At 52.9% G+C, this 57671-nt stretch carries 42 protein-coding genes and 1 tRNA gene (2 of these 43 only partly in view); 35 read left to right on the forward strand and 8 right to left on the reverse strand.

From position 1 onward, the window contains the following. From MKX63_RS20730 to MKX63_RS20750, 5 genes are all read left to right on the forward strand, one after another. On the forward strand, positions 1–1072 hold the 3' portion of the coding sequence (locus MKX63_RS20730) for a M56 family metallopeptidase (RefSeq protein WP_341019720.1). The gene continues 293 nt to the left of window position 1, outside the view; only the last 1072 of its 1365 coding nucleotides appear in the window; the start codon falls outside the window, past its left edge; its stop codon occupies positions 1070–1072. A gap of 262 nt (positions 1073–1334) precedes the next feature. Continuing rightward, on the forward strand, positions 1335–5321 hold the full coding sequence (locus MKX63_RS20735) for an endo-1,4-beta-xylanase (protein ID WP_341019721.1): 3987 nt from the start codon (positions 1335–1337) through the stop codon (positions 5319–5321). 217 nt (positions 5322–5538) lie between these two features. Beyond that, positions 5539–6456: a response regulator gene (locus tag MKX63_RS20740; RefSeq protein ID WP_341019723.1), complete on the forward strand. Its 918-nt coding sequence runs from the start codon at positions 5539–5541 to the stop codon at positions 6454–6456. 161 nt (positions 6457–6617) lie between these two features. Beyond that, positions 6618–12284, forward strand: a complete 5667-nt coding sequence (locus MKX63_RS20745; RefSeq protein WP_341019724.1) for an S-layer homology domain-containing protein — start codon at positions 6618–6620, stop codon at positions 12282–12284. 397 nt (positions 12285–12681) lie between these two features. Continuing rightward, positions 12682–13239 carry an STM3941 family protein gene (locus MKX63_RS20750; RefSeq protein WP_341019726.1) on the forward strand — a complete coding sequence of 186 codons (558 nt, stop codon included), beginning with the start codon at positions 12682–12684 and terminating at the stop codon, positions 13237–13239. Between the two features lie 142 nt (positions 13240–13381). On the opposite strand, the gene MKX63_RS20755 is transcribed toward MKX63_RS20750, so the two are convergent. Continuing rightward, positions 13382–13975, reverse strand: coding sequence for a TetR/AcrR family transcriptional regulator (locus tag MKX63_RS20755; protein WP_341019727.1), 594 nt, complete (start codon positions 13973–13975; stop codon positions 13382–13384). A gap of 113 nt (positions 13976–14088) precedes the next feature. Between MKX63_RS20755 and MKX63_RS20760 the strand changes: the two genes are divergently transcribed. The 4 genes from MKX63_RS20760 (at position 14089) to MKX63_RS20775 (ending at position 17143) form a co-directional block, all read left to right on the forward strand. Further along, entirely contained in the window at positions 14089–15504 is a 1416-nt protein-coding gene (locus tag MKX63_RS20760) for an MDR family MFS transporter (protein WP_341019729.1), read from the forward strand. A gap of 207 nt (positions 15505–15711) precedes the next feature. Beyond that, positions 15712–15990, forward strand: a complete 279-nt coding sequence (locus tag MKX63_RS20765; protein WP_341019731.1) for a hypothetical protein — start codon at positions 15712–15714, stop codon at positions 15988–15990. Continuing rightward, positions 15990–16256 (forward strand): type II toxin-antitoxin system RelE/ParE family toxin, encoded by a 267-nt coding sequence (locus tag MKX63_RS20770; protein ID WP_341019732.1) that lies wholly within the window; start codon positions 15990–15992, stop codon positions 16254–16256. The genes MKX63_RS20765 and MKX63_RS20770 overlap by 1 nt, the downstream gene beginning before the upstream one ends. Positions 16257–16267: 11 nt before the next feature. Beyond that, positions 16268–17143 carry a hypothetical protein gene (locus tag MKX63_RS20775; RefSeq protein ID WP_341019733.1) on the forward strand — a complete coding sequence of 292 codons (876 nt, stop codon included), beginning with the start codon at positions 16268–16270 and terminating at the stop codon, positions 17141–17143. Positions 17144–17234: 91 nt separating this feature from the next. Here MKX63_RS20775 and MKX63_RS20780 read toward each other — a convergent pair. Continuing rightward, a tRNA-Pro gene (locus MKX63_RS20780) sits at positions 17235–17311 on the reverse strand. A 163-nt stretch (positions 17312–17474) separates the two neighbouring features. Between MKX63_RS20780 and MKX63_RS20785 the strand changes: the two genes are divergently transcribed. From MKX63_RS20785 to MKX63_RS20830, 10 genes are all read left to right on the forward strand, one after another. Next, on the forward strand, positions 17475–17675 hold the full coding sequence (locus tag MKX63_RS20785; protein WP_341019734.1) for a hypothetical protein: 201 nt from the start codon (positions 17475–17477) through the stop codon (positions 17673–17675). 92 nt (positions 17676–17767) lie between these two features. After that, the gene (gene alaS, locus MKX63_RS20790) at positions 17768–20401 is read left to right on the forward strand and encodes an alanine--tRNA ligase (RefSeq protein ID WP_341019735.1); all 2634 of its coding nucleotides are present in this window, start codon (positions 17768–17770) and stop codon (positions 20399–20401) included. Positions 20402–20738: 337 nt separating this feature from the next. Next, a complete protein-coding gene (locus MKX63_RS20795; protein WP_036696603.1) occupies positions 20739–21014 on the forward strand; it encodes an IreB family regulatory phosphoprotein in 276 nt (91 codons plus the stop codon). Continuing rightward, a complete protein-coding gene (gene ruvX, locus MKX63_RS20800; protein WP_340757813.1) occupies positions 21014–21430 on the forward strand; it encodes a Holliday junction resolvase RuvX in 417 nt (138 codons plus the stop codon). The genes MKX63_RS20795 and ruvX overlap by 1 nt, the downstream gene beginning before the upstream one ends. Before the next feature lie 13 nt (positions 21431–21443). Next, a complete protein-coding gene (locus tag MKX63_RS20805; RefSeq protein ID WP_036696606.1) occupies positions 21444–21752 on the forward strand; it encodes a DUF1292 domain-containing protein in 309 nt (102 codons plus the stop codon). Further along, on the forward strand, positions 21745–22050 hold the full coding sequence (locus MKX63_RS20810; protein ID WP_341019736.1) for a DUF1292 domain-containing protein: 306 nt from the start codon (positions 21745–21747) through the stop codon (positions 22048–22050). The genes MKX63_RS20805 and MKX63_RS20810 overlap by 8 nt, the downstream gene beginning before the upstream one ends. A 182-nt stretch (positions 22051–22232) precedes the next feature. Further along, positions 22233–23279 carry an endolytic transglycosylase MltG gene (mltG, locus tag MKX63_RS20815; protein ID WP_341019738.1) on the forward strand — a complete coding sequence of 349 codons (1047 nt, stop codon included), beginning with the start codon at positions 22233–22235 and terminating at the stop codon, positions 23277–23279. Positions 23280–23326: 47 nt separating this feature from the next. Further along, positions 23327–24259, forward strand: coding sequence for a peptidase U32 family protein (locus MKX63_RS20820; RefSeq protein ID WP_341019739.1), 933 nt, complete (start codon positions 23327–23329; stop codon positions 24257–24259). Positions 24260–24507: 248 nt separating this feature from the next. Beyond that, a complete protein-coding gene (locus MKX63_RS20825) occupies positions 24508–25830 on the forward strand; it encodes a peptidase U32 family protein (protein ID WP_341019740.1) in 1323 nt (440 codons plus the stop codon). A gap of 457 nt (positions 25831–26287) precedes the next feature. Further along, entirely contained in the window at positions 26288–28375 is a 2088-nt protein-coding gene (locus MKX63_RS20830) for a methyl-accepting chemotaxis protein (RefSeq protein ID WP_341019741.1), read from the forward strand. A 320-nt stretch (positions 28376–28695) separates the two neighbouring features. Here MKX63_RS20830 and MKX63_RS20835 read toward each other — a convergent pair whose 3' ends face one another. Next, entirely contained in the window at positions 28696–28938 is a 243-nt protein-coding gene (locus tag MKX63_RS20835; RefSeq protein WP_341019742.1) for a hypothetical protein, read from the reverse strand. A gap of 194 nt (positions 28939–29132) precedes the next feature. Between MKX63_RS20835 and MKX63_RS20840 the strand changes: the two genes are divergently transcribed. The 3 genes from MKX63_RS20840 to MKX63_RS20850 are packed head-to-tail and all read left to right on the forward strand — an operon-like array spanning position 29133 to position 33449. Next, positions 29133–31019, forward strand: coding sequence for a cache domain-containing sensor histidine kinase (locus MKX63_RS20840; RefSeq protein WP_341019743.1), 1887 nt, complete (start codon positions 29133–29135; stop codon positions 31017–31019). A gap of 21 nt (positions 31020–31040) precedes the next feature. After that, positions 31041–32339, forward strand: a complete 1299-nt coding sequence (locus MKX63_RS20845) for an ABC transporter substrate-binding protein (protein WP_341023166.1) — start codon at positions 31041–31043, stop codon at positions 32337–32339. Positions 32340–32387: 48 nt separating this feature from the next. Then, positions 32388–33449: a LacI family DNA-binding transcriptional regulator gene (locus tag MKX63_RS20850; RefSeq protein ID WP_341019745.1), complete on the forward strand. Its 1062-nt coding sequence runs from the start codon at positions 32388–32390 to the stop codon at positions 33447–33449. A gap of 118 nt (positions 33450–33567) precedes the next feature. Here MKX63_RS20850 and MKX63_RS20855 read toward each other — a convergent pair whose 3' ends face one another. Both MKX63_RS20855 and MKX63_RS20860 read right to left on the reverse strand, forming a co-directional pair. Continuing rightward, on the reverse strand, positions 33568–34743 hold the full coding sequence (locus tag MKX63_RS20855; RefSeq protein ID WP_341019747.1) for a glycoside hydrolase family 130 protein: 1176 nt from the start codon (positions 34741–34743) through the stop codon (positions 33568–33570). Next, on the reverse strand, positions 34740–35972 hold the full coding sequence (locus MKX63_RS20860; RefSeq protein ID WP_341019748.1) for an AGE family epimerase/isomerase: 1233 nt from the start codon (positions 35970–35972) through the stop codon (positions 34740–34742). The genes MKX63_RS20855 and MKX63_RS20860 overlap by 4 nt, the downstream gene beginning before the upstream one ends. Positions 35973–36228: 256 nt before the next feature. Between MKX63_RS20860 and MKX63_RS20865 the strand changes: the two genes are divergently transcribed. The 10 genes from MKX63_RS20865 (at position 36229) to MKX63_RS20910 (ending at position 50526) form a co-directional block, all read left to right on the forward strand. After that, positions 36229–36993 carry a helix-turn-helix domain-containing protein gene (locus MKX63_RS20865; protein WP_341019750.1) on the forward strand — a complete coding sequence of 255 codons (765 nt, stop codon included), beginning with the start codon at positions 36229–36231 and terminating at the stop codon, positions 36991–36993. Between the two features lie 475 nt (positions 36994–37468). Continuing rightward, entirely contained in the window at positions 37469–38845 is a 1377-nt protein-coding gene (locus tag MKX63_RS20870; protein WP_341023167.1) for an ABC transporter substrate-binding protein, read from the forward strand. Positions 38846–38952: 107 nt separating this feature from the next. Next, positions 38953–39834, forward strand: coding sequence for a carbohydrate ABC transporter permease (locus tag MKX63_RS20875; RefSeq protein ID WP_341019752.1), 882 nt, complete (start codon positions 38953–38955; stop codon positions 39832–39834). A 4-nt stretch (positions 39835–39838) separates the two neighbouring features. Then, positions 39839–40672, forward strand: coding sequence for a carbohydrate ABC transporter permease (locus MKX63_RS20880; RefSeq protein WP_341019755.1), 834 nt, complete (start codon positions 39839–39841; stop codon positions 40670–40672). Between the two features lie 68 nt (positions 40673–40740). Then, positions 40741–41766, forward strand: coding sequence for a glycoside hydrolase family 130 protein (locus MKX63_RS20885; RefSeq protein ID WP_341019757.1), 1026 nt, complete (start codon positions 40741–40743; stop codon positions 41764–41766). Positions 41767–41793: 27 nt separating this feature from the next. Further along, a complete protein-coding gene (locus MKX63_RS20890; protein ID WP_341019759.1) occupies positions 41794–42753 on the forward strand; it encodes an acetylxylan esterase in 960 nt (319 codons plus the stop codon). Positions 42754–42798: 45 nt separating this feature from the next. Continuing rightward, positions 42799–44868: a methyl-accepting chemotaxis protein gene (locus MKX63_RS20895; protein WP_341019761.1), complete on the forward strand. Its 2070-nt coding sequence runs from the start codon at positions 42799–42801 to the stop codon at positions 44866–44868. A 340-nt stretch (positions 44869–45208) separates the two neighbouring features. After that, complete coding sequence (locus MKX63_RS20900) at positions 45209–46426, forward strand: IS110 family transposase (RefSeq protein ID WP_341018523.1); 1218 nt, start codon at positions 45209–45211, stop codon at positions 46424–46426. Positions 46427–46966: 540 nt separating this feature from the next. After that, complete coding sequence (locus MKX63_RS20905) at positions 46967–48184, forward strand: IS110 family transposase (RefSeq protein ID WP_341018523.1); 1218 nt, start codon at positions 46967–46969, stop codon at positions 48182–48184. 524 nt (positions 48185–48708) lie between these two features. Continuing rightward, positions 48709–50526, forward strand: a complete 1818-nt coding sequence (locus MKX63_RS20910; RefSeq protein WP_341019763.1) for a peptidoglycan D,D-transpeptidase FtsI family protein — start codon at positions 48709–48711, stop codon at positions 50524–50526. Here MKX63_RS20910 and MKX63_RS20915 read toward each other — a convergent pair. Further along, on the reverse strand, positions 50475–51722 hold the full coding sequence (locus MKX63_RS20915; RefSeq protein ID WP_341019765.1) for an AI-2E family transporter: 1248 nt from the start codon (positions 51720–51722) through the stop codon (positions 50475–50477). The two genes, MKX63_RS20910 and MKX63_RS20915, sit on opposite strands and share 52 nt — an antisense overlap. A gap of 224 nt (positions 51723–51946) precedes the next feature. On the opposite strand from MKX63_RS20915, the gene MKX63_RS20920 reads away from it, so the two are divergent. Next, a complete protein-coding gene (locus MKX63_RS20920) occupies positions 51947–53317 on the forward strand; it encodes a polysaccharide deacetylase family protein (protein WP_341019767.1) in 1371 nt (456 codons plus the stop codon). Positions 53318–53490: 173 nt separating this feature from the next. Here the strand turns inward: MKX63_RS20920 and ilvD are convergent, their stop codons facing one another. Next, positions 53491–55176 (reverse strand): dihydroxy-acid dehydratase, encoded by a 1686-nt coding sequence (gene ilvD, locus MKX63_RS20925; RefSeq protein ID WP_036722581.1) that lies wholly within the window; start codon positions 55174–55176, stop codon positions 53491–53493. A gap of 260 nt (positions 55177–55436) precedes the next feature. Beyond that, entirely contained in the window at positions 55437–56477 is a 1041-nt protein-coding gene (locus MKX63_RS20930; protein ID WP_341019769.1) for an acyltransferase family protein, read from the reverse strand. A gap of 213 nt (positions 56478–56690) precedes the next feature. Between MKX63_RS20930 and MKX63_RS20935 the strand changes: the two genes are divergently transcribed. Next, positions 56691–57440, forward strand: a complete 750-nt coding sequence (locus tag MKX63_RS20935) for an alpha/beta hydrolase (RefSeq protein WP_341019770.1) — start codon at positions 56691–56693, stop codon at positions 57438–57440. A gap of 46 nt (positions 57441–57486) precedes the next feature. Further along, positions 57487–57671, forward strand: partial view of an HAD family hydrolase gene (locus tag MKX63_RS20940; protein WP_341019772.1) — the 5' portion only. It continues 586 nt past the right edge of the window; 185 of the gene's 771 nt are visible here — the first part of the coding sequence; it begins with the start codon at positions 57487–57489; its stop codon lies off the right edge, out of view.

The raw sequence follows: 57671 nt of genomic DNA on the forward strand, positions 1-57671 counted from the left end.
ACCGCTTGCTTCTATTTCGCTGTATATGATTCTATGGCTGGCAGGAATGTTTGTCTTTGCAGCGTATTTCTTTAGGATTTACCTGAAATGCCGCAGAGAATTTGCAATGTCCCTACCCGTGCCCAAGGAATGTTCTGCGCATTGGCTGAATCTATACCGTACCCGGCGGACAGTTGAAATCAGGCAAAGCGACAGAATCCGCTCTCCGCTGACCTATGGAGTATTGCGCCCTGTTATTCTGCTGCCGAAGGCAATGGACTGGACCGATGAAGCCCAAATGAGGTACATCCTTGCACATGAATTCGTGCATATCCGGCGTTTCGACGCAGTGAGCAAGCTTGTACTGGTCCTCACCCTATCGGTTCACTGGTTCAACCCTCTGGTCTGGGTAATGGTTGTGCTGGCCAATCGTGATATAGAGCTGTCTTGTGACGAAGCGGTTATCAAGGACTTAGGTGAACATAACAGATCCGCCTACGCGATGACGCTTATAGGGATGGAAGAGAACAGAGGCAGACTGACCTTTTTGTTCAACCACTTCAGTAAAAATGTGATGGAAGAAAGGATTGAATCAATCATGAGAATTAAAAAGACTACGGTAGCCGGGATCGGTTTGGCGCTGGCATTCATTATTGGTGTACCTGCTGTATTTGCCGCAGATGCTGCCGCAATTCCGAACCATGAAGCTGCAGGTGTAACGAATGAGAGTGCCATTACGTTATCTGCAACGGACGAGGATACGGGACTCACAGGCATCAGCGAGGATGGCGGTGTGACCTGGGTTCAGGAAAGTGAATATCAGAAGAATAATCCGGTGATCGTCTGGTGGACCGCTGAAGAGTATTCGAAATGGCTGGATCAGGAGAAAATAAATTTGCAGTCCATAGTTGACGCCCCAGGCTGGTCTCAGGAGAGAGTCGACAGTGCGATCCTTAGGTATGAGCAGGAGCTGGAGCAGATCAAGGCGGGGGTGAAATATTCCCGAACGGTCGACGGAGATGATAACACCTCCTTTGTCTATACAGAAGGTCCAGTCGGGATAAGCAGTATAAATGATAGCAGTGAGAACTAAACGTATCTTAATATAATCAATACGTTTGAATAACAGTGAAGGGCAGTGATTCTCCGCAACCGGAGAGTAGCTGCTCTTTTTTGATTCCAGTTGGTGGCTTATTAATGAAATAATCTATAAAAAGCACGGTACAACCTTTAATTTCAGGTAAGACGCACATGGGTCCGTATGCTACGATTTGGGTGGTGAAGGGGGAGGCTTCCATATTAGCTGTAAGCGCTTAACTCATTGAAACCCAAATTCATACAGAGGAGTGCAATGCATGAAGAGAATAATCAAGCAAGTCTCTCTGGTGCTGCTGGCAGCCCTTCTGCTTCTTCCGGCAGGCGGGTATCTTCCGGCGGCGGAGGCAGCTGAGGCGAAGACCACGGTATATCATGAGACGTTCGCGAACGGGCCAGGTAAGACGAGCCAATCGGGGGGAGCCAGCCTGAGTGCGGTGAAGGAGGTTCCTTTTGCAGGGAATGCCGATGGTGCAGCGTTATACGTAAACAACCGGAAGGATAACTGGGATGGAGTTGATTTCAAATTCACCGATCTCGGTCTCCAGCATGGAAAAACGTACACCGTAACGGCTGTTGTCTACGTTGACGCAAAGGTGACGCTCCCGGAGGGAGCAGAGGCAGCGCTGCAGACAGTGAACAGCTACGGGAATTATGCAGCAACACCCTATGTGGCAGGGCAATCGGTCACACTGACGAAGACATTTACAGTGGACACGAGTGCCACGGACTCTACTAAGAGAGACCATTCCTTGCGCATCAACTCCAACGACAAGGGAGCCACAGTACCTTTCTACCTTGGCGATCTTCTGATCACGACAGATTCCGCTCCGGGCGGCGGGGAAGAGCCCGTGCGTGAACCGGCTTTGCCGTTCAGCAAGATTACTTTTGAAGATCAGGCATTGGGCGGGTTCACCGGCAGAGCCGGAACCGAGACGCTTACCGTAACGAATGAAGCGAATCATACCGAGGGCGGTTCATATTCCCTGAAGGTTGAGGGCAGAAGCAATACCTGGCACGGGCCTTCCCTGCGTGTGGAGAAGTACGTGGACAAGGGCAGCGAATATACCCTGTCTGCCTGGGTGAAGCTGATCGAACCGGCGAGCGCGCAGCTCCAGCTGTCCACGCAGGTGGGTAACGATACAGGAGCGAGCTATGTGGCGCTGTCTCCCAAGACGATTAGTACGGCTGACGGCTGGGTGAAATATGAGGGCAGCTACCGCTATAACAGCGTGGGCGGCGAACATCTGACCCTGTACATTGAGAGTTCCAATAATGCAACCGCTTCCTTTTATATCGATGATATTACTTTCGAGCATACCGGTACCGCTCCGGTGGATATTCAGAGAGATCTGACTCCGCTAAAAACAGCCTATCAAAATGACTTCCTGATCGGCAACGCGTTATCCGCCGAGGATCTGGAGGGTGTGCGGCTGGACCTGCTGAAAATGCATCACAATGCCGCTACCGCAGGCAATGCCATGAAGCCGGATGCGCTGCAGCCGACCAAGGGCAATTTCACTTTTACAGCGGCGGATGCGATGGTGAACAAGGTGCTTGCCGAAGGCATGAAGATGCACGGGCATGTCCTGGTCTGGCATCAGCAGTCTCCTGCATGGATGAATACGTCAACGGATGGAGCAGGCAAAAGCGTTCCGCTGGGACGTGACGAAGCACTCGCTAACCTGAGAGCGCACATCAAGGGAGTTATGGAGCATTTCGGGGGCCGGGTCATCTCCTGGGATGTAGTCAACGAGGCAATGAATGATAACCCGTCCAATCCGAATAACTGGCAAGCGGCGCTGCGTAAGGCTCCGTGGTATGATGCCATCGGCCCGGACTATCTGGAGCAGGCGTTCCTGGCGGCCAGAGAAGTGCTGGACCAGCATCCGGAATGGGATATCAAGCTGTATTATAACGATTACAATGACGATAACCAGAACAAGGCCCAGGCCATCTACAGTATGGTCAAGGAATTGAATGAGAAATACGCGCTGACCCATCCAGGCAAGCTGCTGATTGATGGTGTAGGAATGCAGGCGCACTACAATATCAATACCAATCCAGATAACGTCAAGCTGTCGCTGGAGAAGTTCATCTCCCTTGGCGTAGAGGTCAGCATTACCGAGCTGGATATTCAGGCCGGCAGCGGGAACAAGCAGACGGAGAAGGAACAGATTGCCCAAGGCTATCTGTATGCCAAATTAATGGATATTTACAAGGCCCATGCTGAACATATCGCGCGGGTAACCTTCTGGGGCATGGATGACCGCACAAGCTGGAGAGCGGAGTCAAGCCCGCTGCTGTTCGACAGGGACCTGCAGGCGAAGCCAGCCTACTACGCGGTCATTGATCCGGCCAAATTCATGGCTGAGCATGAGCCGGATACAGCGGAAGCCAACGTGTCAGAGGCAGTCTACGGCACGCCGGTTATCGACGGAACGGTGGATGGAATCTGGGCCTCTGCGCCCGAGATGGCTGTGAACCGCTATCAGATGGCCTGGCAGGGCGCAAGCGGAACCACGCGTACCCTGTGGGATGACCAGAATCTGTATGTGCTGGTCCAAGTCAATGACGCTCAATTGGACAAGAGCAATGTGAATCCTTGGGAGCAGGACTCTGTCGAAATTTTCCTGGACGAGAATTTTGGCCGCACGACCTTCTATGAGAGCGATGACGGACAATACCGGGTCAATTACGACAATGAAACCTCCTTCAGTCCGGCCGCCATGGGTGCAGGCTTCGAGTCGGCAACGAAGGTAACCGGAACTAACTATACGCTTGAAATGAAGATTCCGTTTAAAAAAATCACGCCAGCCGGCGGCACCAAGGTCGGCTTCGACACCCAGATCAACGATGCCAAGAGCGGCGTCCGGCAAAGTGTGGCCGCCTGGAATGACACCACCGGCAACGGCTATCAGGACACCTCCGTCTTCGGCGTGCTGAAGCTTAAGGCCAAAGACGGCGCTGAACCGCCGACGAAGCCGACGCCAACGCCGGAACCGGCACCAACAGCCACACCTGCACCAGTCTCAGGCGGAACCAGCTATAGCACCAGCACGCCTGCACCTAAGCCTGCACAGTTTGACAGCAAGGAGGGTGTGGTGACGCTCAGACCTGAGGTGAAGGCGGAAGGCACCGCTGCAAAAGCCACGATTACGGGCGAACTGTGGCAGCAAGCCCTGAAGCAGGCGGCCCCGGCTGCAGACGGGCGCAAGCAGATCATCATCGATCTGGCGAACCTGGCCGGCGTGGCCTCCTATGAAGCACAGTTGCCGCTTCAAGGCCTGAAGACGCAGGAGAAGTACCTGCTTGTTCTCCAGAACGGCCTTGCTACGCTGTCTATTCCAAGCGAGCAGCTCGCAGGGATTACAGCAACCACGGAATATGTTAGCCTCCGGGTCAAGCAATCCACAGCCGAAGGCCTGAGCGCCGCTGCTCTCCAGCAGACCGGCAGCCGTCCGGTGGTGGAGCTGAGCCTGCTCGCAGGCGGGCAGAAGGTAGCTTTGCCTGGCAGCAGCGAGATGACGGTCTCTATTCCTTACAAAGCGTCAGCGGAAGAGCAGAGTGAACCTGATTCCCTGCTGGTCCGTTCGCTCACCGGTAACGGTGCGCCCTCTGCGGTGGTGAACAGCCGTTACGATGCAGCGAAGGAAGCGCTGGTGTTCCGTACTGCGGAGTTCGGCACCTTTGCCTCAGCATACGCTCCGGTGGCGTTCGCAGATCTCGGCAGCCTGTCATGGGCGAAGCAGGCAGCTGCTGCCATGACTGCGCGCGATATCCTTCCCGGCGGCAACAGCTTCATGCCTGCGGCTCCCATGAACAGAGCAGACTTCACAGCCTCGCTGGTGAAGGTGCTGGAGCTTAAGGCTGCTGCTGAAGCAGTTGCAGGCTTCAGCGATGTACAGAATAACGCGGCATACAGCAAGGAGCTTGCGGCCGCGAAGCAGCTTGGTATCGTCACAGGCTATGCAGGCAATACCTTCAAGCCAGCGGGTGCAATCACCCGTCAGGAGATGATGGTGATTGCAGCGCGTGCCCTGAAGGCGGCCGGAATCACGGCTGAAGGCAGCGGATCAATGGCTTCTTACACCGATGCCGGTCAAATCTCCGCCTATGCCAAGGACAGCGTGTCCGCCCTGCTGAAATACGGTGTAGTGAACGGTAAGAACAATAAGCTTGCTCCGGCAGACACCCTCTCCCGTGAGGAAGCAGCGGTGATTCTGTACCGGATCTGGAAGCTGTAGACCGAGTGAAACGCTGAAGCTATGGAAGAAAGTAACCGGACAGCGGTGCCCCCATTACGGGTGCACCGCTGTTTGCATTTTTGTTTCACAGAATAACTTAATCCTTCTATTTCCGGCTGAAACAGTGCTGTCCACTAGAAGGACGGCAATGCCATTTAGCCCTTTTGGTTGATTGACGGATAAGGCTCGGATATGATAATTTGTGGATGAATTGTGAATGAACCGTGAAGGATTGGAAGCCGGGGGGAGCAAAGAGATGCTGCGGGTGATACTGGTTGATGACGAGCCGTCCATTCTGGAGGATCTCGAAATCATGCTTAGGAATTGCAATGAAGTTGAAGTCGTCGCCACTTACACAGATCCCGTCAAGGCGCTTGAGGGGATGGAGCTGCACAGGGCAGGCGGTGCGTTTCTGGATATTGATCTGCCGGGAATGAACGGGATTGAGCTGGCCGAGCAATTGACCGCACGGAATCCGGAGCTGCAGGTGGTTTTTGTAACTGCCTATAATCATTATGCTGCCCAGGCGTTCGAGGTGAATGCCATTGATTATCTCTTGAAGCCAATCCGTCCCGAGCGGCTGGAGCAGACGGTGAACAAGGTGCTGAAGCGGCTTGCGGCGAATCCTGCACCCGCCCCTTCAACCTGCCGGATCCGCTGCTTGGGGTCATTCGAGATCGCTGTCGATAACCAGGTGCTGAAATGGAACCGCAACCGGGCGAGAGAGCTGTTTGCTTATTTTTTGCAGCATGAGGGTAAGTGGATCTCCAAATATAAGCTGTGCGATGATCTGTGGCCGGATTCTTCGCCCGAGCGGGCTCAGACGTATCTCCAGGTGTGTCTGCATGCGCTCCGCAAAAATCTGAAGGATGCCGGAAAATCACGGATTCTGCTCGCTTACAGCAACGGCAAATACGCCCTGACCGTCAATGATGTCGATTGGGATGTCAGAGCGTTTGATGAGGCATACCAGCGGTTCAGGGTGTCGAATTCCCTCGATGCGGCGAAGCAGGCCTTGAACTGCTACAGCGGTGAATATCTGGAGAGCGAGGATTGGCTCTGGTCTGCTCTGCGGCGGGAGGCTTACATCTGCCGGTATGATGAGTTAATGCTGGCTGTAGAGGATATTTCGTAATTATACCATTTTCACATGATCTGTCTGCCAATAGGCAGGCTTTTTTTGTTTTCAGGCACGAATGGTGTCGGAATTTGTAATTGGTTTGTAATTGGACCTGAATATAATGAACGCGGATATAGGCACGTCTAGAATACTTAAGATGAGGGGATGGATTTGGGATGAAAAGGAGAAGGTTCAACCGTTCTCTTGCGTTGCTGCTGTCCGTTGTGATGGCCTTCAGTCTGCAGATGGGAGGAGGCGGCACAGTATTTGCAGGCGAAGCGAGCAATGTCATTGAGAACACAACCACCGGTGTCCGGTACGCCGATGTGGGTACAGCGCTGAGTAATGCGGCAGACGGCCAGACCGTGGCTCTGATCTCAGATGTAACCCTTGGAGACGCAATCTCCTACAGCCGCTCAGGTGTTGGAGTAACACTGGACTTGAACGGTTACCGGATCGTCCGCGAGGTGTATGGCGGCGGAGAGACAGGCACAGACGGAGCGGTCTACGTCTCGGCCGGGGTATTGACAATCTGTGATACCTCAGCGGCTGCGGATGGATATATTGATTATATAAATAATGGAGGCTACAGCGGAAGCGGGCTTAACCTGGGAGCAGGCGGTACTGTAAAGCTGCTGTCCGGCGGCATTCTCGGGACCGGCCAGAGCGTATTTGCACATGACGCGGGCAGCCGCTTCGAGATGAGCGGCGGCGTGGTGTACGGCAGCGGAGACCATGTGGGCTCAGAAGCGATTGCAGCCGTATCCGGCGCTTATGTGACGATTTCAGGCGGTTTTGTCGGAACCAAAAATCCCTGTGCGGCGATGATTTGGAGCGGAGCAGCCCTTGACCCGGCGTACTGGAGCATCACTGGAGGGTATTTCACTTCGCAATACTACAGCGATGGCGGCCAGAAGGAGATTGCCAACTTCGTAACACAGGGTAAAGTGACCGAATTGGATGTAGCCCGGACCTATGCTGCTATCTCGGGAACTACGGAGTACAAGTATCACCTGACGATGCCGCGCACGGTTGTCTTTGACGGCAATGGCGGCGATAGCCCGGTGCCCACGCTGGTAACCGATTTGTCCGGCAAGCTGGAAGTATTGCCTGGAGATGCCGTCAAGAGCGGAGCTGAGTTCATCGGCTGGTTCACTATGGCATCCGGGGGAGAGCAAGTTACAGCGGACTATATTTTTAACCGGGATATGACCGTGTACGCGCAGTACCGGGGACCCGGCATTGATTACAAGACAGAGCAATTTAGCGGCCTGACACCAGGCGCAAGCTATAAGCTCACTGACACAACAAGTGTAACCGGGGCCACTTATGTAACGGCAGATGCATCCGGTAAGATTGCAATTGACGAAGCCTGGCTTAGCGGCACATGGTCACTGGAAGAGGACACCGAAGGCGGAACGCCAGCCTGGTCGATCAGTCTTCCGTCCCGTCCCGCTGCGCCAACTGGCGTTAACGCCGGTAGTGTATCGCAAGCAGGTGCAGCCGACGGCAAGCTCACGGGCTTGAACACGAATATGCAATACCGGATCAAGGGGACAGGCCCGTGGATCACAGCCACCGGACCTGCAGCCACCGGGCTTGAGGCCGGCACCTATGAGGTGCGGACGGCCGCTGCCTCCTCCTCCTTTGCTTCAGCGGCAACCGAGGTTACTGTAGGCGTTACAGTTCCCCCCGCACTGACAGCGGCGGGCGATAACGAGAACAATCTGGTGAAGCTGAACTGGACCTCCTCTCTGGCAGGCCAGGAATACTATATGGTATATCAGAGAGATACCGGCGGGGACGGGCTGGATGAATTCCAATCGATTCCGCTGAAGAATGATATCAAGGTGCTGAATGTGTACCCGGATATGCCCGGCTCTGACGGCTTACAGAACTGGATGAGTACTTGGGGCAATCCAAGCGGTTATACGATGCAGGTGGACAAGGTGTCCATGAGCGAATTCAACGGCAGTGATCCCGGGGCCAACTACGCCCACTATCTGGCGAAGGATGCCAACGGGGCATATGCCTATGATGTGCTGTATTTCGGCGCATGGGATGCCAATAACCGGCGCGACCTGTCGGGAGAATCGCATGAGGCGGTAGAGGCCTTCATCCGCTACGGCGGCGGTGTGCTGATGGGGCATGACACGGCCAGCTTCTACCATACGCATCTGATTGATCTGGCGGCCAAATATCTCAATTTGGATGTCAACTTCCAGGAGGGGTACTATAATCCCGACATTCCGACAACCGGAGGTACCCGGGTGGGTGTTGAGCGCCGCGGCTTCCCGATGAACTATCCTTATGCGCTCGGCGATGTCGGGACGGTTCTGACTGTTCCGCAATCCCATAGTTATTTCCAGTTTGCCAAAGGCGATGTATGGTTCAAGTACGTCTCCCCTGATTGGGGGAGTACCCGGGAGATCAATACCTATAACGGCAAGCCCGGCACGAACAACTTCTACCTGACCACCTGGAATAATGCGGCCCTGATTCAGACCGGGCACAGCAATGGCAGCGCGACAGAAGATGAGCAGAAAATTCTGGCCAACACGCTGTTCTACCTGGCGCAGACCTCGACCTCGAACAGCTTCGATGACCGGATGTCGCAGGATGTGGCAGCTCCCGATCCGGTTAGCGGCCAGGCCATCCTCACTTATGACAGTGACTCCGGCCAACCTGTGCTGACATGGAATGAACCTAAGGATAACGGCAGCAGCTATGCCTACTATTTGAAGGCAACCTCCTATGTGGACGGCACCAGCCGCCAGTCTTCAGAGACCACAGCCACTGTAACGACAGGTGTGCAAGGGTACGCTGTTACGGTTGACACTGACCCGGAGGGGAACGTTCCCGGGAATACGGTGACTACTGCAACATACAGCTACGCGATCCCGGGTGCTCTTGAACGGGGAGTGACCTATTACGCGCACATCAAAACGATTGACCGTGCCGGCAATGTCTCGGGCGTCTATACCGTTCCATTCAATAACGATGCTTCAGGCTTGACGGCGGTATCCACCGATCCTTCCGGCAGGGCGAATGACGGGAAGACAAGATTGTCCGTCCAAGAGACGGTGCTGCCGGGCAACCGGCTGGTGTACCTGAATGTGCAGGAGGGCATCTTGCAGGTGCCTGGTCTCGGAGAAGAATTGAGCGGCTATACTGTTCTTCCGGACAACGGCCTGATTGAAGCCGTGAATGGAGACAAGCTCGCGGTTGCGGAAGTGGATGCCAGCGGCAAGGTTGTGCGGTTCGGCTTGGCGGTAGCCAAGGTATTGCCTTCGCCTGCTGTGCTTCCGGTGGTCTCCGTTGATCCGGCCGGAACCGAGAACAACGGTAAGACCCGGATGATTGCCGGAGCACGCAGCGGCAACAAGCTGGTGTATGTGAACTTCGCGAGAGGTGAGGTTACAGAGCCAAGCCAGGGTCAGGAACTGACGGGCTATACCGAGCTGCCGGCGGATGGAGTGATTCCGGCGGAGCGGGGCGATAGAATTGGAATTGCCGAGGTGGATGCAGACGGCAAGGTGATCCGCTACGGTGTTGCCGAAGCGGAGGTATCCTCCGAGACGGAAGCGAAGGGCCTGAGCGCTGCGGCCAGTGATCCGGCTGGCAGCGGAACTGACGGCAAGACCCGGGTAAGCGCCAGTGCAGCCAGCGGTAACAAGCTGGTGTATGTGAACTTCAAGCGGGAGCCGGTACGTGTCCCGGATACCGGAAGCAGCCTGGAGGGTCTGGGATACGCGGAGCTTGCGGCAGACGGTCTGGTAGATGCGCAGAACGGGGACAGCCTGGGGATCGCCGAGGTGGATGCGAGCGGCAAGGTTGTGCGGTTCGCAGCGTTGCAGGCGGTTGTGGAAGCGGAAGATGCAGCTAAGGGCCTGACTGCTGCGGCAACCGACCCGGCTGGAGCAGGAACCGACGGCAAGACGAAGCTCAGTGTCCAGACCCCGGCAGGGGCCGGCAATAAGCTGGTCTACCTGAATTTCGGCAGACATGCTGTGCAGAAGCCAGGCACAGGGGATATCCTGGAGGGTTATCTTGCCATCCCAGAAGACGGCCTTATTCCTGCCGTTGACGGGGATCATATCGGGGTTGCCGAAATCGATGCCAGCGGCAAGGTTGTCAAATATGGCACAGCCACCGCGCAAGTTGTTTCCGATTCGGCCGCCGGAGGGTTAAGCGTAGCCTCTTCAGATCCGGCTGGCGCAAGCAATGACGGCTTAACGCTCATCAGTGCGCAAGCCAAGGCAGGCAATGCTCTGCTGTATGTCAATTTCGGACAAGGCCTGCTGCTTACCCCTGAGACGGGCGAGCTGCTGTCCGGTTATTCCAAGTTGCCTGAGAATGGTCTGATTGCGGCCAGAGAAGGGGACCGGATTGCTGTCGCTGAGGTGGATGCCTCAGGACGCGTGGTACGCTTCGGCTGGGTGAAAGCCATCGTGGCAGATGAACCTGTTGTTGTACCGCCTGTGGAGACTACACCATCCCCAACCCCTGAACCGGCAGCAACACCAGCATCAGGCGGGGGGACAGGACCGGCTGCAACGCCAACCCCGGCTGCTCCTGCTAAGCCTAGCACCCAAAGCGTGGAAGTGCTGGTTAACGGCAATGTGGAGTACGCTGGCATTGCGACCATTACAAGAGTAAATCAGCAGGTGGTAACCACCATTGATGTAGATCCGGCCAAATTGCAGGCCAAGCTGGATGCAGCAGGCCGGGGAGCGGTAGTGACGATCCCCTGGACCGCCGCTTCGGACATTGTAGTTGGGCAATTAACAGGCCAAATGGTCCAGAACATGGAGGATCAGGAAGCGACTCTCATTCTGGATACTCCTGCCGGAGCCTACAAGATTCCGGCCAGCCAGATCCGCATGGCCCGGCTGGCGGGCCAACTGGGCAGCGATGTGAAGCTGGAGGATATTACGCTCCAGGTGCATATCGAGCTGTTCAGCGCCGAGGCTGCCAAGGCCGCAGAAGCCAAGGCTGCCAAGCAGGGCGCGACCCTGATTGCTGCGCCGGTTACTTTTACCGTCAATGCGTTATATGCAGGCAAGAGTATCGAGATTAAGGATTACAGTATCTACGTGGAACGAACAGTTGCACTGCCTCAGGGAGTGGACCCGAACAGGATCACTACCGGAGTGGTGCTTGAGCCCGATGGCACACTGCGTCACGTACCTACCAAGGTGACCAAAGTAAATGATATGTATTACGCGCAGATTAACAGTGTGACGAACAGCGATTATGGTGTGCTCTGGCATCCGCTTGAATTCGCGGACGTTGCCTCCCATTGGTCCAAGGATGCCGTTAACGATATGGGCTCGCGCCTAGTCATTAACGGTGTGGGCGAAGGCGCATTCCATCCGAATGCGGACATTACCCGTGCAGAGTTCGCGGCCATTCTGGTCCGCGGGCTGGGACTGCGTCTTGAACAAGGAACGTCAGCATTCCGCGATGTAGACAGTTCCGCGTGGTACGCTTCTGCAGTGAACACGGCGTACCGGATGGGGCTGATCTCCGGGTATGAGGACAACACCTTCCGGCCCCAGGGCAAGATTACCCGGCAGGAAGCCATGACCATGACTGCACGGGCAATGAGCATCACTGGCCTTAAGATCAAGGTAGACGGCGCAGATGCTGCGAAGGTACTCCAGCCTTACAAGGATGCCTCAGCAGTTGCCGGGTGGGCCAAGGAAGCTGCGGCTTACTCGGTTGCCTCCCAGGTGATGAAGGGAAGAACCGCCTCATCGCTGAACCCGCAAGCGTTCATTACCAGAGCAGAGGTTGCGGCGGTTATCCAGCGACTGCTGCAGCAGTCCGGTCTGATTTAGAGCAAGACAAGCTTATAGAGGGGGCCTTTCCGGTGAATTGCCGGAGGGCCCTCTTGTTCTTGATCAGGAAACTATGATTTTCGTCCGGTGTGGATAAGTTGCAGGGATGACTTCGCTGATTTCACCGACCACATTTGGTGCGGCGGAGGTGCGAGGTCCGGATAAGGTCGAAAAACCGACCATACTTGGTGCGGCGGAGTTGCGAAAGCGCAAGCATCTTTTCCTGCCAGGAATAACAAAATACCGGAGCTTGGCGCGGCGTACCCTTTGTTTCAGATGCACACGGGCGAGGTAAGCGATAGGTAGAGTTTCGTATAATATTACCGACACTATGTACATATACAGAGGGAGCGGCCCGTGCCCGCTGATCGCGGAAGGGACCTGAAGGAGGAAGGATATGATGGATAACCGGCGGTATAACGATGGAGGCTATCAGCCGTTTGTGGTGGCAGCTTCACGGGTGAAAATCTTGTTGATGCTTGCGGGAGCGCTGCTTTTTGTGATAGTGGGGATTCAATTTCTGGTATGGTCCCAAGGGGTGACGCCGGATCTCGCCATCCTTCTGCTCACGCTGGGAATCGTCTGCACAGTGCTGTTTGGCCTGTCGGCACTGGTTCTGCTTATCATGCTGCTGCGCCGCACACCGCTGATTGTGGTGGATGCCCAGGGAATTGATGACCAGTCTTCCGCTATTCCCGCAGGCCGGCTGATGTGGGAGGAGATTTCCGATATCCGCCTGATCCGCTACTCCGGGCAAAAAAACATCTGTATCTACCTTACTGATCCCAAGGCCTATCTGGCCCGGCAACGCGGGTGGAAACGCTGGCTGATGGCCATCAACCAGCGTCTCGTCGGCACTCCCGTAAATATTGCGGGCCAGTCCATGGGGATGTCACTGGAGCGGGTGTATGAAGAGATGGAGCTTCGAAGACGGCTATGGGCCGGGCAATGGTAAACGTCCGGCCGGAGCGGCTAGGATGATAGCAGTAACCTGATCAAGCCCAGAGTCTCAAGGTGGAATTTCCTTGAAGACTCTGGGCTTTCTATTCATTCTATGTCGTAGACGGCTTGTCCAACTGAGCGCCGTGAACGAAAAATTACCGCTTTAACACCAGCGGAAGGTACACCTCGTCCACAATGCTCGCGATCATCTCCTCCGTCATGGGGGTGTTGTACAGCATCAGCTCATGGCGGGCCAGATCCGAGGGCAAAGTGAGCATCCGCGGCGTAATGGCCTCGGGAGCCACCTCGCCCCGGTCCGCGGCCCGCTGAAGCACAATGGTCATCGTCCGGTTCTGACGACCGTCGGGGAAGATCAGGGAGGCCAGCGGCACAGCGCCTAATTCAGTCACCAGCCCGTACAAGGCCTTCATCATGGCTTGTGTATTATTATGGTTCATTGCCCGCAGCACCCCGATTACATCATCCCGCAGGTTGCCGGTATCGGGCACCTCCTCCAGCGGGAGGGGGACGCGTTCCCGGAGCGCCGCAAGCACAAGCTCTGCGCGGTTAGCCCAGCGGCGGTACAGCACTGCCTTGCTCGTTCCCGACCGTTCTGCGACTCCATCCATTGTAAGGTTAGCATATCCCTGCTCCTGCAGTTCTTCACGGACGGCCTGCAGAATCGCCGTCTCCAGCTCCTTCCCTCTGCGTCTGCTTTTCAATTTATCCTGCTGCCCAGAAGTAGACATTCTGTCTCAGACTCCTTTGAATGATAATCATTGCGCTTTGTATGAGGATAGTATATCATAACGAAATAAGATACTTTCTGTTTCTTATTTATGGTCTTAGGGAGGGAATTGACTTGAACAAACAAACGGCTGAGGTGCATGAAATGGTAGAGCAGGCGGGCTCAACCAAATTACTGTGGATTCTGATGCTTGGCATTATGGCCCCGCTGTTCGACACGACCATAACCAATGTGGCGATTGACACACTTGTCAAGGAATTTAAGGCGCCGGTATCAACCATCCAGTGGGTCATGACCGGTTATCTGCTGGCGCTTGCTATGGTGATTCCGTTGACCGGTTGGGCAGTGGAGCGGTTCGGAGGCCGGAGAACGTGGCTGTTCTCACTGGGAATGTTCTTCCTCGGCTCAGTGCTGTGCAGTATGGCCTGGAGCGTGGAGAGCCTGCTTTTTTTCCGGGTCATCCAGGGGATCGGCGGGGGCTTGCTGATGCCTGTTATGCAGACGCTGGCCGTACGGGCCTCAGGGGCGCAGAATATGGGGAAAAGGATGGCTACCGTAGCGCTTCCGGCGTTGCTTGGGCCGATTCTGGGGCCGGTGCTGGGGGGATTGATTATCAATCATCTGAGCTGGCGGTGGATTTTCTTCGTCAATATCCCGCTCTGTATCGCGGCCATTATTATGGCCTGGACGGGACTGCCCAAGGAAGAACGCAGCGCCCGGACGCTGCGGCTGGATCTGACGGGACTGGTGCTCTTATCTCCAGCCATTGTACTTATTATTTATGGCCTCGGTGAAGTCAGTACCCTCCACGGGTTCGCTCATGCTGCGGTTCTCATTCCGGTGCTGTCCGGGGGCCTGCTTCTGGCTCTATTTGTCACTCATGCCCTGCGAAAAGGAAATAAAGCCTTGGTGGATGTCAGGCTGTTCCGGGTGCGTTCCGTAACCGTATCCTCGGTGCTGCTGTTCCTGTCGGGTCTGACCAGTTACTCGGCGATGCTGCTCCTGCCGCTATATTTCCAGCAAGTCCGTGGTGAATCTGTGCTGATCTCCGGCTTGCTGCTGGTTCCGCAGGGAATCGGAATGCTGCTGACGAGACAACTGGCCGGCAAGCTGACGGATCAGATCGGTTCCCGGCCGGTCGTGCTGGCCGGAACACTTCTGACCTTACTTGGTACATGGCCGCTTACGCAGCTTGGTGCAGATACCAGCTATTATTTTTTGAGTGCGGTATTGGTGGTGCGGGGGGCCGGCCTGGGCGCTGTGTTCCTGCCGGTTATGGCTTCAGCCTATGTGGGACTGACCTCGGGGCAGATTCCCCACGCCAGCAGCACCACCCGTATTATGCAGCAGATCGGCGGTGCTTTTGGCGTGTCGGTGATCGCAGTCATTCTGCAGAATCAGCTTCATTCTGTGCTGTCTCATGACCCGGCTGCTATGGTTATAGCCTTCGATCATACGTTCATGTGGACGATCGCTTTCTCTGCGGTAGCATTGATCCCGGCGGCGTTCCTGCCCGGAAGAAGATCATAGACAAATTGCACACTGGCAGGTTTTGTGTCAGTCCCAAGAGCGGTGATGGTCAAATACAAAAAGCAGCAACCTCTAGTATGAGACGACAGGATTTGAATCTACAGCCTCTTGCTCCTGAAGTATGGGCGGGGGGCTTTTGGCTATATCATGAGGTTGTATCCGTTTATCTGAATTCAGGATATAATATTGAACAAAGGGGTGGTGAGTATGTATCTGGAATTAAAGGATAAGAGCGGCAAAGTGTATCGTTCCTTTATCAATGACAGCCAGAAATCTGTGATTGTAATTAATGACATGGAGTATGAAGTATCCGAAATAATCCAGTATCAGGACAACTCAGATGCTCTTTCAGCTGCGCAAATTGCTGAGCTTGATGCTGATCCCGAAATCGCACAAATGATCCAAGAGTCCAAACAGGATATTATTCATGGTTCAATTATCTCTTCAAAGCAAATGATCGAGATGATAAGAAATGGAGAACTTTGATGCAGGTAGTCTGGACTAAGAGTGCGGCGCAGAGCTTTTCCAAGATCGAGAGCACCCACTTCTCACCACAGGAAACAGCAGAATATAAATTAAAACTTTTCATGCGTATTGAGGAAAAGGTGACTCGGTCAGGAAAGCTGTTTCCATCAAGAACTTATAAAGATACTTACTATATTCGTATTGATCGTTATATTGTTTCCTACCAGCCATCTAAGGATGGCTCTACATATATAATTACTGCTTTTAAACATGGAAGGCAGAATTAGGCATCTTCAAATTGAGCAAGGTAGATTCTGTTAAAACTGAGATTTCAGGGATGAGAGGGAATGATATTTTGAAAATAAGGAGTATTTTAGAGGGAACTGGTGCGAAGTTGGGTGGAGCTATTATTAAAGATGCTTTAAAACTACTACCAGGTGGTCATTTTGTCGTATTTGGTGCTGAAATTATTGGAACTGCTATTGAAACTACACTCGAAGAAATGGCTAACAGAGAGTTATCTTTTAGAGAAGAGTTTCGTGTTGCGTTATCTGCTTCTACAGTAATCACAAAAATAGCACAAAGAATAGATAATGGTGAAACATTAAGGACAGATGAATATTTCTTTAAGAATCAGGGACTTTACAATTCAAGTGCTGAGGAAATTTTTGAGGGGATACTTCTGCAATGTAAGCGAGAACATGAAGAAAAGAAAATACCTTATGTTTCAAATGTTATGGTGAGTATTGCTTTTAGTAATGAAATAGGTGTTGCTGAGGCAAATCAATTACTTAATATTATTGAAAGGTTTACTTATAGGCAACTGGCCCTAATTGCTGTAATTAAAGATAATCAGTATTGTAAATTGAATTTGCGTAGCGAAGTTTTGAACTCTCCCGAATATAGGGAAATTGCATTATTGCAAGAATTAGTTGATCTTTCCAAACTAGGTGTTGTACAACAAATTTCCACTAATGTATTTCCGATTGAGTTCACTAAAGAATATATTATGGAGAGGTTGATATCAAGGGAGTTTGATTCTATATCTTCTTGGGAAGATATTTTACCACAAATACTTGTTTTGACATCATTAGGGGAAGTCATATACGATTTTATGGAATTAAGTGAATTGCCTGATGAGGATGTTGAAAATTCACGAATATCGCTTTCTTAGCTTTATTATGCGTAAAGATCATGGGTAGTGTGCTTTGCTCTTATACACGCCAAAAAATCGCGGCCCCAAAGCTGCGAATCTTAATTAAAAATGGTCGAGACGACAGGATTCGAACCTGCGGCCTCTTACTCCCGAAGCAAGCGCTCTACCAAGCTGAGCTACGTCTCGACGCTATGAATAACATAAATTATACGCCTGTGTGTAAGCGCTGTAAACATCCTTTTTCATTGCATTACCGGCCTCAGCTACAGCAAATTACGGTCTGTGATTGACAGATATCCACCCGCTGGCTATACTTGAAATGTTAAAAAGCAAATCGGACAAAGCGTTGATGAAAATAAGTACGCCGGAGAATGGCTTCACCAGAGAACAGGTTCCTTTGCGGATTGCCGCATCGGGTGTGAGAACCTGGGAGACAGGCCGGCTGAAAGCTAATTTCGGAGTGCGGGGACAATCCCGCCGGGGGCACCCGTTAACAGCCGCACAAGGCGATCGTCTGCAGGTGTCCGTGGTTCACGGATCAAGGCGATAACCAGGGTGGTACCGCGATAATCATCGTCCCTGAATATATATTCAGGGGCGTTTTTTGTTGTTAATTTAATGAAGAGACGGGAGCTGTACATGATGAAAGCAAGTGAAATCCGTTCCAAATGGCTGCAGTTTTTTGAGAGTAAGAACCATAAGATTGAGCCGAGCGCCTCGCTCGTGCCCCACAATGATCCTTCGCTGCTGTGGATTAACGCAGGTATGGCGCCGCTGAAGGCGTACTTCGACGGCCGGGAGATTCCTGAGAATCCCCGCCTGACGAACTCGCAGAAATGTATCCGCACCAATGATATTGAGAACGTGGGCAAGACGCGCCGCCACCATACATTCTTTGAGATGCTGGGTAACTTCTCCATCGGCGATTACTTCAAGGAAGAGGCCATCACCTGGGCCTGGGAATTTCTGACCGGCAAGGAGTGGATCGGCTTCGACGGCGACCGGATCTCCGTGACCGTGTATGCTGAGGACGAAGAAGCGTTCAAGCTGTGGAATGAGAAGGTCGGCCTGCCCGCAGAACGCATCATCAAGCTGGGCGACGAGAACTTCTGGGATATCGGCGAAGGCCCGTGCGGCCCGTGCTCGGAGATTTTCTATGACCGCGGTGAAGCGTACGGCAGTGATATGAGTGATCCGGAGATGTATCCGGGCGGTGAGAATGAGCGTTGGCTGGAGGTCTGGAACCTCGTATTCTCGCAGTTTAACCATAACAAGGACGGCAGCTATACGCCGCTTCCCAACAAGAATATTGATACCGGTGCAGGACTGGAGCGCTTCGCTTCCATTCTCCAGGATGTAGACTCCAACTTCGATACCGATCTGTTCCAGCCGATTATCCAGAAGACCGCCGGGCTTGCCGGAGTAACCTACAAGGATAATGTTGAACAGGATATCGCGCTAAAAGTCATTGCCGACCATGTACGTACCGTTACCTTTGCAGTGGGTGACGGTGTGCTTCCTTCCAATGAAGGGCGCGGCTATATTATCCGCCGTCTGCTCCGCCGCGCCGTTCGCTACGGCAAGACGCTGGGACTGGACCGTCCGTTCCTGCATGAGCTGACTGAGACGGTTGGAGAGATTATGGGAGTGTATTATCCTTCCGTGGTCGAGAACCGTGAATATATCGCCCGGATCATCCGTCTGGAAGAGGAACGCTTCCATGAGACGTTGTCCGATGGTCTGGCGATTCTCGGGGAGATCAGCGCCAAAGCCAAAGCAGACGGCCTGAGTACCATTGCCGGTGCCGATGCATTCAAGCTCTATGACACGTATGGCTTCCCGTTTGACCTGACCGAGGACTTCGCGTCCGAGCAGGGGCTTGCCGTAGACCGTGCAGGCTTCGATGCCGCGATGCAGGAGCAGCGTGACCGGGCCAGAGCAGCCCGTCAGGACAGCGCCAGCATGAAGATTCAGGGCGGTGCACTTGCTGAGCTTACGGTTAAAAGTGAATTTGTTGGATATAATGACACGGTAACAGAGTCCAAGGTGCTGGCGATTGTGGTAGACGGCGCGCTTCAGGATACAGTAAGCGAAGGCGCCGAGTGCCAGGTGATCCTGGAGTCAACACCGTTCTATGCAGAGAGCGGCGGCCAAGTCAGCGACACTGGCGTTCTGACCGGCGGATCGGTGACTGCTAAGGTGAACGGCCTCTTCAAAGCACCGCACGGCCAGCATGTTCATCTGGTTACAGTAGAGGCCGGCGATCTGAAGGTCGGCGATACCGTCCGTGCCGAAGTGAACCGGGCGGAGCGCGAGGATATCGTGAAGAACCATACCGCCACCCACTTGCTGCACAAGGCACTGAAGGAGGTGCTGGGCAGCCATGTGAATCAGGCAGGCTCTTTAGTAGAAGGCTCGCGCCTGAGGTTTGACTTCTCGCATTTTGGAGCGATCACTCCAGAGGAGCTCAGCGATATCGAGCAGCGCGTGAACGCGCAGATCTGGCGCAGCCTTCCTGTAGTCATTGAGAATAAGCCGATAGATGAAGCCAAAGCCATGGGAGCGATGGCCCTCTTCGGAGAGAAATACGGCAATGTTGTCCGTGTCGTTCAAGTCGGCGACTACAGCCTGGAGCTGTGCGGCGGATGCCATGTGTCTAATACAGCGCAGATCGGAATCTTCAAGCTGCTCAGCGAGAGCGGCATCGGTTCCGGGGTGCGCCGGATTGAAGCTGTGACTGGCCGTTACGCCTATCAGTTCACGGAGAGTCAGCTGGACCTGCTGAAGCAATCGGCAGCCCTGCTCAAATCTTCGCTGACCGATGTGCCGAAGCGGATTGAAGCTCTGCATGCCCAGGTACGCGAGCTGGGCCGTGAGAATGAATCGCTCCAGTCTAAGCTGAGCGCAACCTTCGCAGCAGAGCTGACCAGCAGTGTAATCACAGTAGGCGGAGGAACGCAGCTTCTTGCGGTCTCCGTGCAAGCCGGCAATATCGATGCTTTGCGCTCGACCGCAGACGAACTAAAGTCCAAGCTGCCGCAGGCCATCCTGGTGCTCGGTGCTGCAATGGATGACAAGGTGAACTTCGTCGTGGCCGTGCCTCAGGAACTGGTCCAGAAGGGCTTCCATGCCGGCAAGCTGGTGAAGGAGATCGCTGCAGTCTGCGGCGGCGGCGGCGGCGGACGTCCGGATATGGCGCAGGCCGGAGGCAAGGACGCTTCCAAGCTGGGTGAAGCCCTGAAGAAGGCCGAGGAACTGGTAGCCGCACAGGCATAAGCAGTATGCGGTAATTCTTGTCTGTAAGAAACTGTGGATTTCTATCAAGGGTTGGAAAGCAGCGGTGCTGAGGGCATTTCCTCGGTGCCGCTGCTTTATTCACACAATGTATATTTTTTGGGGTTATTCATTATTGACCCAGGGCATGCAATAGCTTAAAACCCAAAAAAACATCTATTTTTGTAGACAAAATGCCAAAAAAAGCGCTTTAACCATGGCAGGATTTCCTCGTTGGGGCATGAATATGTTATGATGAGGGCAGCAAGTGAGCTGTACAGCAGCAACTTTGCGAAGCCGCCTGAACCAGGGTGATTTTGCAGAAGGAAGGTGTCACCACATGGACTCCATGGACAAAACGGTCAAATTCAATGTGAAGGGCGACGAAAAGGAAGCCTCTCCCCAGGAAATACTGCTCGCCGTGTACGACGCGCTGGTGGAGAAAGAATATCATCCGATCAATCAGATCGTAGGGTATCTTCTCTCAGGAGATCCGGCTTACATTCCACGCCACAACAATGCGAGAAGTTTGGTCCGGAGGAAAGAGCGTGATGAGCTGATCGAAGAACTGGTCCGTTTCTATCTGGCCAATCATCGGGTGGACCAGCCCAAATGATGAAGAAGCTGGGACTGGATTACGGCGACCGCAGAATCGGTGTCGCCACAAGCGATATTTTCGGATGGACAGCACAGTCTCTGGAGACCATTGAGCGGCGCGGCAACGGCAATGAGTTCGACCGCATCCGTGAGCTGGTCAAGGAGCACGAAATCGGCGAGATTGTTGTCGGGCTGCCGAAGAACATGAACGGCTCCGTAGGACCCCGTGGTGAAATTTGCATCGAATTCGCAGATAAGCTGCGGGAGCAACTCGATTTACCCGTACACCTTTGGGATGAGCGTCTGACGACGGTATCTGCTGAGCGGGTGCTGATAGACGGGGACGTCAGCCGGAAGAAACGCAAGGGGCTGGTGGACAAAATGGCCGCAGCGCTGATTTTGCAAAATTTTTTGGATGCTAACAGTAAAAGGTGAGGGGTGTGCGGATATGACAAACGAACAGATCGGCCAAGAAGAGGAACCGGAAATTATCTATATTCCTGATGAGGAAGGTAATGAAGAGGAATTCGAGGTCATCATGAAGTTTGAAGTGGACGGATCGGATGCCAAATATATGATGGTGGTTCCGCTCGATTCCGAGGATGAGGAGACAGATGAGGTCTACGCGTTCCGTTATGAGGAAGACGGCGACGATCTGCAGCTCTTCATGATTGAGAATGACGAGGAGTGGGCCATTGTAGAGGAGACCTTCAATACTTTGGTTGACGAGCTGGATGGAGGAGCAGAGAATGACTGAGTTTTCCGCTGATGGGGCGGTATGGACTTCTAAGCTCAAGGAAGTATATGGAGAAACAGTAGAACTGGAGGATGAGCAGGGCAAGTCTTCCGTTTACGATATTATTGCAGAATTTGCTGTGGGTGACCGTGCTTATGCCGTTCTGGCCGGATCGGGAAGAGCTGCGGAGCAGGAAATTCTGCGCATCGTAGTTTCTCCGGACGGACTTCCGGAACTGGAGAGCATTATGGATGATGAAGAGTGGGAGGATATTTCCGAGCTGTACGATGAGCTCACCTTCCCTGCGGATAGCGAGTAGTCGTCTGCAGCAACTTCATGTATGGCAGATACGGAAGAGGGCGGAATTTTTCCGCGCTCTTTTTGCTTATGAGGGACGGAATAATCTTTCCGTTTGCCTGAAAAAAGCTTATGCTATAAAAATAGGTTGAATTTTGGACAATACAATTTTATACTTTATAGTCGGAAAGTGAGGCGTAACATTTGAAAGCCGTGATCCGCACTGTGCTTATCTTCATTCTGGTCCTGGCAGCAGCTGCAGGAGGAGGAGCATGGTACATCTGGAATGGAATGCAGCCGGTCAAGCCCGCAGGGCCGGCCGTAACGGTTACAATAGAGAAGGGTATGGGCAGCTCGCAAATTGCCGACCTGCTTGAGCAAGAGGGCATTATTAAGCATAGCCTGTTCTTCAAAGGATATCTGAAATGGGTCCAGGAAGGCTCCAGCTTCAAGGCCGGCACGTATCAGGTAAGCCCCGGCGACTCCTACGATACGCTGATCAGCCGATTGAATGCCGGAGATGTTGTGAAGGAAGCTACCGTTACGTTTACAATTCCTGAAGGGTATACTGCGGTCCAGGTGGCAGAAAAGCTGGCCGCTGCATGGAATCAGAAGCCGGAGGTCTTTCTTGCGCTGATTGATTCCGGTAAGGGAATAGAAGCTGTAAGCAAGCTGGAGATTCCGGACAATCCGCTGCTGCGCCACCGGCTGGAGGGGTATCTTTTCCCGGAGACCTATGAACTGGCTAAAGACAGCACTCCGCAGGAAGTCATTGGGGCTATGCTGGAGCAGCTGGTGAAGAAGCTGGATACGATTCCTGAGTGGAAGGCGAAGCTGGCGAACCGCGGGCTCTCGCTGCATGAGCTGCTGACCGTAGCTTCACTGGTGGAGCGTGAGGTGGTAGTAGACAAAGAACGTCCGGTGGTGGCTGGTATTATCTATAACCGGCTGGACAAGGGGCAGAAGCTGGAGATCGATGCTACCGTCCAGTACTTGCTGGACAAGCAGAAAGAGCGGCTGTATGAGAAGGATCTGAAGGTAGACAGTCCTTATAATACGTATAAGCAGGCAGGCTTGCCGCCGGGACCGATCAGCAGTCCCGGGCTGGCGTCGATTGAAGCGGCTATGACGCCGGAAGTCTCGGATTATTTCTTCTATGTCACTAAGAAGGACGGCTCACAGGGACATTTATTTGCCAGAACCTACAAGGAACATTTAGCCAATATTCAAAAAAGCAAACAAAATCCTTAAGAACCCGCTACAATAGTAAGGATGAGCAACGCACAGGAGGTAACACAATGAATAACACACCGGAGCTGCTGGCGACAGCGGCTTCTCTGGAAGAAGCGGCAGCGCTGCTGGATGCAGGAGCGAGTGCTCTGCTGGTCGGCGATGACCGCTTTGGCATGCGTCTTGCCGGACATTTTACACTTGAAGACACGGCCGCAGTGGTTAAGCTGGCACATGCCCGGGGCGGTAAGGTATATGTAAGCATCAATGGACTGATTCCTAATACTATGCTGGAGGAGCTTCCGGCTTATGTGAAGGCCATCGGCGGGCTGGGTGTGGATGGGGTAGAGTTCGGTGATCCTGCCGTACTGGCAGCTGTCAAAGCTGAAGCGCCGGAAATGAAGCTGCACTGGAATGCGGAAATGACCTCAACCAATTATGCTACAGCCAATTACTGGGGCCGCAAGGGAGCTTCGCGGGTCGTTCTGGCACGTGAGCTGAATATGGATGAGATGACCGAGATGGTCCCTAACCTTGAGGTGGAAGCCCAGGTCCAGGTACACGGGATGACGAATATCTATCATTCCAAGCGTAAGCTGGTAGCAAGCTATATGTCCCATCAGGGCCGTCCGAGCGATAGCGGAAGCCTGGGGAAGGAGCGCGGGCTGTTCCTGATTGAAGCGGAGCGTCCGAATGAGAAGTTCCCGATCTATGAAGACGAGAACGGCACGCATATTATGAGCTCGGATGATATTTGCATTCTGGAGGATCTCCATTTCTTGTTAAAAGCTGGCGTACACAGCCTGAAGGTAGAGGGCTTGCTGAAGCCGTTAGCTTATAATGTGGCTGTCGTTAAGGCTTACCGTCATGCTATGGACGTCTACGCCGCTGATCCCGCCGAATATGCATTCGAGGAGTCTTGGCTGGAGGAGGTCCGGGCTTTGCAGGACCCGGAGCGTGAGCTGTCATTCGGTTTCTTCTATAAAGAGCAGGTATATTAATATAAAAGGTTTTGTCTCAGCTCTTGTAAGGTTTATCCCATCATCATTGGGTTCAGCAGCGGAGGGGAATTTGGAACTGCAGGAGCGAAGCGTCCGCCTTTGTCTCCGGATGTTATCCGCTAAGCGGACTAATTCTAAACATCTGGAGACAACAGCGGCCGAAAGTCCAAATTCACCGCAGCAGCGTGTACCACCCGATGTCAGCTTTAAACTCTTGCAGAAGATGAGACACAGAAAGGAGAACAGGAATGGGAACCATAACCAAGCCCCAGTTCAAGGGCAAGCGTTACCGTCTGGACAGACCGGAGCTCCTGGCTCCGGCAGGAAACTTAGAAAAATTGAAATTCGCCGTGCATTATGGCGCGGATGCCGTCTATATCGGAGGCCAGAAATACGGTCTGCGCTCAGGCGCAGATAACTTCACCTTCGAGGAAATGCGCGAGGGTGTGGAATTTGCCAAGAAATATGGTGCCAAAGTATTCGTAGCCACCAATATCTATGCTCACAATGAAGATATCGCGGGGATTGAAGAATACCTGCGTAATTTATATGAGGCCGGAATTGCAGCGATTATCGTAGCCGATCCGGTGATTGTCGATACTGCCCTGCGCCTGGTGCCAGGTCTTGAGGTGCATTTAAGCACCCAGCAGTCCACGCTCAACTGGCAGGCAGTGTCTTATTGGAAGGAGGAGGGTCTGCCGCGCGTAGTATTGGGCCGGGAGACTAGCCTGGAGGAGATCGCCGAGATCAAGCAGCATGTGGATATTGAGATCGAGAGCTTCATCCATGGTGCTATGTGCTCTTCGTACTCCGGACGTTGTGTGTTATCCAACCACTTCACCGACCGTGACTCCAACCGCGGAGGCTGCTGCCAATCCTGCCGCTGGAAGTATGATCTGTTCGAAGATGCCCGTCCCGAAGGGAACTGGGTATCTGAAGAGGAACAAGCCGAGGCACCGCAGGCCTTGCAGCCCGGAATCACCCAGCTGCCGCTGCATCAGCCCGAGGATAATCCGTTCACTATGGGCTCGAAGGATCTCTGTATGCTGGAGAGTATTCCCGACCTGATCGAAGCCGGAATTGACAGCTTCAAGATTGAGGGCCGGATGAAATCGATTCACTATGTGGCCACCGTAGTGAATGCCTACCGCAAAGCCATAGATGCTTACATGGCCGACCCGGAAGGGTATGTGCTGAAGCCCGAATGGCTGGAGGAGCTGCAGAAGGCGGCTAACCGTCCGCTGAATACCGGCTTCTTCTACGACACACCGGACCATGAGGACCACATCTATGAACCCGAAGAGAAGGCAGCCCCGTATGATTTCGCGGGACTGGTGCTGGAGTATGATGCAGAGAGCGGGATGGCGCTCGTTCAGCAGCGCAACAACTTCAAGCCGGGACAGGAAGTGGAGTTCTTCGGCCCGGATGACACCTTCTTCAAACAGACCGTCGGAGAGCTGTGGGATGAGGCCGGCAATCCGCTGGATGTGGCCCGTCACCCGCTTCAGCGTGTGCGGATGAAGGTAGATCAGCCTGTTGCTTATTTCGATATGATGCGCAAGCGGAAATAGTGGCTTTACAAACTAAGGGATGCCCGTTTACATAAGGGCATTTCTTTTTTTTGCGTGCTAAAAAAGGAGATGTTTTGGGGCCCCCGCAAAGTACCTGAGTAAGCACCTACGCTGAAGCTCCATTTTGTGGGGTTATTTTGTGCCAAATGGCTTATGCAATTCGACAAAAAAATATGAGTATTGAAGCAATTTGCAAATAATGCTAAGAAAAATGAGACTTTGTGCCGATATAAAGGGCAGGTAACGCTTACATATATCTTCCAATCTAGGCGATAGGCAGGTGATGGTTATGGGAGCTCCCAATCCGGACAACAAGACAGATAAACCGAAGGAGAGTAGGATAAAAGTGGCGAAAAACAGTAAAAAGCCAAAGAGCACACAAAAGGCTAAGGCCCAGAAGACAGAAGCTTCACAGACAACTAGCAACACGGCAGAGAAGAGAAATTACAGGACAGTATTGAACGGCTCGCTACGCCAGGTGAAGAGGGTGAACCCGACCAAATCCGTTGGGGTGAAGCTGTTCCTGATCTTCTTATCCTCTATCGTGGTAGTGGTCCTGTTCTTAGGACTTCTGTCTTACAACAAAGCGAAGAATACAATTAAAGAGAATGTGTCCGAAGCCAACCGGCAGACGATTATTCAGACCTCAGAGAAGCTGGATATTACCTTGAAGCAGTATGAGAGTCTCGCGCTTCAGTTATATTTTGATACACAGATGCAGGCGAATCTGACAGAGCTGTCTTCGGCGAAGAGCAGTTATGATAAGTTCGTGGCTACCGATGCGATCAGCAAGAAGCTGTCCAGCCAGACTACGACAGATGCTAATATCGTCGCCATATCGCTCATTCCGGAGGACCCTGAGATGGGGATCGTTTCCAGCGGAAGCACCGGTCTCGCGGGTGATGATGTGAGAGCTCAGGAATGGTACAAGACCGTGGTCAAGAATTCAAGCTCTTATGAGCCTTATTATACGTCAGAAGCCAAATCCGCCCAGAACTACTGGTTCCCTACCGCCGTTGAAGGCAGCGGCGGCAAGAACCTGGCCATGGTTAGAACACTTAAGAATCTGGGCTCCAATGCCTCTTATGTAGTCATGCTGGAGCTTAAGAGCACCCTCCTGGAAGAAGCCTTCAAGAGTGTGCAGCTTGGGGATGGCTCGCGGATTCAACTGGTTGCCCCGGATGGAATCGTAGTGGCATCCTCGCAGCCCGAAGTGGACGGCAAAGCCACCGTACTGAATTTCATCAAGGACAGCAAGGTGAACAATGACAGCACGGAAGCGAAGGATGAGAACGGCAAGAATATTCTTGCTGTATACAACCCGATGCAGAAGGCAGACTGGAAGCTTGCCGGTGTAGTTCCTACCGGACAACTGGTTCAAGCTGCTACGCCGATTCTGTTTACCACGTTCCTTGCTGCGGGAGCGGCAGCCGTGCTTGCTATGATTGTCGGCTTCTGGATGGTTCAGTTGATCGCCAAGCCGCTGGCACGCTTGAAGGACCTGATGCTGGAGGGAGCCGAAGGCAACCTGAGTGTCCGTACCCAGTATGTCTCTAAGGATGAGATCGGCCAGCTGTCGGCCTCCTTCAATATGATGATGGGCAAGATTACTGAGCTGGTGGCCCAGACTACAGATACAGCCCGCGAAGTCCTTGAGACTGCGGGTGAGCTGGGGGATGCCTCGCGCAAGACGGCGATCTCCGCCAAGGAAATCGCTGCGGCCACGGAAGAGATTGCCGGCGGTGCCGGAAGTCTGGCCCAGGAAGCCGAGCGCGGCAATGAGCTGACAGACTTGATCGCAACGCAGATGCAGAGTGTCATTGCAGCTAACTCTGAGATGGATCAGGCAGCGCGTGCAGTTGGGGAAGCCAGCGGACAGGGTGCTGTACAGCTGGAATCGCTGCTGGATCAGACCGGACGTACAGGTGAAATGACCTCTGCTCTGGTGGATAGAGTCAATAATCTCAAGGAAACGGTATATTCCGTAATCAAGGTGCTGGATGTGATGAAGAATATTACCCAGCAGACGAACATTTTGTCTCTGAATGCAACGATTGAAGCAGCGAGAGCAGGCGAAGCCGGCCGTGGCTTCATGGTAGTCGCAGGGGAGGTCCGGGAGCTTGCCGACCAATCCAAGCAATCCATTGCTCTGGTCGCCGGAATTACAGATAAGATCGTAGCTGAGATGGATGAGACGGTTGCTGTCCTGTCTGAGGTGGCTCCGCTGTTCAAGGAGCAGATGGTATCCGTGAAGAGTACCAGTGAAATCTTCGTGTCCGTTAAGGGTCAAATGGAGGACTTTATTACAAGTCTGGAGTCTGTAACAGGAGCCATCGACAGTCTGAACCATTCACAGGGTGTGCTTTCCGATGCTATGGGGAATGTAAGTGCGGTGGCGCAGCAATCCTCGGCAACCTCAGAAGAGGTTGCCTCCCTCAGCAGTGAGCAGCAGAATGTCAGTGACCATCTCGTAGCCTTGTCGAACAAGCTGCAAGGGGCTTCTACCCAACTGGAAAGCAAGCTGTCGCTGTTTACGATCAAATAATATTTAGAGCTGTTCTGATTTCAGGGCGTCACGCAAGCCGCATTCGGCTGCGTGATGCCCTTTTTAGTTGATGTATAGGAATGCTGCGCCGAGGGATATGCCCCATGTTTCACAGCCAGTACCATTTTTTAAGGAATCCTGCACGAATTGCAACAATGCTGCCCCGTAGAAGCGGTCTATGCTAAAATCCTGCACGAATTGCAACAAATCCTACGCTAACTTGCTCAAAACGTCGGAATTTGTGCAAATAATGCAACAATTGGAGCTTAGCCAGTACTATTATTTAAGGAATCCTGCAAATAATGCAACAATACTGCTCCTTACAAGTTATCATAACGATCCAGTTCAATCTTAATAACTGAATGAGTATCCACAAGGAAGCTGATTATATCCTCACCCTGGTCAGGTGTCCAAGATAAAACGTGTGCTGTTTTCATAGCCGGAAATGTTTCTCTAATAATGTTTAAGAACCTACGCCTGGATATATCATTGAACAAATGAAATTTTGAGGTTTTTAATTCTTCTCTATATGCTTTTTCAGTTAAAGTTCCCTTAAGTTTCATACCCTTCCTACTTTCCAGAGAAGCCGAACCATTAGCGAATACGGCTATTTTTATATTACCTTTTTAATTCAAGGAAGCCACCAAACTATCCTTCCTTGTACATCCTCAAGCGAATGCGTATAATAGTTTTGTTAGGGTTTTGTTATTGTTGTTTGCTGGATTAGTTATGTAATTTGAACCAGGGAGAAGGCCGAATGAGAGCAGCACGCAATTACAACTGGTGGTCTTATATCGTGGATATGTCGATGGAGCGCAAGCTTTTCCTGGTCTTTCTGGTCATTATTACGCTCCCGCTGTCTTTCATCAGTGTGATCAGCTTCAAGAGCTATTCGGAATCCATCCAGGCGAACACGATCGCCTATTCCGAAAAGCTGATTGATCAAATGATGGATTCCATCGATGATTACATAGAAGATATGAAACGGATGTCCTCAATGCCTGCCTACGTCAATGAAATTAAGCAGAACCTCATCCGCTCGAACCGCTATTATGAGCAAAAGCAGATGATGGAAGGCAAGCAGGACACGGCTCAGGTGGCTCCCGGCGATTTGGATCTCCTGCTGTCTATTCAGCGGGGCATCGAAGAGAATATTTCATTTATTAACAATATTAAGCGGGGGACCAATTCGGTCTATATTTTTGATGCCTACGGGAATGGCTATTATTCTGCCAAGGATGGGGGCGTCCGGCTGGATCTGCAGCAGAGCTACAGGTTCTGGAGCGGGCAGGTAAAGGGCTCCGGCGGGGAAGCGATCCTTCTGGGAACACAGGCATATACAAGCAATTTGCAGAGTACCCGATATGCCTTTACGGTGGTGCGTCCCATTCTGGACGGGCTGTGGAAGCCAGCCGGCCTGATCGCGGTGGAGGCTAATTTCAGTAATCTGGAGAATCAGGTGGCGGAGCTGGACAAGGTGACCCGGGGGAAATCTATCCTCGTGGATCAGTCAGGCAAAGTCATCTATGACAGTGAGCAGAAGCTGCTGACTGCGGATATTTCCCGCTCCTCCTTATTCCGGGCTGCGGCAGGGAGCTCAGGGAGCTTTTATGACACCGTATCCGGCAAAGACCGGCTTAATATCTATTCAAGCTCAACCAAGACGAACTGGAAGGTGATTATTTCCATACCGGTGGATGAATTGACCCGTGGAGTGAAGCTGACCCGTAATGCGACTATAGGCGCTACCCTAATTATCATTGTACTGGCCCTGATCATCTCTCTTATTCTGTCATTTGCCCTGACCAAGCCGCTGACCCAAATGATTCAGCTGATGAAAAAAGTGCAGGGCGGCGATCTCGATGTGACCTTCCGCATTAAACGCCGTGATGAGATTGGTCTTCTGGGGCATCAATTCAACCGTATGCTGGCACGCATTCGTCAACTGATCCAGGATATTTACCAGATTGAGGAACAGAAGAAGGAGGCGGAGCTACAGGCGCTTCAGAGCCAGATCAATCCGCATTTTATCTACAATACGCTTGAAACGATCCGGATGACCGCAGAGATTAATGATGATGTGGAGGCCGCTGACATGATCTCCATCTTGGGGAAGCTGCTCCGCTACAGCACCAGTGACCTGACCGGCTGGGCAACGATGAAGCAGGAGCTGCTGTATGTACGCAACTATGTGGAGCTGCTGGGCAGCCGGTATCCCGGCAGATTTGAGCTGATGATTGATGTTCCCGAGGCGCTTGACAACTACTCCATGATTAAGCTGGTTTTTCAGCCGATTATTGAGAATGCTGCGTATCACGGGCTGGACGATACCAAGTCCCGGATGCATCTGAGCATCAAGTGTGAGTATACAGAACAGAGGCTGCTGTTCCATATCCGTGATGACGGCTGCGGAATGGATCAGGTTACGCTGGATAAGCTGAGGAAAAGACTCCGGCACGGGGCCCCTCCGAAGAGGAGCATCAATGGAGGAATTGGCATGGCAAATGTGCACCAGCGCCTTCAGCTTCATTACGGTCCGGCCTATGGGATTGAGGTGTTCAGCAAGCCTGGCGGGGGTACAGATGTAATCTTGTCATTGCCGCTGCCGGGAAATACTCCCGTAATTGAAGGGGAGACCCCTTGAGGAGGAATGGGCTTGAAACGGATGATTGTACGCTTTCCGGTGTATGCTGGGCTGCTGATGCTGCTAGTGCTGGCAAGCGGCTGTAACACCTGGAGCAGTGGAGGGCATGCCCCGGTCCCGGCAGCCTCGGCCGTAGATGAAGCGCCTTCTGAGCTGTCCGGTACGATCGTGATGCTGACGAACCGGATTGACCTGATTGAGAATGGAACATTTAAGGGCTATGCCGAGGAATTCAGGAAGCGGTATCCTGAAGCCCATGTGGAATTTGAGGGGCTGTCCAGCTATGCCACGGATATTCTGGTCCGCTTGTCCACCAAGGATACTGGGGATGTCCTGTTGCTTCCGGTCAATCTGCCTGCAAAGGAGCTGGAGCTTTTCTTCGAGCCGCTGAGTGAGGAATTGGCGGCGCAGGAGCGGTTCACAACCTTTGCCACCTTTGACGGCAAGCGTTACGGGCTGTCTACAGGGAACACCACGAGTGGAATTGTATACAACAAGAAGGCTTTTAAGCGGGCGGGAATTGAACAGGTGCCGCAGACGCTTGATGAATTCTATGCAGCCTGTGCCAAGCTGAAGCAGGCGGGCATCATCCCGCTGTATATGAATTACGGGGCTGTCTGGCCGCTGCGGGAGTGGGGCAATAACCTGGTTAATTATATGACGGGGAACCCCGATTATTTGAATGATATGGTTCATGAGGACAGTCCCTGGCAGATCGGTAACGAATGGGGACGGGCTCTGGGGATTGCCAGAACGATGATGGCCAAGGGTTATGTCGAGGAGCAGTTATTCTCCAACAGCTGGGAGATTTCCAAATCCAGCCTGGCCAAGGGAGAAGCAGGCATGTATTTGCAGGGGAACTGGACCATCCGGCAGATTATTGATGCAGGCGCTTCGCCGGAGGATATAGGCTTCTTCCCTTTTCCTTATGACAACGGTACGGCCCATTATGCAGCACTCAATCCCGACTGGTTCATGGGGGTTAGCAGATTCAGCCGCCATAAAGAGCTTGCGATGGCTTGGCTTCAGTATTTCATCACAGAAACTTCGTATGCGAAAGATTGGGGGTTTCTTCCGGCGAAGGGTTCGGATGAACCCGCTTTACAGCAATATAGTGAGTTTCTCTCCTATCATCCAAAGCTGATTGAGGCTACAGTGCAGACGGATGCGTTCATTGATCTGGCGAACCGGACGAAGCTGAGCTTCTGGTCGGGCGATTATATTCAGGATGTGCTCGCCGCACCGGATCTGCAGAAGTCCTTTGACCAGTTGAATGCAAAATGGAAGGAAGCACGTATGAGTCAGCAGACTGCTCCGTAACCACCGGACTCTGCACACTAAGCAAGATCAAATTCTGGAGGTATTGTTGTGGCCAAAAAAGTAACGATGCAAAAAATAGCCGATCATCTTGGGGTTTCCAAGTTCGTCGTATCCAAATCACTCTCCGGCAAGGAGGGGGTTAATGAGACCACCCGGGAACGGGTGATTCAAGCTGCTTCTCAGCTGGGATATTTCACCCAAAAAAACGCCTATGTACAAAGTCCGAAGCGCCGTTCGCTGACAGGAGAGCAAGACCGTAATAAGCAATCCGTGCTGGTGCTGATGCCCAATATCCGTTCTCAGACTCAAGATTCACTATATTGGGGCAAAATCGTCGATGGCATTGCGCTGGCTCTGGATCAGGAGGGGCTGGGCATGGTGATTATTTCAGAGCACCGGGCTGATAATTTTGCTAATGTGCTTAATCCGGACGGTTTGCTTGGTCTGATCGGAGTAGGGCAAATCTCCACCTCACTGCTGCTCGAAGTGCACCGGACCCTGCTTCCGCTGGTCATGATCGATCATGAGGATGCTTTAATTCCATGTGATACTGTATTTGCGAATAACATCGATTCCATGACCCGGCTCGTCAATCATCTGATAGGCACCGGACACACTCTATTTCACTTTATCGGCAATATCCGTTACTCCCGCAGCTTCCGTGACCGCTGGATCGGGTTCCGCAGCGCCTTGGAGGAGAATCATCTAAAGGTCCCGGCCATAGGTGATGAACTGCTGCTGGAGGGAATGGATGACCAAATGCTCCGCGATGAATTCAGACGCTGGGTAGCCACCCGTAAAGAGTCGGATACCCTGCCTACGGCCATTGTGTGTGCGAACGACTTTACAGCCCTTGATGTCAGTGAATTGCTGCGGGAAGCCGGGCTTAGTATTCCCGCTGATCTTTCGGTCACAGGCTTTGACAATATCGAGGATTCCCTGCGGGGGGTTACGCCGCTTACAACCGTTCATGTGCCTAAGGAAGCTATGGGCCGTGCTGCTGTCGAGAAGCTGCTGAACCGTATCCAGAATCCCGCTGCACCACTGGAGAAAATTCTGATCTCCGCAGATATCGTCCACCGGGACTCTGTAGGGAAGCCGCGGGGTTGAAGCAACAAAATAAACCCTTAAAGCTTTAGCTTCGATGATGACCCCAAACATATAAATTCTTTCAAAAAGAAACGGTACCGTCCTCTAAAAGGACAGTACCGTTTCCGCTTCTTTTGCATTATTTCACCCGTAAATTCCGGTCGATCAAAGCGATGCGCTGCTGTACGCAAGCATAGGAACGAAGCGGATCTTCAGGAGTATTCATGACATAATCGAGCAGTTGGTCTACAGTGGTGGCAGCTACATGGATACGGGTATCGGAGGAGGCATAATAGATAAAGACCTCGCCGTTGTCACGGGCAATGACGCCGTTGCAGAAGACAACATTGGATACATCGCCGACGCGCTCTTCGCCGTCTGGAGCAATGAAATGTCCGCCTGGAGCATGAGTCACACGGTTAGGCTCGGCAAGGTCAGACAAGAAGGCATACAGCACATAGCGCAGGCCGGCAGCCGTACCCCGGACGCCATGGGCGATGTGCAGCCAGCCGAGCGGTGTTTTGATCGGAGCCGGGCCTTGGCCGTTCTTCACTTCTTTGATGGTATGGTAGTAGCGCTGGTCTATAATCGTCTCACGGGTGATAACAGCGTTCTCAATCTGTTCCGATAAGCCCCACCCGATGCCGCCGCCCGAACCGGCGTCGATGAACCCGTCCTGCGGGCGCGTATAGAAGGCATACTTGCCGTCAACGAATTCTGGATGCAGGACCACGTTACGCTGTTGGGCGGAGCCGGTCTTAAGATCGGCGAGACGCTCCCAGGTCTTGAGATCCTTGGTACGGGCAATGCCGCACTGCGCAACAGCGCTGGACAAATCGCCAGGGGGAGCGTCCGGGTCCTTGCGTTCGGTGCAGAACAGGCCGTAGATCCAGCCATCCTCATGCTGTACCAGGCGCATGTCATAGACGTTGATATCCGGGTCTGCGGTCTCAGGCAGCACTACGGGGTGATCCCAGAAGCGGAAGCCGTCCACACCGCTGCTGCTCTCGGCTACAGCGAAGAAGGATTTGCGGTCATGGCCTTCCACCCGGGCAACGATGTAGAATTTGCCGTTCAGTTCAATGGCTCCGGGATTGAATACGCCGTTCACTCCGATTCTCTCTGCGAAATACGGGTTGCTCTCCTCATTGAAGTCGTAACGCCAGATCAGGGGAGCGTGCTCCGCAGTGAGCAGGGGATACTTGTAGCGGTCATAAATACCGTTGCCGTAAGGCAGCTTCTCATTGGTGCGTCCAATCAGGGCTTCATAACGTTCAGTCAATGCCTGCTTGCGTTGTTCAAAAATGGTACTCATTGTATAGTCTCCTTTATATCTGATGGTTCGCCAAGCCGTCTAATCATCTCGAAGCAGGCCCGGCTGTTGTGATAAGGGCATTTCCAGGCGCTGACCTTCGGTGCATGAGCCAGAGGCTGCAGGGATTCATCCACTCCCCAGTGCCATTCGCCCAGCTGGTGATCAATAATATAGTTCTCTGTGAAGCTCCATGAGCTCTCAGCGGCTTTCAGGAAACGCAAATCTCCGGTTAACTGATATGCATTGTAGAATCCGACCATGGCTTCAGCCTGCGGCCACCAGTCTCTGGATTCGCGGGCTTTGTCAATGAAGCCGCTAAGATCTGCCTCATTCCAGATTCCTCCATCCGGCGCTACCCCCTCAGTCAGTGCAGCTTCGGCCATCGACAGGGATACCTTGCGCACGCGTTCAAGCAGGGCCTCGTCCCCAAGTACTTCCGCAGCTTCATAGAGCAGCCAGCTTCCCTCAATGTCATGGCCGAAGGAGATATGCTCTGACTTCACCTGCCACTCTTCATCCATGAACAAATGGAAGTGCTTGCCGTCCGAATCCAGGATATGCTCCAGCATGGTTTCGATCAGCTCAGCGAGTTTGCTTCGGAGTGTCTCTGACTTCCATACCCGGTACAAGCCGGTGTACCCTTCCAGTACATGCAGATGTGTATTCATGGATTTTTTCTCATTCATATCCTTCGCGCTGAGACTTAGAGCATCGGTCATCTCCCACTCCCGCGATAAGGCTTCAATATACCCTTTGTGAAGAGGGTCATAACCGTACTTCTCAATCAAATCGAACAATTGGGTGGCTTGGCGCAGGACATCGTCCCGGCCGGTGGCATGATGGTACTCGGCCAAGGCATAGATGACAAAGGCGAGTCCATAGATTTGTTTCTTGGGCTGGGAAGCAGCTCCGTGTTCATCTACCATCCAGAAGAAGCCGCCGAACTGGGCATCTGTAAAATTCTGAATAAGGTAATCATAGGCACGGTCGGCCATAGCCAGATAATCTGCGGTTCCGTAGACGCTGTAAGCACTTGCAAATGTCCACAGAATCCGTGCATTCAGTACAAGGCCTTTGTCCGCACCGGGTAACACGTGCAGCTGATTGTCCATTTCACCGATAAAGCCGCCATGAGTATCATCCAGGGTATGCTTCATCCAGAAGCCCAGAATATTGTCCTTCAGCTCTGCTTCCAGCCGGGTGCGCCATACTTCAGTTGCATTCTTCATATTTGTACTGTTCACTCCTTAATAGTGCTCGTTGGTATTGGAGTTATTTTTATATTTGTTATTATTATATTAGTATATAATGATAACAATATATAACCATGTTATAACTCTTTTCGGCCGGGAATTCAAGCGGGAACTGGATGAAGTCAATTGAAGACTATAAAAGTGGATAGAGGCACATTTTCTAATGGTTATGCAGAGTCTATAATTGTATTGATAGCGCTATCATCAGAGATGAAACGACGGGGGCGATAGGGTGGTAATCCGGATCATGATTGCGGATGATGAGGAAGTGATCCGCCGCGGGCTGGAGAAGATCGCTTCCAGAATGGATGTGGGGGTCCGGGTAATCGGCTCGTACGGCAACGGGCTTGAGGCCTGGAACCATCTGCAGGAGCTAAGCCTGGAGGAGATTGATCTTCTTATTACAGATATCAAGATGCCGAGAATGGATGGATTCCAGCTGATTGAAGCGGCGAGAGGACATCTTAAGCAGCTGCCTATAGCAGTGCTGAGCGGCTTCAGTGAATTCGACTACGCCCGTAAGGCCATGCGCTTCGGTGTACTTGATTATCTGCTGAAGCCCATTGATAAGGTCCAATTATATGATCTGCTTAGAAGTGTAGAAGCGGCCCGGCAGATGCCTGCGGCTGCTCCCTCCGATGAAGTGCCGCATCAGCCTTCCGAAGGCGGGGAGCATTATGTTGTAGAGCAGATGAGGAGCATTCTTGAACAGGATTACGGTCTTAATTTCGAGCTTGAGCGGCTGGCTGAGGCCGTGGGAATGAATGCAAGTTATATCAGCAGGCTGTTCAAGCAAAAGACAGGGCAGACCCTTACCGACTACTTGATCAGCATCCGCATTGCGGAGGCCAAAAAGATGCTTCTCCATCACCCGGACCTGAAGAATTATGAGATTGCTGACAAAGTCGGCTACAGCGATCCGGTGTACTTCAATAAGCTGTTCAAGAAAATGTGCGGTATGACTCCCAAAGAATATAAAAGCCGGTACAGATCATAAGCTTGCGCTGCACTTTACAGGAAAAGAGCCCATTGGCACTACCATTTCACTTCTTCAGGGAGTGACAGGGTAGTGCTTTTTATTAATTAAGGAAATAAGATTTTTGTCCGATGTGGACCGGACGCGCAGCGTCGGCCGAATGTAATCAAAAACCGATCACAATTGGACTGGACGTGCTGCGTCGGCGGGATGTAATCGAAAAAACCATCACATTTGGCGATGGTGCAGACATTTTGTTTTTGCTGCCACTATATTTTAAATAACAAAAATAACAAATATAAGACCAGAAAAAGCAATTGAAACCATCGTTTAAAGGAATGGTAAGGTCTATAATTGCAATGAAAGCGATAACAAAAAGGAATTCAAGATGAATGCAGGATAATTTAAATTCTGCGTAGTAGGGAAATGGATTTCTCTGTTATTGTTTTGTTATTATACTATTCCGTTCTAAATGAAGAGAGGGGTCAGAAAGATGATGAAAAAAACCAAAGCAGTTACCGGGTTGGCAGCGCTGACACTGATGGCCGGTCTATTATCCGGCTGTTCATCTAACAACAATAATGCCACTAATGTAGCAGCTACCAATGCAGGGGGCAACACAGGTACCGCTACGGAGGCAACAGCCGCTCCAGAGGGAGATGCCGCCAAGGATCTCAAGGGTGATATTACGGTTATTACGCAGCGGACGGATATTGTAGATACCGTGTTCAAAGACTACGCCGCCAAGTTCAATGAGAAATATCCGAATGTCAAAGTGAATTTTGAAGCCTTGTCAAACTACGAGGACCAGATCAAAATCCGCATGAGCACCAGTGATTACGGAGATGTTCTGCTCCTGCCTACCAGCGTAGCGATCAAAGACCTGCCGGATTTCTTCGAGCCGCTGGGTAAAAAGTCTGACCTGGAGCAGCAATATACAGGCCTTGAAGAGCGGACGGTAGACGGGATTTCCTACGGCATTCCGATTACGGTTAATTTCTCCGGCGTGATCTATAACAAGCAGGTGTTCAAGGATGCGGGGATTACCGAGGTTCCAAGAACCTTTGACCAGTTCTCCGCCGCACTCAAGAGTATTAAGGAGAAGACCAAAGCGGTTCCTCTCTATACCAACTATGCTGCGGGCTGGACGCTGACTCAGTGGGAAGCGGATCTGGCGACCGTTGCCGGTGACCGTGAATATGTCAACATAGGCCAGGTTGCCTCTGACGATAACTTCGTGCCGGGCCAGCCGCACTACGAGCTGTATAAAGTGATGTACGATGCAGCCAAAGACGGTCTGATCGAAGAAGACCCAACTACAACCGATTGGGAATCCTCCAAGGCAGATCTGGCGAACGGTAAAATTGGTACGATGATGCTTGGCTCCTGGGCCATCGGTCAGATCAAAGGGCTGGCAGCGAACCCGGATGATGTAGGCTTCATGCCGTTCCCGACCAATGCCGACAAGATCCTGGTTCCGCTGTCTGACGACTATAATCTGGGGGTTAGCATTCACAGCAAGAATAAAGAAGCCGCCAGAGCATGGGTGGATTGGTTCATTAATGAATCCGGTTATCCGACTACTGAAGGCGGAGGCATGAGCCCGGTAAAGGGAGCCGAGCTGCCTGAAATCCTCAAGCAATTTGCAGGCACGGACATTACCTTTGATACGCTTGCTCCAGCCAAAGCCGGTGAAGAAGGCTGGGTGGATGCCATTGATAAAGAGGCTGAAATCGGCCTGTGGCAGCCCGACTTCAAGAAGGTAATCATCGAAGCAGCAATTGGCAACCGCAAGGAATCCTATGATGACATTATGAAAGAACTGAATGATAAATGGAAAGCAGCCAGAGCCAAAATTGTGACTGCCAAGTAGATTAAAGATCAAAAGAAAGGGGAGATGCCGGTAACGGCATGGTCCCCTTCACTTTTGCAGGGATAGAAGAGGAATGAAGAGCAGTAAGTTTTCAGGAGGTGTGGAGAGTGCCCAAATTGTCCAACATGAGCTATAAAAATCAACGGATTCTGATCATCTTTTTATTTTCGCTAGTACCCGTAGTGCTGCTGCTGACGTTCTCCTATTTACCTGTGTTCAAAATGTTTCAGTACAGCTTCACCAGCTGGAACGGGCTAAGCAAAAATATGGAGTATATCGGCTTCGATAACTACAAGACGATTTTCACCAAGCCGGAGTATTTCGCCGTATTCAAGGTAAGCTTGTACTACTTTTTTGCCACCTTTGTGCAGATGGGGCTGGCGCTTTATTTTGCCACGATTCTGAGCTTCAATGTCCGGCTGAAGAACTGGTTCAAGGGGATTCTGTTCTTTCCGACCTTGCTGAACGGTGTGGCGATCGGGTTCATTTTCCTGTTCTTCTTCAAGCCGGAAGGCACCCTTAATACGATTCTTGATCTACTGGGACTTGGGTCGTTGCAACAAAAATGGCTGCTGAATCCGCAGCTGATTAACATCTCGCTCGCTTTTGCCTCGGTATGGCGCTACATGGGGATGAACTTTATTATCTTCATTGGCGCGATTTCCTCAATCGGCAGCGATATCTATGAAGCCTCTGAAATTGACGGGGCTAACCGCTGGCATCAGTTCCGGCATATCATCATTCCCAGCATCAAGCGTATCCTCCAGCTCAATCTGATTCTCGCGGTCAGCGGAGCAATTGGGGTGTTTGAGATTCCGTACGTGATGACCGGCGGCTCCAACGGCAGCGGTACTTTTGTCATCCAGACCGTCGATGTGGCCTTCAAATACAGCAAGCTGGGGCTGGCTTCGGCCATGGCTGTGGTCCTGCTTGGTATTGTGGTTCTGGTCACCATCCTGCAGCGCATTCTGATCAAGGAGGAGAAATAGAGCGATGCATACCTTCAAATACAACCTGGCAGCCTTCTTCAAATATCTCTCCCTGGTGCTGGGCGCGCTGATGGCGCTGATACCGATTGTGGTGGTTTTCTTCGCTTCCTTAAAGACCAATGCCGAATATGCCTCAACCGGTCCGCTGACTCTGCCGGAGAACTGGCTGAATTTCGCCAACTATACTAAAGCCTTCGTAGACGGGAATATGCTGCTCGGCTTCATGAACACGATCATTATCGTCCTTATCTCCATTGCAGGCGCTACGCTTACCGGCTCGATGATGGCTTACATTCTGGCCCGGTTCAAATTCAGAGGCAGCAAGGCGCTGATGGGGGCTTTTCTGCTGGCTACGCTGATTCCCGGAGTAACGACGCAAGTAGCAACTTTTCAGATCATCAATGCCCTGGACTTGTTCAATACCCGCTGGGCGCCGATTCTGATGTATCTGGGGACCGATATTATCGCAGTTTATATCTTCATGCAGTTTCTGGACTCGATCTCTGAATCGCTTGACGAATCGGCAATGCTGGATGGGGCCTCCTACTGGACGATCTACTGGAGAATTATTCTTCCGCTGCTGAGTCCGGCCATTGTGACGGTGATTATCGTGAAGGGCGTCAATATCTACAATGACTTCTACACCCCGTTCCTGTATATGCCAAAAAGCAGCCTGCAGGTCGTGTCTACCGCGCTGTTCAAATTCAAAGGGCCTTATGGCTCCCAGTGGGAGGTCATCTGCGCCGCGATTATGATCGCCATCATTCCGACGCTGATCGCATTCGTAGCACTGCAGAAATACATCTATAACGGCTTCGCCCAAGGGTCGGTCAAATAAAGCGGCAAGCCGGGGAACCACACATAATCGCAGCGGCTGCTGCACCTATTACTTGGAGGGATTCTATTATGAGAGAAGTTAAACTGACTGGCAGCCAGAGTCTGCCGAATATGCCTTGGCAGGACAGACCTGCCGGGAATGACAATCCGGTCTGGAGACATAGCGATAACCCGGTGATCAAGCGCAATCCGGCCAAAGGGGTCGCCCGTATCTTCAACAGCGCGGTGATCGCTTACGAGGGCAGCTTCCTGGGAGTCTTCCGCGTGGAAGATCACACGACCCGCCCCCATCTACGGATGGGCCGTAGCGCGGACGGCCTGGATTGGGTCATTGATGAGCAGCCGATCCAATTCATAGACGAAGCAGGCCAGCCGTACATGCCGCGTTACGCGTATGATCCCCGTCTGGTGAAGGTGGAGGATACCTATTACATCATCTGGTGCACGGATTTCTACGGGGCGGCCATCGGCATTGCCAAGACACAGGATTTCAAGCGCTTCGTCAGTCTGGAGAATCCGTTCCTGCCGTTCAACCGCAACGGTGTGCTGTTCCCGAAGAGAATAGGCGGCAATTTCGTTATGCTCTCCCGTCCAAGCGACAGCGGACATACTCCGTTCGGCGATGTCTTCCTCAGCGAGAGCCCAGACTTCGTATACTGGGGCAAGCACCGCCATGTTATGACCAAGGGCGGACAAGGCTGGTGGCAGAGTACCAAGATCGGCGGCGGACCAGCACCCATTGAGACCTCTGAAGGCTGGCTGATGTTCTACCATGGGGTTACAGGGACCTGCAACGGCCTTGTCTACAGTATGGGAGCTGTTATTCTGGATGCAGATGAGCCTTCGAGAGTGAAATACCGCTCCCGCAACTTCGTGCTGACACCGGAAGAATGGTATGAAGAAAGAGGCTTTGTCAACAATGTCCTCTTCCCTTGTGCTGCGCTGAGTGACGCGGATACCGGACGGATTGCCATCTATTACGGGGCAGCGGACACCTATGTTGGGGTTGCCTACACCACCGCTCATGAAATCGTTAATTACGTCATTGAGACTCATGAAGAGGTTGGCGATGATGCCGGTCCCGGCAGAATCTAGGGCGACAACCGGAGAGGAGACGCTCAGATGAACCAAAGATCCATACCGCAATTGCTGGATTATCAGGGCAGCAGCCCGAAGCCCGGTGACTTCGATGCTTATTGGGAGCGTGCACTTCAGGAGCTGGATGACCAGACACTGGCTTATGAACTTGTACCCGCTGAATTTACCAGTGAGCTGGCGGAGTGTTTTCATTTGTATTTTACCGGAGTGGGCGGTGCCAGAGTGCACTGCAAATATGTAAGACCGAAGAAGGCGGGAGCAAGCCCAGGTGCCGGAGTTGTAATGTTCCACGGCTATTCCTGCGACAGCGGAGACTGGATGGAAAAGGTGGCTTACGCTGCTCACAGAATCAGCGTGCTGGCCATGGATTGCCGGGGGCAGGGCGGCTTGTCCGAGGATAATCTGACCGTCCGGGGAACGACTGTCCGCGGCCATATCATCCGGGGCATCGATGATCCGAGCCCTGACAAGCTGTATTACCGCAACGTGTTCCTGGATACGGTCCAGACGGCGCGGATATTGATGAATATGCCGGAGGTGGACCCGGAGCGTGTAGGCGCGTACGGCTTGTCTCAAGGCGGTGGGCTTACGGTTGCCTGCGCTGCACTGGAGCCAAGGATCAGGCTAGCTGCTGCGGTCTATCCGTTCCTCTCTGATTACAAAGGAGCCTGGGCGCTGGATATTACAACCTCAGCCTATGAGGAGATTAATTATTATTTCCGCTTCTTCGACCCGCATCATCTGCGGGAGGAGGAGATTTTTAACCGGCTTGGTTATATTGACATCCAGAATTTAGCCGGACGTATACAGGGCAGGGTATTATGGGTAACCGGTCTTATCGATACGATCTGTCCGCCATCGACACAATTCGCCGCATACAACAAAATCACAGCCGTAAAAGATCTGTTGGTATATCATGAATATGGTCATGAATATCTTCCCTATCTTTCTGATCGGACGCTTCAGATGTTCATGACCTTGTAACGGGCTCCTTCCGTGCAAGAATACATAGAATCTGGCGGTGATTTTTTGAGCAAGTCAACAGTTCGCAGTACATCTATTCTTACTCGGCTGCATCCCTCCAAGTCGCTGGGGATGCGGCTCTTTCTGGTGTTTTTCATCGCGACCATGGCAATTGTGCTGTCTCTGGGTTATATTTCTTACGCTGTGGCCAGACATACGATTGAGAACAATGCATTGTCCGCTAATCAGCAGACCGTGGAGCAGACGGCAGAGAAGCTGGATGTGATCCTGCTGCGCTATGAAGATAATCTGGGTCAGCTGTTCTACAATGATGATATTCAGCAGGCGGTCGCACTGGAAGGCGCATCTGCCGCAGATTCTGCGAAGCGTACAGAACAGACCAAGACGATTAACGTGGAGCTCGATCAATGGCTCACGGCTGTACCCGGGGTGCAGGCAGTGTATCTGGTTCCGCTGAATGAAATGCTGCCCGCTGCCGGAGCTGGTGAAGTGGATAAAGATTTCCTGGAGACGATCCGTGATGCAGCTTGGTACAAGCAGTTGCAGGAGAAGCCGCAGAGCCAGTGGATTACCGAAGCGTTGAAGCAGGGAGAGGCCGCAGGAGTGGTGCGTTTCGCTAAGTCTGTAGCGGCGGAAGCGGGTCACTCCGGTTATCTGGCAGTCTGCGATATTAAGACTACAGAGCTTGACAGCCAGCTGAAAATGGTTGATCTGGGCCCGGGCTCCTATATCCAACTGCTGACGTCCACAGATGAGCTGATCGCATCTTCCCAGCAAGCGGAGACAGACACCTATCTGCGCCTGGGCGGCACTCTGTTCAAGGGCTTAAGTGATACTTCCGGCTCTCTGCCGACGAAGGACGAGAAGGGTAAATCTATTCTTGCAGTCTACGGTACGCTGCATACCTCCGGCTGGAGAATGCTCGGTGTGGTGCCTTCCGTCAATCTTACCAAGGATGCGGTACGGATTCTTAACACGACCTACATAGCTGTGGCTGCCGCTGCCGCTGTTGCCGTGCTTGTAGGACTCTGGATGGTAAGGATGGTCTCACGTCCGTTGTCACGGCTGCGGGATCTGATGGTCAAGGGGGCAGACGGGGATCTGCGCGTGCGCACCGATGTCGTCACCCGTGATGAGATAGGCCAGCTGTCCGGCTCCTTCAACCTGATGATGGAGCAGATTACAGAGCTGGTCGCCCACACCAATGAGACCGCGCGTGAAGTTACGGAAGCAGCGGAAGCCCTTGGCAATGCCTCCCGGGACACGGCGGTGGCGGCGAAGGATATTGCCGCAGCCACGGAAGAGATTGCCGGCGGTGCAGGCAGTCTCTCGCTGGAAGCGGATCGGGGGAATGAGATGACGGCTCAGATATCGGAGAAGATGGAAGCCGTCATTGCAGTGGCCCATGAGATTGGCGGAACTGCGCACAGTGTGGAGCAAGCCAGTGCAGAAGGGGTAGTCAAGCTGCAGGAGCTGCTGGGCAGAACCCAAGAGACTGGCGACAGGACAGGTAAGCTGGTTCTGAAGGTGAATGAACTTAAGGATACCGCCTCATCGGTCATTCAGGTGCTGGAGGTCATGCAGAGCATCACCCAGCAGACCAATATCCTGTCACTGAACGCTACTATTGAAGCAGCGCGGGCAGGCGAAGCAGGCAAGGGCTTCACGGTTGTCGCCGATGAAATCCGCCAGCTGGCGGAGCAGTCCAAGCGTTCCATTGCTGTTGTGGGCGAGATTACGGACCGGATCATGCGGGATATGCATGAGACGGTAGACGCCTTGTCTGAGGTTGCGCCGCTGTTCGGGGAGCAGATGGACTATGTTCAGAACACCAGTGAGATCTTCATGAGTGTGCAGGGGCAGATGCATCAGCTGATCACCAGACTGGATTCGGTCTCCTCTTCAATTGACGGCCTGAACCACTCGCAGCAAGTCTTGTCAGAGACTATAGGCAATGTCAGCTCATTCGCGGAAGAATCCTCGGCCGCTTCTGAAGAGGTAGCTTCCCTGACCGGAGAACAGGAGAATGTAAGCGAATATCTGGTTACCCTCTCCGGTAAGCTGGAGAATGCTTCCTCCAGACTCCGGGAACGATTATCGAAGTTCAACGTGTGAGCCTAACTTAGTTATACCGCCTTTCTATAATGGAGGGCGGTTTTTTTGTATGCGAAAAACAGGCATGACAAGACAGAGACCTTGTCACCCCCAGGAATGAAAATAAGTGGGTGGCATCCGTCGCATCCATTCTAAAAGAGGCTGTAGTCGTCAACACTACATATACAAATCAAAGGGCGGAAACGGTTACTGGGATACACCCCGTGCGAAAAACTGTTCTATTGCGCTTTTCGAGCATCGCCTATTGTAGCCCCCAAAAGTACGTGTATTAAATTACACTCACTCGAGCGCATGATTTGTAAGCTGACGATGGAGGATGATTGGAATGGATGCTGTACGTATGTGTTGCGCCGGTCTGGACGTGCACCAGGAAACCGTTGTGGCCTGCGTGTTGAAAGGACCGATCGAACAGAAACCCCAATGTCACCTGAAAACCTTTGGGACGACAACCAAAGAATTGCTAGGCCTGCAAGATTGGCTGAGTGAACAAGGCTGTCGGGAGGTGGTGATGGAGAGTACGGGCGTGTTATGGAAACCGGTATGGAACATCTTAGAGGGCAGTTGTGATCTGGTCTTGGCCAACGCCCAGCGGGTAAAGAATACGCCGGGTCGAAAAAGTGACATGCAAGATGCGCGCTGGTTAGCGCAATTGCACCGTTGCGGGCTCATTGAAGGCAGTATGGTGCCCGAACAAGACATCCGGGATTTGCGAGACTTGACCCGTTACCGGAGTAAGATGGTGCAGGCGGTGACGGCGGAGAAAAACCGCATTCACAAAATCCTGCAGGATGCCAACATTAAGCTAACCACCTTTATGTCCGATCTATATGGGGTTTCGGGACGGGGCCTGCTCCAGAAGATCATGGACGGCGAGGTCATCGACGAAGGGACCGTTAAAAACCTGGTCAAAACCCGTTTGAAAAAGAAAGTTCCGCAGTTGCTAGACGCGCTCAATGGCAAGTTGCGCCGTCATCACCGCGAGATGATTCGAGACCACTGGGACCACTTGGTCTATTTGGAGAAAAGGATCACGGAGCTGGAAGCTCGAATCGAGGCGAAGGCAGAACCGTACCTGGAGGTGATTGAACAAATTGACTCCATTCCAGGAATTGAGCGGACGTCTGCCGTGACCATCTTTGCCGAAGTGGGGCCGCATGTCGCGGAAATGTTCCCGAGTGATGCGCAGTTTGCATCATGGGCGGGGGTGTGTCCAGGGAACAACGAAAGCGCGGGAAAGCGAAGAAAGTCAAAAACGATGCAAGGGAACAAGCATCTGAAAGGGGCCTTGTGTCAGGCGGCTTGGGCGAACTCTCGCTCCTCGAACCGGATCGGCCAATTTTTTCGACGAATACGTAAGAGAAGAGGCGATAAAAAAGCAAACGTCGCCACCGCGCATTTGCTGATTCGAATCCTCCATGCCCTGATGCGGGAGAAGAGGTCATACCAAGAAATAGACGTCTCACTAGGCGATGAGACGTCCAAGAAAAACACGTTAGATAGGTACGTGAACTATATCCAGCAGTTAGGATATAGCGTGCAATTAAATCCTATCCAATAGTCTTCCCTTTTTCAAAAAAAACGAAACGTTTTTTTGGGGCGGTGGGTCTTTTTTTGTCAAAACCCGTTCTGCTGCGCATTTTCCGGTACTTTTATTTTCGTATTAAACCGAATACATTTGCCGCTGTGAGGGTACACGGGCCAAATGTATGCGAAAAACCGAATACAATTGCCGCAGCGAGGCTACACGGGCCAAATGTATGCGAAAAACCGAATACAATTGCCGCAGCGAGGCTACACGGGCCAAATGTATGCGAAAAACAGGCATGACAAGACAGAGACCTTGTCACCCCCAGGAATGAAAATAAGTGGGTGGCATCCGTCGCATCCATTCTAAAAGAGGCTGTAGTCGTCAACACTACATATACAAATCAAAGGGCGGAAACGGTTACTGGGATACACCCCGTGCGAAAAACTGTTCTATTGCGCTTTTCGAGCATCGCCTATTGTAGCCCCCAAAAGTACGTGTATTAAATTACACTCACTCGAGCGCATGATTTGTAAGCGACGATGGAGGATGATTGGAATGGATGCTGTACGTATGTGTTGCGCCGGTCTGGACGTGCACCAGGAAACCGTTGTGGCCTGCGTGTTGAAAGGACCGATCGAACAGAAACCCCAATGTCACCTGAAAACCTTTGGGACGACAACCAAAGAATTGCTAGGCCTGCAAGATTGGCTGAGTGAACAAGGCTGTCGGGAGGTGGTGATGGAGAGTACGGGCGTGTTATGGAAACCGGTATGGAACATCTTAGAGGGCAGTTGTGATCTGGTCTTGGCCAACGCCCAGCGGGTAAAGAATACGCCGGGTCGAAAAAGTGACATGCAAGATGCGCGCTGGTTAGCGCAATTGCACCGTTGCGGGCTCATTGAAGGCAGTATGGTGCCCGAACAAGACATCCGGGATTTGCGAGACTTGACCCGTTACCGGAGTAAGATGGTGCAGGCGGTGACGGCGGAGAAAAACCGCATTCACAAAATCCTGCAGGATGCCAACATTAAGCTAACCACCTTTATGTCCGATCTATATGGGGTTTCGGGACGGGGCCTGCTCCAGAAGATCATGGACGGCGAGGTCATCGACGAAGGGACCGTTAAAAACCTGGTCAAAACCCGTTTGAAAAAGAAAGTTCCGCAGTTGCTAGACGCGCTCAATGGCAAGTTGCGCCGTCATCACCGCGAGATGATTCGAGACCACTGGGACCACTTGGTCTATTTGGAGAAAAGGATCACGGAGCTGGAAGCTCGAATCGAGGCGAAGGCAGAACCGTACCTGGAGGTGATTGAACAAATTGACTCCATTCCAGGAATTGAGCGGACGTCTGCCGTGACCATCTTTGCCGAAGTGGGGCCGCATGTCGCGGAAATGTTCCCGAGTGATGCGCAGTTTGCATCATGGGCGGGGGTGTGTCCAGGGAACAACGAAAGCGCGGGAAAGCGAAGAAAGTCAAAAACGATGCAAGGGAACAAGCATCTGAAAGGGGCCTTGTGTCAGGCGGCTTGGGCGAACTCTCGCTCCTCGAACCGGATCGGCCAATTTTTTCGACGAATACGTAAGAGAAGAGGCGATAAAAAAGCAAACGTCGCCACCGCGCATTTGCTGATTCGAATCCTCCATGCCCTGATGCGGGAGAAGAGGTCATACCAAGAAATAGACGTCTCACTAGGCGATGAGACGTCCAAGAAAAACACGTTAGATAGGTACGTGAACTATATCCAGCAGTTAGGATATAGCGTGCAATTAAATCCTATCCAATAGTCTTCCCTTTTTCAAAAAAAACGAAACGTTTTTTTGGGGCGGTGGGTCTTTTTTTGTCAAAACCCGTTCTGCTGCGCATTTTCCGGTACTTTTATTTTCGTATTAAACCGATCACATTGGGCGGGTCGGGAGTGTGCGGGCCGAATGTAATCGAAAAACCGATTACATTGCGCTGGGTGGTGGCGTACGGGCCGAATGTAATCGGAAAACCGACTACATTGCGCCGCACGCCACCACCCAGCCCAATGTAATCGAAAAACCGATCACATTGGGCTGGGTGGTGGCGTGCGGGCCAGATGTAATCGAAAAACCGATTACATTGGGCAGTTGCGGGGCGTGTGATATCCACGTTCCGCTGGTTAACGCTGACGCCCGCCAGGATGAAAGCAGACGAAGGAACGCGAAGCGCTGCCAGTACGTGGCATGAGGCATCAGCATCGTTCACCCGTTAAGGTTATTTTGCTGCCTGAGGTGGGTATAATATTAGCCAAGGTTTTTCAGCCCACTTGATGGAGGAATAGCAATTGCACAAGCTGATTCATAAACGTATATTCTGGGGATGCCTGATCCTGTGTATGCTGCTGACAGGCCTGATAATCAGGCTCGCCTGGGTACAATTGCTGCTCAAGGATAGTGTAGTAAGCGGCACCCGTTACACGGTAGCTCAGATGGCCGAGCTGCAAAGTGAGCGGGAGACCGTGCTGGATAGCGGAAGAGGGCGGCTGTATGCGAAGAACGGGGAGGTGCTGGCCGGAGAGACGGTCTGGACCGCTGCGCTGTTCCCGCCGGAGGAGGAGCTTCACCGGCCTCATGGTGCCGGTGAATATAACGATGACCAGCAGCTTCACCGGCTGGCGGAGATTCTTGGCGTCAGCTACAGTCAGCTGCAAGCAAGACGGCTGGGGCTGAAGGAGCCGCTGCTCTGGCCTTCCGGCCAAGGCACCGGTCCGCTGGCTCTGACGCTGCCGCAGGCTAGAGAGGTAGAGGCGCTTGCCATCGAAGGCGTCAGGGCGCTGCCTTTTGCCCGCAGATATAACGGGTCTGCCTCCGGCCGCCAGTGGCTCGGTTATCTGTCTGAAGCTTCGGGTGCAGCTATCGCCCAATCCCCCACAGGGCTGAGAATTCCAAGAACCGGCACAGACGGGCTGGAGAAGACGCTTGAGCCGCTCTTGCAGGGTGTGGGGCATACGGAAGCCGTCGCCCAGGTTGATGCACGCGGCAACCGGGTTCCGGGCAGCCCGATCACCATCAAAGCGCCGGGCAACCCCTATTACCCGCTGTCTCTATATACCACCATTAATCTGAAGCTTCAGGAGAGCCTTGAGCAGCTGGCAGCGGAAGCGGGGGTGAAGGAAGGGGCAATTGTGGTTATGGACAGCCGGAGCGGTGATATTGCAGCGATGGTCTCTTTGCCGTTCTACAATCCGGAGCAGGTCTCACCGCAAGGGGGAGAATGGAATAACCGTGCACTGCAAGCGGCAGCTCCAGGCTCTATCTTCAAAATTGTTACAGCTGCTGCCGCACTTGAAGCCGGGCTGACCGCACCGGAGGAGCCCTTCTTATGTGCAGGAGCGTATGGGAAATACGGATTGTCCTGTCCGCACGGCAAAGAACACGGCGCCCTTTCGCTGAAGCAAGGGTTCGCCGTGTCCTGTAATACTGTATTTGCTACGCTGGCCGAGCGGCTGAGCGGTGTGAAGCTCCAGGCTACCGCGCTTGCCCTGGGACTGGGCCGCAGTATCGGGTGGCAGGCGGAGAATACGCTCGGCCTGCCACTTCTCCGGCCGCTGGCCGGGGAGCAGCCGGGAACCATCTTCAGCACGCTCCTGCCGGATGACGGCGGGGCGAGAGTCCAGACGGCAATCGGCCAGCGCGATGTGCGGATCACTCCGCTGCAGGCGGCGAATCTGGTCGTCACGCTGCTGCATGGCGGCGAGGTGAGAGCGCCGCGTATTCTGGAGCGGGTTGCTTTTGCCAATGGGCAGACGCTTAAGGAGCTTCCGGGATATCTGGCGCCAGCGCCGGAGGGCCGGATCTCTCCGGCTACTGCCCGGGTGCTGCTGGGCATGCTGCGCAGCGTAGTCACAGAGGGCACAGGCCGTATGTTGAATTCTTCTGCTTGGCCGCTCGCCGGCAAATCAGGCACGGCCCAGACGCTGGTACACGGCACGCCGCGCAATAACCAATGGTTCATCGGCTATGGTCCGGTGGACCAGCCGAAATATGCGGTGTCTGTGGCAATAGAGAATGTGGCTCCAGACAGTCCGCAGGCCGCCACCCGCCTGTTCGGTCAGGTGTTCGAGCTGTTGTCGGGTCTGGAAGGCGGATCAACCGGAGCCTGAGGGTTTGGACCGGCAGGCTGCGCATCAGGCTCTGCATTCCCGGCCGGACCATTTCCGCTGTTTACGGGAGCGCCTGCCGTAGATGTCCCCGAGGCCGCGAAGGGCGAGACGACGAACTCCTCCTGCGGCAGATAGATCCACTGCTGGAGATATCCCTGCTGGAGCAGCTCCTTAAGCAAAATCAGCAGAATCGGCGACAGAATGAGGCCTGCAATCCCAAACAGGGAAGAGGACAGAATCACGAAGGAGAGCATCAGGAAGGCAGAGGAGACACCGATTGAATTCCCTGTGATTTTGGGCTCCAGCAGCTGTCTTACCACCATTACCACTGCCAGCAAAACGATGAGTCCGATAGCAAGCGACGTATTGCCGACAATGAACAGATAGATGATCCAAGGGATCAGCACCGCAGGTACGCCGAGCAGCGGCAGCAGATCGACCAGTGCGCAGACCAGTGCTATGGTCAGGACATTGCCCGTGCGGAGAATCAGCAGACCGGCGAGAATGATGACGAAGGTGATGCTGATCAGGATCATCTGTGCTTTGATATAAGAACTGATCGCCTTGAACACATTCCCCTGCAGGAAGGCGTAGGCCGTCTTGAACGTCTTCGGCAGCTTCTCGTGGGCAATCCGGCGCCAGTCCTTAATCTCCATACTGAGGAAAAAGGCGAGAATGATCGCAATCCCGAAGTTAGCCATAAAGGAGGAGAAAGAGCCAAGCACCCCGACCATATACTTGAAGAAGGCGACCATCCACTTCGAGAGAATATTGGTGGCATCTGTGAAATAGCCATTTAGCTTATCCGTCACATCGGATGGAAGCGAATCGATTTTGTGCTGAAGATAGGTCGTAGTCTCTGTGAAATGCTGCTGGACCACGTATGTATATTTGGGCAGATTATTCTGGAGGTGAATCGCCTGGGTCGTAATCAGCAGCCCGGCACCGAACAAGACGCCCAGCAGGATGACCAGGAAGAGCACCACTGAGATCGCGGAGGCGAAGGGCTTGGCCATTCCTTTGCGGTTCAGGAAGCGGGCCAGCGGCTCAATCAGCAGAAAGACAAAAAAGGACAGGAACACCGGCGCAGCCAGCTGGTACAATTTGCTGAAGCCGAGCATCACTAAATATACGGTTAGAACAACCAGCCCAATGTCGAAAAAGGTGCGCCAATATTTTTTGTACAGCGGCAGCATAGATTTAAACGACCCCTTTGTGAAGATAATTTTATAACCGGCACTTCAACTCATTGTACACGATTTTAATAAAAAACGTCTATTTCTTTGGCAGCTGTGTTAAACTAGGAGGTGATGTTTTTTAAAGCTGTCGCTTCTACTTACTCTACTTGGCCGTATGAAATCTATCTTCTATACAGACGTAAGGCGAGCCAAAGTCAACTCTGGAAAAGCGGTGATTGTACATGCAGACTTTGCTGCTCTGGCTATTTTACATCTCGACCTTTTATGCCTTTATACCCGGTATGATCAGCCGTTTATTTGGTTATCGTGTGTTCCGCAGAGGGATTGGGCGTACGGATTACGGCCTGACCTTCGATGACGGGCCTGACCCGCATTATACACCGCTGCTGCTGGATCTGCTTAAACGCTACAATGCGAAGGCGACATTTTTTGTCGTTGGCTCACACGCGGAGCAGCATCCCGAGATCATCAAGCGTATGCACGATGAAGGGCATTTGATCGGTATTCATAATTACGTGCACAAGACGAACTGGCTGATGCGTCCCGCTACGGTGAGGAAGCAGATTGACAAGACGGACGAGATCATCTTCTCCATTACCGGCGAGCGCAGCACTTATTACCGTCCTCCCTGGGGAATCGTGAACCTGTTCGACTTCTCCAAGCGCCGTCAGGTGCAGATTGTACTGTGGTCGGCGATGTTCGGCGACTGGAAGGAGAAGCTTGGAGCGGAAAAGCTGACCGAGAAGCTCATTGCGAAGCTCGGTCCGGGTGAGGTGCTGCTGCTGCATGACTGCGGGACGACGATCGGCGCCGATCCGAATGCGCCGGAGCATATGCTGATTGCGCTGGAACGGATGCTCGCCGAAGCTGAGCGGCGCGGACTGCGCAGCGTCCGGATTGACGAGATGATCAAGGCGGTGCAGCGCTCCCCGATCACGCATTTGTCCTTCGGCAAACGGCTGCTTGTCGGCTTGTGGCTGGCGTGGGAGAAGCTGTTCCAGCTAATGTTCCAGCTTAAGACGATCACTCCGGCAGATCCGTTCCTGCATTACCGCCTGCGCAAGTATCAGGGCAATACGGTGCTGATGGACAACGGCGAGACCTTGAGCAAAGGCGACAAGGTCATTGAACTCCACATCGACAACAGGCAGCTGTTCGAGCTGGGGGTTCATTCCCGTTCTCCGGCTCAGCTGGCGATCCGCATGATCCGCCGGATGGAGAAGGATCTGCCGCTGCTCGCCGTGCATATTGCCGGTGATCTCGAGCTGGCCGAAGCGAAGGCGCTCTACGGCGTGAGTATGATCAACCGCGGGCCGGAGAAATTCGGTTTCATGGTGGTGGACCTGCCCAGCGGTCTGTTCGCCCGCTCGACCAAATTCTATCTAAGTGTTCTGCTTAGGGTCATCCATCCCTCAGGCGGGGCAAGGCTCAAGGTACGCAGTGAGGTACTGGTGCCCAAGATGATGCTGATGCCGGTATCGCAGCTGCTCAACCAGATGAACCAGCGGCGTCCGCAGAAGCCGGTGGAGCGGGTACACGAAGAGGAACTGACGCTTGAAGCTGAGCTGCCCGGAGCAACGGTGGTTCATTGAAGACGAAGCAGTGTTCACAGCACTTATATTATTGATCCTCCGCTGGCCTATCAGGCCGGCGTTTTTTTGTTCCTGCACAATATGCAACAAAAAAGAGCAGCCCCGGCCGCATATGCGGTTGGAACTGCTCTTATCCTCATTACATTTGCTCAGGCTCAGGCTGTCGCTGACGATTAGATCTTCAGCACGCCGCCCTTGCTTGCATTGGTAACCAGCTTGGAGTAACGGGCCAGATAACCCGTCTTCACCTTCGGCTCGAATTCTTTCCAGCCCTGACGGCGGACCGCCAGCACTTCCTCGTCAACCAGCAGCTCGATCTTGCGGTTATTGAGGTCCAGCTCGATGATATCGCCATCCTCTACAAAAGCGATCGGGCCGCCCTCTGCCGCTTCCGGCGAGATGTGGCCGATGCTGATCCCGCGGGACGCACCGGAGAAGCGTCCGTCCGTGATCAGGCCGACCTTGGCACCCAGACCCATGCCGACGATCTGCGAAGTCGGAGCCAGCATTTCCGGCATGCCCGGTCCGCCCTTCGGACCTTCATAACGGATAACGACTACATGACCTTCTTTGACCTTGCCGTTCGCGATACCTTCAAGTGCTTCCTCCTGGGAGTCGAAGCAGATAGCAGGTCCTTTGTGATAGCCGCCAACGGAAGCATCCACGGCACCCACCTTGATGATGGAGCCTTCAGGCGCCAGGTTGCCGTAGAGTACGGCCAGTCCGCCAACTTGGGAATAGGGGTTATCGATGGTATGAATAACGGAAGTATCCTGGATCTCATGCCCGGTTACATTCTCGGCCAGTGTCTTGCCGGTAACCGTCATGCAATCACCGAAGATGGCGCCCGGCTTCTTCAGCAATTCGTTCAGCACGGCGCTGACGCCGCCCGCCCGGTCCACATCTTCGATGAAGATATCGGAGGCCGGAGCCAGCTTGGCCAGGTAAGGAACCCGGTTAGCTACTTCGTTGATGCGTTCCAGCGGATAGTCGATTTCGGCTTCTTGAGCCAGTGCCAGCGTATGCAGTACAGTATTGGTCGATCCGCCCATCGCCATATCCAGCGCGAAGGCATTGTCCAGCGATTCCTGGGTTACGATATCACGCGGCTTCAGGTCCAGCTTGATCAGCTCCATAAGCTGGGTTGCCGACTTGCGGACGAAGTCTCTGCGTTCTTCGGCTACGGCCAGGATCGTACCGTTGCCTGGAAGCGCAAGGCCCATAGCTTCGGCCAGACAGTTCATGGAGTTCGCGGTAAACATACCGGAGCATGATCCGCAGGTAGGACAGCCGTATTGTTCGAGTTCGAGCAGCTCAGCATCGTTGATCTTGCCGACCTGATGCGCACCGACGCCTTCGAATACAGAGGTCAGTGAGAGCTTCTTGCCTTTGCTGTCAACGCCGGCCTTCATCGGCCCGCCGCTGACGAAGATTGTCGGAATGTTGACGCGCAGCGCGCCCATCATCATGCCCGGGGTAATTTTATCACAGTTGGGAATGCACACCATACCGTCGAACCAGTGCGCGGATACTACCGTTTCCAGAGAGTCGGCAATGATCTCGCGGCTTGGCAGCGAATAACGCATACCGATATGACCCATGGCAATACCGTCATCTACGCCGATTGTATTGAATTCAAACGGAACCCCGCCGGCTTCACGGATGGCTTCCTTCACGATCTTGCCGAATTCCTGCAGATGTACATGACCCGGAACAATATCGATATAGGAATTGCAGACCGCGATGAACGGTTTGCCGAAATCCTCTTCTTTAACGCCTGCTGCCCGCAAAAGGCTGCGGTGAGGAGCGCGGTCGAAGCCTTTTTTGATCATATCTGATCGCATTTTCTTGTTTGCCATGATGACTTTTTCCCCCTAACAGTATTGGTGAAGCGAATATAGTGCCGCATTAACGCATTGCAATCCCGAAATATACGTACCCTGCGGTGATTGGTTACGAACTTTAATAGTGAGTCTATCACAAAAAGCCTGTTTTTTCTACCGGACAATGTGAAGTTTGTCGGCGGCTCACGCATGTAAAGTCTGGGCTAATATACAGAAAGAAGCCTATTCCGTAAAGGATAGACTTCAGCAAATTGATATAACGTGGCAGCTTCATTCTAAAGAGAGCGCCGGATGGCGGCACGCTGCAGGGAGATCATCCAGTCTACGGACGGCTCCACGAGCGGGTTCAGCAGACGTCTGACCGCAGGCTGGGCGAGCAGCACCGTACATCCCACTGCACCGGCGAGCAGCAGAGCTGCTCCGGCAGGATTGCCGATATGGGCATACAGGCCGGAAATCACCGCCGTGCGGACCACAAAGCCATGCAGCAGAAAAACATAGAGGGTCCGGCGTCCCAGACCGGTCATGCGGCTTAACCCGTAAGGCACGAGGCCCAGAAATGACAGGGAGGCGATGAATTGCAGGCCATAGACCGCCAGCCGGAACAGACCCGCATACCATTCATGAGCACCAAGCTGCATATAAGTCATACTGCCGTATAGCCAGCCCATGGGGAGATCACCTCCGAGCAGGCCGATAGCAAGGAGCAGCAGGAGCGAAGCGGCGGCGGCAATGCTTTTGACATAGCGCTGATACAGCTTCACGAAAGCTCCGAAGGAGAAATGGTACCCGATCACAAAAAAGGGCAAATAGACAAAGGTGCGGCTGAGGCTAAACCAGATCCCGTCCAGTTGCAGATAACCTACGGCCACTCCTGCCGTAACAGCGAAGGCCAGTTGGGCGCTGCGGGTCCAGCGGCTCATGCCCAGCATCAGCAGGCGCCAGCAGATGTGGCTGGCCAGGAACCAGAGCAGCAGATAAGGAGCGAAGAACGAATGCTGTATATTATTGACGTGAAACAGGGAGGCGTCAAGTAGGGAGTAGAGGCTCTGAAAAATCACATATTGCAAAGCAATCTGCAGCAGCACCTTGCGTCCAGGCGCTCCAAGTAAGCTTGAACGGGCAAAGTATCCGGTCACCAGCACAAACAGCGGCATATGAAAACTGAAGATCCACTGGTAAAGCGTGTGAAGTCCGCTCATTTCTTGAATCAGGGGTTCAATCGCATTGGCCACAAAGACAGTTACAATAAGCATGAAGCGCAGATTAAGAAAAAAGGTCTCTCCGCGCGCGTCAAGCGGGCTTTCCCGGGTCATGATGTAACCTCCAATGAAATTAGGGTTTGCGTAGGGGGCGATACTTTAATTTTAAAATACATGATTTCCTGACAATAAATTGTGAAATACATCACAATAGTAAGCGCTATCATTGGAAATGGCTGGGGCCAGATGTGGCGAAGTCTTGAAGGTTGTTTGAATTCACCGATTCCCTTATAATTTTGAGTATGCAGTAACCGGGAGTGAACACTAATGAAAAAGAATATAATCAGACGCCGTGTGCTTATAGGAGTGGTGTTGGTTCTACTGACGGCTGGGGTGTTTATATGGAGGTATCTGACCCCGTATAAGCCGGAGGCACAGGCTGAAACTGCTCTGATCTCTGCCGGAGGAGTCACTGTTGAACAGAATGACAATTGGATCTCGTTCGACCCCTCAGTGGTGCTCGGCACCGCCGTAATCTTCTATCCGGGCGCACTGGTCAAGGCGGAAGCATATGCGCCGCTGGCCCGTAAAGTCGCTGCTGCCGGTCACCCGTTCTACATTGCCAGAATGCCGCTTAATCTGGCTGTAATCAAAGGCGATGCCGCCGAAGAGATTATTCGCGTGCATCCGAAGCAGTCCTTCGTCCTGGGCGGACATTCACTCGGCGGCGTAATGGCTTCACGCTTTGCTGCCGGTCATGCCGGCCAGCTGGAAGGCGTTTTTTTTCTGGCCTCGTATCCCGATGAGAAAGGCAGTCTGAAGGACACCACGTTGTCCGTCTTGTCTGTGCTTGGCACGCAGGATGAAGTCGTAGACCAGAAGAGCTATAACAAAGGGCGTTCCTATCTGCCGGGCAATACCGTATATGTGTCGGTTGACGGTGGCAACCATGCCCAATTCGGCAGCTATGGCGTGCAAAAGGGTGACGGAACCGCTACGATTACCGAAGAAGAACAGCAGTCACGGACCGTCCGGGCGATGCTGGATTGGCTGGGGAATCTGCGCCAGAGCAAATGAACAACAAATACCTGAATGAATATATCGTATGCAGAGGAGCGCTGGAATGCCTGTATTGCACATCAATGAACTCTCCGTTCCCGTAAGCGGCATCCTCTTCGATAAGGACGGAACGCTGCTTGATCTTCTGGCCACCTGGGGCAGCTGGGCCGAACTGGTGCTTGAGGGGCTGGGCAGCCAGCTGACTCTGATTGGCAGCAGACCTGTAACGGGAGCCGATCTGGCCCCGGT

Source organism: Paenibacillus sp. FSL R7-0179 (assembly GCF_038002265.1).
Classification (GTDB): domain Bacteria; phylum Bacillota; class Bacilli; order Paenibacillales; family Paenibacillaceae; genus Paenibacillus_AQ.

Coding starts and splice junctions, on each gene's coding strand:
- MKX63_RS20735 (WP_341019721.1), top strand. CDS start 1,335: ATGAAGAGAATAATCAAGCAAGTCTCTCTGGTGCTGCTGGCAGCCCTT.
- MKX63_RS20740 (WP_341019723.1), top strand. CDS start 5,539: ATGAACCGTGAAGGATTGGAAGCCGGGGGGAGCAAAGAGATGCTGCGG.
- MKX63_RS20745 (WP_341019724.1), top strand. CDS start 6,618: ATGAAAAGGAGAAGGTTCAACCGTTCTCTTGCGTTGCTGCTGTCCGTT.
- MKX63_RS20750 (WP_341019726.1), top strand. CDS start 12,682: ATGATGGATAACCGGCGGTATAACGATGGAGGCTATCAGCCGTTTGTG.
- MKX63_RS20755 (WP_341019727.1), bottom strand. CDS start 13,975: ATGTCTACTTCTGGGCAGCAGGATAAATTGAAAAGCAGACGCAGAGGG.
- MKX63_RS20765 (WP_341019731.1), top strand. CDS start 15,712: ATGTATCTGGAATTAAAGGATAAGAGCGGCAAAGTGTATCGTTCCTTT.
- MKX63_RS20770 (WP_341019732.1), top strand. CDS start 15,990: ATGCAGGTAGTCTGGACTAAGAGTGCGGCGCAGAGCTTTTCCAAGATC.
- MKX63_RS20785 (WP_341019734.1), top strand. CDS start 17,475: ATGAAAATAAGTACGCCGGAGAATGGCTTCACCAGAGAACAGGTTCCT.
- alaS (WP_341019735.1), top strand. CDS start 17,768: ATGAAAGCAAGTGAAATCCGTTCCAAATGGCTGCAGTTTTTTGAGAGT.
- MKX63_RS20795 (WP_036696603.1), top strand. CDS start 20,739: ATGGACTCCATGGACAAAACGGTCAAATTCAATGTGAAGGGCGACGAA.
- ruvX (WP_340757813.1), top strand. CDS start 21,014: ATGAAGAAGCTGGGACTGGATTACGGCGACCGCAGAATCGGTGTCGCC.
- MKX63_RS20805 (WP_036696606.1), top strand. CDS start 21,444: ATGACAAACGAACAGATCGGCCAAGAAGAGGAACCGGAAATTATCTAT.
- MKX63_RS20810 (WP_341019736.1), top strand. CDS start 21,745: ATGACTGAGTTTTCCGCTGATGGGGCGGTATGGACTTCTAAGCTCAAG.
- MKX63_RS20820 (WP_341019739.1), top strand. CDS start 23,327: ATGAATAACACACCGGAGCTGCTGGCGACAGCGGCTTCTCTGGAAGAA.
- MKX63_RS20825 (WP_341019740.1), top strand. CDS start 24,508: ATGGGAACCATAACCAAGCCCCAGTTCAAGGGCAAGCGTTACCGTCTG.
- MKX63_RS20835 (WP_341019742.1), bottom strand. CDS start 28,938: ATGAAACTTAAGGGAACTTTAACTGAAAAAGCATATAGAGAAGAATTA.
- MKX63_RS20840 (WP_341019743.1), top strand. CDS start 29,133: ATGAGAGCAGCACGCAATTACAACTGGTGGTCTTATATCGTGGATATG.
- MKX63_RS20845 (WP_341023166.1), top strand. CDS start 31,041: ATGATTGTACGCTTTCCGGTGTATGCTGGGCTGCTGATGCTGCTAGTG.
- MKX63_RS20855 (WP_341019747.1), bottom strand. CDS start 34,743: ATGAGTACCATTTTTGAACAACGCAAGCAGGCATTGACTGAACGTTAT.
- MKX63_RS20860 (WP_341019748.1), bottom strand. CDS start 35,972: ATGAAGAATGCAACTGAAGTATGGCGCACCCGGCTGGAAGCAGAGCTG.
- MKX63_RS20870 (WP_341023167.1), top strand. CDS start 37,469: ATGAAAAAAACCAAAGCAGTTACCGGGTTGGCAGCGCTGACACTGATG.
- MKX63_RS20880 (WP_341019755.1), top strand. CDS start 39,839: ATGCATACCTTCAAATACAACCTGGCAGCCTTCTTCAAATATCTCTCC.
- MKX63_RS20885 (WP_341019757.1), top strand. CDS start 40,741: ATGAGAGAAGTTAAACTGACTGGCAGCCAGAGTCTGCCGAATATGCCT.
- MKX63_RS20890 (WP_341019759.1), top strand. CDS start 41,794: ATGAACCAAAGATCCATACCGCAATTGCTGGATTATCAGGGCAGCAGC.
- MKX63_RS20900 (WP_341018523.1), top strand. CDS start 45,209: ATGTGTTGCGCCGGTCTGGACGTGCACCAGGAAACCGTTGTGGCCTGC.
- MKX63_RS20905 (WP_341018523.1), top strand. CDS start 46,967: ATGTGTTGCGCCGGTCTGGACGTGCACCAGGAAACCGTTGTGGCCTGC.
- MKX63_RS20915 (WP_341019765.1), bottom strand. CDS start 51,722: ATGCTGCCGCTGTACAAAAAATATTGGCGCACCTTTTTCGACATTGGG.
- MKX63_RS20920 (WP_341019767.1), top strand. CDS start 51,947: ATGCAGACTTTGCTGCTCTGGCTATTTTACATCTCGACCTTTTATGCC.
- ilvD (WP_036722581.1), bottom strand. CDS start 55,176: ATGGCAAACAAGAAAATGCGATCAGATATGATCAAAAAAGGCTTCGAC.
- MKX63_RS20930 (WP_341019769.1), bottom strand. CDS start 56,477: ATGACCCGGGAAAGCCCGCTTGACGCGCGCGGAGAGACCTTTTTTCTT.
- MKX63_RS20935 (WP_341019770.1), top strand. CDS start 56,691: ATGAAAAAGAATATAATCAGACGCCGTGTGCTTATAGGAGTGGTGTTG.